46 protein-coding genes and 2 pseudogenes (1 of these 48 cut by a window edge) are annotated in these 54,652 nt (G+C 39.9%); 9 read left to right on the top strand and 39 right to left on the bottom strand.

The genetic code is table 11. The features are described 5' to 3' along the window. The 5 genes from T515_RS05380 to T515_RS05400 all read right to left on the bottom strand — a co-directional run. Positions 1-414, bottom strand: partial view of a hypothetical protein gene (locus tag T515_RS05380; RefSeq protein WP_036608500.1) — the 5' end (the start) only. The gene continues 471 nt to the left of window position 1, outside the view; the window shows 414 of its 885 coding nt (coding positions 1-414); its start codon is at positions 412-414; the stop codon falls past the left edge of the window. A gap of 301 nt (positions 415-715) precedes the next feature. Next, entirely contained in the window at positions 716-1,864 is a 1,149-nt protein-coding gene (gene fucO, locus T515_RS05385; RefSeq protein ID WP_036608502.1) for a lactaldehyde reductase, read from the bottom strand. Between the two features lie 226 nt (positions 1,865-2,090). Beyond that, the gene (locus T515_RS05390; protein ID WP_155988288.1) at positions 2,091-2,606 is read right to left on the bottom strand and encodes a TetR/AcrR family transcriptional regulator; all 516 of its coding nucleotides are present in this window, start codon (positions 2,604-2,606) and stop codon (positions 2,091-2,093) included. 253 nt (positions 2,607-2,859) lie between these two features. After that, the gene (locus T515_RS05395; RefSeq protein ID WP_036608505.1) at positions 2,860-6,042 is read right to left on the bottom strand and encodes an SbcC/MukB-like Walker B domain-containing protein; all 3,183 of its coding nucleotides are present in this window, start codon (positions 6,040-6,042) and stop codon (positions 2,860-2,862) included. Further along, the gene (locus tag T515_RS05400; protein WP_051671460.1) at positions 6,029-7,186 is read right to left on the bottom strand and encodes an exonuclease SbcCD subunit D; all 1,158 of its coding nucleotides are present in this window, start codon (positions 7,184-7,186) and stop codon (positions 6,029-6,031) included. The genes T515_RS05395 and T515_RS05400 overlap by 14 nt, the downstream gene beginning before the upstream one ends. Before the next feature lie 137 nt (positions 7,187-7,323). Here T515_RS05400 and T515_RS05405 point away from each other — a divergent pair, with 137 nt between their 5' ends. After that, complete coding sequence (locus T515_RS05405) at positions 7,324-7,872, top strand: hypothetical protein (RefSeq protein ID WP_036608506.1); 549 nt, start codon at positions 7,324-7,326, stop codon at positions 7,870-7,872. A 241-nt stretch (positions 7,873-8,113) separates the two neighbouring features. On the opposite strand, the gene T515_RS05410 is transcribed toward T515_RS05405, so the two are convergent. The 8 genes from T515_RS05410 to T515_RS05445 all read right to left on the bottom strand — a co-directional run bounded on the left by T515_RS05410 (position 8,114) and on the right by T515_RS05445 (position 18,215). Next, positions 8,114-9,274, bottom strand: a complete 1,161-nt coding sequence (locus tag T515_RS05410; RefSeq protein WP_242839330.1) for a CapA family protein — start codon at positions 9,272-9,274, stop codon at positions 8,114-8,116. A 115-nt stretch (positions 9,275-9,389) separates the two neighbouring features. Next, a complete protein-coding gene (locus tag T515_RS05415) occupies positions 9,390-10,826 on the bottom strand; it encodes an aminoacyl-histidine dipeptidase (RefSeq protein WP_036608510.1) in 1,437 nt (478 codons plus the stop codon). A 118-nt stretch (positions 10,827-10,944) separates the two neighbouring features. After that, positions 10,945-12,117 (bottom strand): DUF819 family protein, encoded by a 1,173-nt coding sequence (locus tag T515_RS05420; protein ID WP_036608513.1) that lies wholly within the window; start codon positions 12,115-12,117, stop codon positions 10,945-10,947. A gap of 426 nt (positions 12,118-12,543) precedes the next feature. Next, positions 12,544-13,566 (bottom strand): glycoside hydrolase family 5 protein, encoded by a 1,023-nt coding sequence (locus tag T515_RS05425; protein ID WP_036608517.1) that lies wholly within the window; start codon positions 13,564-13,566, stop codon positions 12,544-12,546. Then, positions 13,563-14,423: a carbohydrate ABC transporter permease gene (locus T515_RS05430; RefSeq protein ID WP_051671461.1), complete on the bottom strand. Its 861-nt coding sequence runs from the start codon at positions 14,421-14,423 to the stop codon at positions 13,563-13,565. The genes T515_RS05425 and T515_RS05430 overlap by 4 nt, the downstream gene beginning before the upstream one ends. A gap of 18 nt (positions 14,424-14,441) precedes the next feature. Further along, positions 14,442-15,413 carry a carbohydrate ABC transporter permease gene (locus T515_RS05435; RefSeq protein ID WP_036608642.1) on the bottom strand — a complete coding sequence of 324 codons (972 nt, stop codon included), beginning with the start codon at positions 15,411-15,413 and terminating at the stop codon, positions 14,442-14,444. A 354-nt stretch (positions 15,414-15,767) separates the two neighbouring features. Further along, positions 15,768-17,153 (bottom strand): ABC transporter substrate-binding protein, encoded by a 1,386-nt coding sequence (locus tag T515_RS05440; RefSeq protein WP_036608523.1) that lies wholly within the window; start codon positions 17,151-17,153, stop codon positions 15,768-15,770. A 54-nt stretch (positions 17,154-17,207) separates the two neighbouring features. Next, on the bottom strand, positions 17,208-18,215 hold the full coding sequence (locus T515_RS05445; RefSeq protein ID WP_036608525.1) for a LacI family DNA-binding transcriptional regulator: 1,008 nt from the start codon (positions 18,213-18,215) through the stop codon (positions 17,208-17,210). Positions 18,216-18,434: 219 nt separating this feature from the next. On the opposite strand from T515_RS05445, the gene T515_RS05450 reads away from it, so the two are divergent. Next, positions 18,435-20,870 (top strand): GH36-type glycosyl hydrolase domain-containing protein, encoded by a 2,436-nt coding sequence (locus tag T515_RS05450; protein WP_036608529.1) that lies wholly within the window; start codon positions 18,435-18,437, stop codon positions 20,868-20,870. A gap of 137 nt (positions 20,871-21,007) precedes the next feature. Here T515_RS05450 and T515_RS05455 read toward each other — a convergent pair whose 3' ends face one another. From T515_RS05455 to T515_RS05470, 4 genes are all read right to left on the bottom strand, one after another. After that, positions 21,008-22,564: an alanine/glycine:cation symporter family protein gene (locus tag T515_RS05455; RefSeq protein ID WP_036608532.1), complete on the bottom strand. Its 1,557-nt coding sequence runs from the start codon at positions 22,562-22,564 to the stop codon at positions 21,008-21,010. A gap of 150 nt (positions 22,565-22,714) precedes the next feature. Then, positions 22,715-23,623 (bottom strand): hypothetical protein, encoded by a 909-nt coding sequence (locus T515_RS05460; RefSeq protein WP_155988280.1) that lies wholly within the window; start codon positions 23,621-23,623, stop codon positions 22,715-22,717. Between the two features lie 15 nt (positions 23,624-23,638). Continuing rightward, positions 23,639-24,346, bottom strand: a complete 708-nt coding sequence (locus T515_RS05465; RefSeq protein ID WP_051671462.1) for a CpsD/CapB family tyrosine-protein kinase — start codon at positions 24,344-24,346, stop codon at positions 23,639-23,641. A 17-nt stretch (positions 24,347-24,363) separates the two neighbouring features. After that, positions 24,364-25,074, bottom strand: a complete 711-nt coding sequence (locus T515_RS05470; RefSeq protein ID WP_036608538.1) for a Wzz/FepE/Etk N-terminal domain-containing protein — start codon at positions 25,072-25,074, stop codon at positions 24,364-24,366. Positions 25,075-25,331: 257 nt separating this feature from the next. On the opposite strand from T515_RS05470, the gene T515_RS05475 reads away from it, so the two are divergent. Continuing rightward, entirely contained in the window at positions 25,332-26,858 is a 1,527-nt protein-coding gene (locus T515_RS05475) for a hypothetical protein (RefSeq protein ID WP_036608541.1), read from the top strand. A gap of 85 nt (positions 26,859-26,943) precedes the next feature. On the opposite strand, the gene T515_RS05480 is transcribed toward T515_RS05475, so the two are convergent. The 16 genes from T515_RS05480 to T515_RS05555 all read right to left on the bottom strand — a co-directional run bounded on the left by T515_RS05480 (position 26,944) and on the right by T515_RS05555 (position 44,977). Next, positions 26,944-27,924 (bottom strand): glycosyltransferase, encoded by a 981-nt coding sequence (locus tag T515_RS05480; RefSeq protein ID WP_036608544.1) that lies wholly within the window; start codon positions 27,922-27,924, stop codon positions 26,944-26,946. A gap of 45 nt (positions 27,925-27,969) precedes the next feature. Further along, on the bottom strand, positions 27,970-29,511 hold the full coding sequence (locus tag T515_RS05485; protein WP_036608546.1) for an oligosaccharide flippase family protein: 1,542 nt from the start codon (positions 29,509-29,511) through the stop codon (positions 27,970-27,972). Position 29,512: 1 nt separating this feature from the next. Further along, positions 29,513-30,745: an O-antigen ligase family protein gene (locus T515_RS05490; RefSeq protein ID WP_036608548.1), complete on the bottom strand. Its 1,233-nt coding sequence runs from the start codon at positions 30,743-30,745 to the stop codon at positions 29,513-29,515. Then, entirely contained in the window at positions 30,738-31,781 is a 1,044-nt protein-coding gene (locus T515_RS05495) for a glycosyltransferase family 2 protein (protein WP_036608550.1), read from the bottom strand. The genes T515_RS05490 and T515_RS05495 overlap by 8 nt, the downstream gene beginning before the upstream one ends. Before the next feature lie 32 nt (positions 31,782-31,813). Continuing rightward, positions 31,814-33,010 carry a glycosyltransferase gene (locus T515_RS05500; RefSeq protein WP_051671463.1) on the bottom strand — a complete coding sequence of 399 codons (1,197 nt, stop codon included), beginning with the start codon at positions 33,008-33,010 and terminating at the stop codon, positions 31,814-31,816. A gap of 66 nt (positions 33,011-33,076) precedes the next feature. Beyond that, complete coding sequence (locus T515_RS05505; RefSeq protein ID WP_051671464.1) at positions 33,077-34,126, bottom strand: glycosyltransferase; 1,050 nt, start codon at positions 34,124-34,126, stop codon at positions 33,077-33,079. 107 nt (positions 34,127-34,233) lie between these two features. Then, complete coding sequence (locus T515_RS05510; protein WP_197026396.1) at positions 34,234-35,244, bottom strand: stealth family protein; 1,011 nt, start codon at positions 35,242-35,244, stop codon at positions 34,234-34,236. A gap of 13 nt (positions 35,245-35,257) precedes the next feature. Continuing rightward, positions 35,258-36,241, bottom strand: a complete 984-nt coding sequence (locus T515_RS16440) for a DUF6625 family protein (protein ID WP_051671466.1) — start codon at positions 36,239-36,241, stop codon at positions 35,258-35,260. A gap of 46 nt (positions 36,242-36,287) precedes the next feature. Beyond that, positions 36,288-36,602 (bottom strand): hypothetical protein, encoded by a 315-nt coding sequence (locus T515_RS05520; protein ID WP_036608552.1) that lies wholly within the window; start codon positions 36,600-36,602, stop codon positions 36,288-36,290. A gap of 123 nt (positions 36,603-36,725) precedes the next feature. Further along, positions 36,726-37,244, bottom strand: a complete 519-nt coding sequence (locus tag T515_RS05525) for a glycosyltransferase family 2 protein (protein WP_051671467.1) — start codon at positions 37,242-37,244, stop codon at positions 36,726-36,728. A gap of 232 nt (positions 37,245-37,476) precedes the next feature. Further along, entirely contained in the window at positions 37,477-38,511 is a 1,035-nt protein-coding gene (locus tag T515_RS16445) for a glycosyltransferase family 2 protein (RefSeq protein ID WP_051671468.1), read from the bottom strand. Positions 38,512-38,531: 20 nt separating this feature from the next. Further along, positions 38,532-39,695 carry a CDP-glycerol glycerophosphotransferase family protein gene (locus T515_RS05535; protein WP_036608554.1) on the bottom strand — a complete coding sequence of 388 codons (1,164 nt, stop codon included), beginning with the start codon at positions 39,693-39,695 and terminating at the stop codon, positions 38,532-38,534. A 42-nt stretch (positions 39,696-39,737) separates the two neighbouring features. Beyond that, a complete protein-coding gene (locus T515_RS17935; protein ID WP_036608662.1) occupies positions 39,738-40,919 on the bottom strand; it encodes a radical SAM protein in 1,182 nt (393 codons plus the stop codon). A 66-nt stretch (positions 40,920-40,985) separates the two neighbouring features. Next, complete coding sequence (locus T515_RS17940) at positions 40,986-42,197, bottom strand: glycosyltransferase family 4 protein (protein ID WP_036608555.1); 1,212 nt, start codon at positions 42,195-42,197, stop codon at positions 40,986-40,988. A 35-nt stretch (positions 42,198-42,232) separates the two neighbouring features. Further along, a complete protein-coding gene (locus T515_RS05550; RefSeq protein ID WP_036608556.1) occupies positions 42,233-43,372 on the bottom strand; it encodes a glycosyltransferase family 4 protein in 1,140 nt (379 codons plus the stop codon). A 279-nt stretch (positions 43,373-43,651) separates the two neighbouring features. Next, complete coding sequence (locus tag T515_RS05555; RefSeq protein ID WP_036608557.1) at positions 43,652-44,977, bottom strand: hypothetical protein; 1,326 nt, start codon at positions 44,975-44,977, stop codon at positions 43,652-43,654. A 353-nt stretch (positions 44,978-45,330) separates the two neighbouring features. Here T515_RS05555 and T515_RS05560 point away from each other — a divergent pair, with 353 nt between their 5' ends. After that, positions 45,331-46,419 carry a PTS transporter subunit IIC gene (locus T515_RS05560; protein WP_036608558.1) on the top strand — a complete coding sequence of 363 codons (1,089 nt, stop codon included), beginning with the start codon at positions 45,331-45,333 and terminating at the stop codon, positions 46,417-46,419. A 114-nt stretch (positions 46,420-46,533) separates the two neighbouring features. Here the strand turns inward: T515_RS05560 and T515_RS05565 are convergent, their stop codons facing one another. Then, complete coding sequence (locus T515_RS05565) at positions 46,534-47,421, bottom strand: AraC family transcriptional regulator (protein ID WP_051671469.1); 888 nt, start codon at positions 47,419-47,421, stop codon at positions 46,534-46,536. Between the two features lie 316 nt (positions 47,422-47,737). On the opposite strand from T515_RS05565, the pseudogene T515_RS18420 reads away from it, so the two are divergent. Next, positions 47,738-48,061, top strand: a pseudogene (locus T515_RS18420) (class Ib ribonucleoside-diphosphate reductase assembly flavoprotein NrdI); the annotation flags it as partial. A gap of 21 nt (positions 48,062-48,082) precedes the next feature. After that, the gene (gene rbr, locus T515_RS18425) at positions 48,083-48,664 is read left to right on the top strand and encodes a rubrerythrin (protein ID WP_036608664.1); all 582 of its coding nucleotides are present in this window, start codon (positions 48,083-48,085) and stop codon (positions 48,662-48,664) included. 234 nt (positions 48,665-48,898) lie between these two features. Here the strand turns inward: rbr and T515_RS05575 are convergent, their stop codons facing one another. Next, a complete protein-coding gene (locus T515_RS05575; RefSeq protein ID WP_242839331.1) occupies positions 48,899-50,044 on the bottom strand; it encodes a glycoside hydrolase family 10 protein in 1,146 nt (381 codons plus the stop codon). A gap of 524 nt (positions 50,045-50,568) precedes the next feature. Between T515_RS05575 and T515_RS05580 the strand changes: the two genes are divergently transcribed. Next, positions 50,569-51,639 carry a hypothetical protein gene (locus T515_RS05580; RefSeq protein WP_155988282.1) on the top strand — a complete coding sequence of 357 codons (1,071 nt, stop codon included), beginning with the start codon at positions 50,569-50,571 and terminating at the stop codon, positions 51,637-51,639. Between the two features lie 102 nt (positions 51,640-51,741). Here T515_RS05580 and T515_RS05585 read toward each other — a convergent pair whose 3' ends face one another. From T515_RS05585 to T515_RS05590, 3 genes are all read right to left on the bottom strand, one after another. Continuing rightward, a complete protein-coding gene (locus T515_RS05585; protein WP_036608563.1) occupies positions 51,742-52,107 on the bottom strand; it encodes a hypothetical protein in 366 nt (121 codons plus the stop codon). A 196-nt stretch (positions 52,108-52,303) separates the two neighbouring features. Further along, positions 52,304-52,450, bottom strand: a complete 147-nt coding sequence (locus T515_RS17045; protein WP_155988284.1) for an NAD-binding protein — start codon at positions 52,448-52,450, stop codon at positions 52,304-52,306. A 9-nt stretch (positions 52,451-52,459) separates the two neighbouring features. After that, positions 52,460-53,728, bottom strand: coding sequence for a hypothetical protein (locus T515_RS05590; protein ID WP_036608565.1), 1,269 nt, complete (start codon positions 53,726-53,728; stop codon positions 52,460-52,462). A 336-nt stretch (positions 53,729-54,064) separates the two neighbouring features. Between T515_RS05590 and T515_RS18180 the strand changes: the two genes are divergently transcribed. Both T515_RS18180 and T515_RS05595 read left to right on the top strand, forming a co-directional pair. After that, positions 54,065-54,187: a hypothetical protein gene (locus T515_RS18180; RefSeq protein WP_278245402.1), complete on the top strand. Its 123-nt coding sequence runs from the start codon at positions 54,065-54,067 to the stop codon at positions 54,185-54,187. Positions 54,188-54,189: 2 nt separating this feature from the next. After that, the gene (locus T515_RS05595) at positions 54,190-54,405 is read left to right on the top strand and encodes a sensor histidine kinase (protein ID WP_036608567.1); all 216 of its coding nucleotides are present in this window, start codon (positions 54,190-54,192) and stop codon (positions 54,403-54,405) included. Between the two features lie 57 nt (positions 54,406-54,462). On the opposite strand, the pseudogene T515_RS17560 reads toward T515_RS05595, so the two are convergent. After that, positions 54,463-54,652 (bottom strand): annotated as a pseudogene (locus T515_RS17560) (hypothetical protein); the annotation flags it as partial.

Consider the following 54,652-nt stretch of genomic DNA (forward strand, 5'->3'; position numbering starts at 1 on the left):
CGATCTGTGGAGCTTTGCGTCTGCCGCAGGAAAAACCAGGCTTTTAAGCTTATTCAAAAAGACTTCCGCCCCGGATCTTTCATCAAAGATATATACAACAGATTCCTTTGCTATATAGAATAAAAGCCCCTGCCTTTCATACTTTTTCATATACTCGATATTGAGCATCTGACCGTTCTGCATGGTGTAACTGTCGCGGCCTGTACATGTCCACAGATGATCGGTACTGTAATCCATATCCTTTTTTTCTGCTTCAGCCTTATAGTGCTGCAGAACCATCTTCCGGAATTTCTCATTTCCTTTGAAATCTTCATCGGAAAAAAAGGCTTTTGAACCGCAGAAGGGACATGCAAGTCCCACAGAACCATCAAAGTTCATCTGTCCTCCGCAGTTTTTACACTTGTAAGTAATCACACTTTACCCCTCACTTAATTCTTACCTTTGAAAATTCTCACTTTTGAAAAACATTAAATTCTTTGATAATCATGTATATTTTAACACCAACCCCTTCTCCAAAAAACCGACTAAATTCTTACAAGGATTTAATAATGCGAGTGTCAAAAGTCTACATCGAATCCTTCCTATCTCCCGGACCCGAAAAACATCCTTACATGCTTCATGGCACTTGGCTGCTATCATAATTAAAGAAAAAACAGGTCGAAACAATCCACTGTTTCAACCTGTTTTTTCTCTGTTTAACAACTATTCTATACCATCACGCCATCAGCATGCGGAACATCTCTATAACCTGCTCCTTGGTAGCTTCTCTGGGATTTCCCGGATAGCATGCATCATTAAGAGCATCTGTAGCAAGGGTATCAAGATCTTCTTCCTTGATCTTGTCAAGAGTCTTAGGAATGCCTACATCCTCGGAAAGCTTCTTTACAGCCTCGATTGCTGCATCACGATACTCCTCCTGGGACATTTCATCTACACCCTTAACGCCCATTGCCCTTGCAACTTCTCTGAGTCTCTCTCCTGTGTACTCACGGTTGAATTCCATGGAGATAGGAAGGAACATGGCACATGCTACACCATGAGGAGTGTCATAATGTGCTGAAAGTGTGTGTGCCATAGCGTGATCGATACCGAGTCCTACGTTGGAGAAGCCCATGCCTGCGATATACTGTCCGAGAGCCATTCCCTCTCTGCCTTCTTTCTTGTTCTCTACTGCATCACGAAGGTTCTTTGAAATAAGACGGATAGCCTCAAGATGGAACATATCTGTCATTTCCCAGGCTGCTCTTGTGGTGTAGCCTTCGATAGCATGAGTGAGAGCATCCATACCTGTTGAAGCTGTCAGGCCCTTTGGCATAGAAGACATCATTTCAGGATCCACTACTGCAACGATAGGCATGTCATGTGTATCTACACAAACGAACTTTCTCTCCTTTTCAACATCAGTGATAACATAGTTGATGGTAACCTCGGCAGCTGTACCTGCAGTGGTGGGAACTGCGATGATAGGAACACAAGGGTTCTTTGTTGGTGCAACGCCTTCAAGTGAACGGACATCGGCGAACTCAGGGTTTGTGATTATGATACCTATAGCCTTTGATGTGTCCATGGATGAACCGCCGCCTATGGCAACGATGCAGTCTGCACCGGACTTTTTAAATGCTTCAACACCGTTCTTTACATTTTCTATAGTCGGGTTCGGCTTTATATCCGAATAGATTTCGTATGGAATCTTTGCCTCATCGAGGAGGGCAGTTACCTTTCCTGTAACTCCGAATTTGATGAGATCAGGATCTGATGCAACAAAAGCCTTCTTAAATCCGTTGTTATTGATCTCATTTACTATCTCACTGATGGCACCTGCGCCATGATAAGATGTCTGATTAAGTGAAATTCTGTTAGCCATAATACGTACTCCTTTGTACATTGATTTACTGTGTTAAAATATTAACACGCCTCTATGTGAGTATTGTACATCCCATAGAGGCGTAACATAAGTTACAGATTTTCACTTTTGTAACATAGTTTGTAGAGTCATCAGGTTGCCTCACACCTATGCAAAATAAAGCAGGTAACAGTCTTTACAGCAGACCCCACACGGAGCGCATAGTACTAAACGATTCGCTATCTCATTATAGAATCTTTATCTTTGCAAACTGTTCGGAAAGGGAAACCGGCATGGCATCTATCATAAGATCCGCCAGTTCTTCCTCTGATTCCTTCATGCCCTTCATGAGCCACTGAACAGTCATATAGATCGAAGCCTGACAGTACATCTCAAGAAGCTTTCTGGTATGTTTGTCCGGCGGGGTACCGGTCTTATCTCTGATAAGGCTGCAGTAAAACTCATAAATCATGAAGAAATCATGCTCCTTCAGATTATTCTGCTCGTCTCCCTTAAAGCCTGCAGTAAAGAAAAGCCGTTCTTTTTTAATGTACCGGAATTTCTTTATGAGACCGTCACGAACTGTCTCTCCCTTTCCCATCTCCTTAAAAGATTGCTCCAAAAGCCGGTCAAAATACCAGTTCACCAGATCATATTTATCTATAAAATTCCTGTAGAAGCTCTGTCTGGAAACTCCGCAAACCTCCACAATCTGAGTTACGGTAATGTTCTCAGGATCTGAAGTTTTCATGCATGTCTTCATGGCTTCCGCAAGTCTGTACTTGATTTCAGGCACCGCTCTGTTCTCCTATATCGCAATATTTCCCTCCTATAATAGCATTTTTTCGGGATAAGTGCCTTAGTCAACCATAAATGGATATTTTTTTATTTGGTATATGCCTTGAAATAAAGTTCCAGTATATCTTGCAAAAAACAGGCAGAAAACTTCATCAATCTCCCGGATAATCCTCTATTGAGCATACTGCTAAGGCTCTTTACTTCTGTGTATCCTGAAGTCAGATACCTTTATCAATTTCAATCAGACTTCCGTTTTTCGTTTTCCTGACACGTATCTGCTGGGGTATGTTCTCAATCAGTTCTTCTCTGTGGCTGATTACGCCAACCAGCTTGTTGGTTCCCGAAAGATTGATCAGTATGTCCATGGCACTTTCAATGGACTTTCTGTCAAGGGTACCAAAACCCTCGTCTATAAACAGTGCATCCATCTGAACACCACCGAGATTTGATGAAACCGTATCCGAGAGTCCCAGAGCCAGACTAAGAGATGCCTTAAAACTCTCACCTCCGGAAAGATTCCCCACCGGTCTTCTGTGACCGGTATAGTTATCAAGTACCTCCAGATCCAGAAAATTATTGCTCTTCTTCCCCAGAGAATCCTCCTGCCGGTAAAGCTCATACTGATTATCACTCATGGGCTGTAAACGTCTGTTGGCAGCTGCAATTATTCCGTCAAAACCGGCAGCCTGAATATACTGTTCCAGAGTTATCTTTACATTTCCTGTTGTTCCTCTGACAAGCTCATACAGCTTCCTGCATATATTATATTCCCTTGCTGCAGCCTCAAATACAGGTTGCAGCAATTCGATATTCTGCTTCTTCTCTTTATTGTTTGCTATTCTGTTTGATATTTCATTTTTTACCTTTCTGACAGATTCAACAACAGTATTCTGCTTCATACAAATACTGTTTAATTCTTCTATATCAACCTTCTTTTTGCCCCCGGCATCCTTTTTTGCCTGCTCCAGCTGAACAGCATTTGTTGAAACAGCCTGCCTGTACTCCCTGATTTTTTCATCACTTTCAGTCAGTTCCTTTTCGGACACAGCAAAAGAAAGCATTTCCTCATAATCGGTAAATCCACGGGATGAGAGTATCCTGTCCAGATCCTCTTTCAGGGATTGTTCTTCTTTCTTTTTCCCCATCACCCCGTCTTCCAATGTCTTTAATCCGGATGTGACGGCTGTAAGAGCTTTGTCTGCTTCATTCTTTGCTGCATCCAGAGCCTTTATCACATCAGTTATTTCTTTATACCTGTCTTCTGCTTTCTTCTTTTCGGAGGCTGCGGTTTCAGAATCCTGGAAGCTTAATCCGTCAAGTGTCTCCAGTTCCGTACTGCATTTTGTGATATCCCTGTCTGTTTCCTGAATTTTGCTATCAAGTTCCAGTCTCTCTTTTTCCAGATTTTCGCTTTCTTCACCCCTTGCTTTTTCAAGCTCTTCTTCTGCTTTTTTCAGGGCCTCACATTCTTTGGAAAGTACTGTCTGAATTGAATCATTGATTCCTGTTTTTTCATCAAGCTTTTTATCAGAGCTTCTTAATTCTTTCAATAGTTCATCAAGCTCTTTACTGCTTACCTTCACACCGATAATGTTATTCTCTAAACAGGAAAGTATATCCGTTACCATCCGGTTCTCATACACTTCAAGGGTATTCTTCGAAACCTCACAAGCCGTATTTGCTTCAGCTTTCTTCCCCTGAAGCTCCGCTTCTTTTGTCTTCAGGATTTCAAGATCTTCTTCAGAAATGGTTTTATCAGAAAGCTTTGCGGGTTCGGGATGGTGAATAGATCCGCATACCGGACATTTTTCCCCCTCCTTTAATCCTGCTGCAAGAATGCCTGCTCTTGACCTTTCCAGGATTTTTTCGGCCTCAAGTCTTTTCTTTGTCGCCGATTCGTATTCATCAAATGCCGAAATATAAGCTTCCTTCTCTATTTCCAGTTTATTCTTCTGATTTTCCCGTTCTTTTGTCCGTTTTTCCAGAATTTCCTTCACTTCTTCAGACAGAATTTTCAGTTCCCTGCCCTCGGTTTGAGCCTTCAAAAGATCATTCGGCTTTGATTTATTCTTATCAACGGTATCTTTCAGAGAAACTATCCTTTCTTTCAAAGCAGTTTCTTTCTGCTTTAATAAAGCCTCATTTTTCAGATTATTTTTCCTGTATTCATCAAGTAAGGCTATCCTTTTTTTCAGCTCATCTCTCTTCCGGTATTTAGGTTCCTCATCTTCAAGCTTTCTGATCCGTATCAAAAGCTCACCTGCTTCCGGCTCCAGCTTTTTAGTCTCAGTCAAACATTCAAGGGCTTCTTCAGCCGACTTTTGCTTTTCAAGCTTTTCATTCTTCTTTTTCTCTATCTGTTCCTCTGTTGTTTCTATATCCTTCTTTTTCGAATCCCACAGATCATAAGCAGGTTTAACTTCATGGGATGCAGCCTTTTGCCTCTTTAAAAGAATTTCAAGATCATCAATCTCCTTCTTTCCTTCACTGAGTTCTCGTCTCTTTTCTTCAAGTTTATCCAGTCTTTCGATAAACTCATTGTTGGTTTTTGCTGTGGCAAATTGAGTATTAAGTCTTTTAAGTTCCTGCTCTTCCAGTTCCAGTCTGGAACTTACTTCTGTAAGACAGTTCTCATCCGCAGAAATAACAGATTCTGTGGTTTTTAAAATCTCATCAAGATTCCAGGCACTGTTTAAATCTTTTGCCTTTTTCTGCAGTTCCCTGAATTCATCGAAACAGGTATTTTCTTCATCCGTTTTAACATCATAAAAGTACTGCACTATGCTCTGTTCGGTACTTAAACGCTCCTTGTTGCCGGCATCCATTCGGTCTTTCAGTTTATATTCGATTGATTTATACCCGCCGGTCATAAAAATGGTTCTCAGAATCTCGGTTCTCTGATCTGTCTTTGCATTCAACAGATTCCAGAATTCACCCTGAGCTATCATAGCAATCTGCTTAAACTGTTTTTCATCAATGTGAAGCAGTTCTTTAACGGCAGCATTGACCTGGGTAAGGCCTTCAACCGGAGCCTCACCTTCGGAATAAAAAACAGCCTTCTCCTTTTCGGTGATCACACCTTCTCCACGCTGCTTTTTACGTTCATAGGCAGGCTGCCTCCGCACATGATAATTACGTCCCTGATGAGTGAAATAAAAATCAACGTAACTTTCCGTATCAGGCTTTGCATACTCACTCCTGAGATTCTTTGTATCCCTGTATGATCCGCTTGTTATTCCGTAGAGTGCAAAACATATAGCATCAAAAATAGTGGTCTTACCGGCTCCGGTATCTCCGGAAATCAACAGTAATCCCTTGTCTTCAAATTGTTCAAAGTTTATCTCCGGCATAAGACCCGCGTATGGTCCGAATGCACTTATAATAAGCTTAATCGGTTTCATTGATAACTCCCGCCTCCCTGGCTGCCATCCTCATGACATCCATCTCTTCATCACTTATTTCACAGCCGTAAATAGTTTTGTAGAAATCACTGATAAGGTCGGTAAAGGATCTGTTTTGTGCGATCTTTGAAATATCCACCTGTTCTATTTCCCTGGTGTGAGCATTGTCATAATCTATCTTTACGGTATTTGGATAAGTCTGCTGAAAGATTCCCATGGCATCATTGATGATATCTTCATCAGTCAGAGTGGCATAAATAAAATCTTCCGTTGAACTGACATTTGCTTTATCCAGCAGTTTTTCCATTTTGCCCTTGATATGTCTCATGTCACGCAAAGGCTTTAATGGAAACAGCTCTATAGCTACATTCTTTTTTTCATCCATTGTGATGATGGGAACGGATTTTTCATTATTTACTTCGCTTAATGAATATTTCAGGGGAGAACCTGAATATCTGACCTCATCTCTGCCTACACGCTGGGGAGAATGAATATGGCCAAGAGCCACATAATCAAATTCATCGAACAGGTCATAAGCTATCTTTTCTACCAGTCCGACACTCTGGGTTCCCGCGCTTTCCGAGCCCCCCAGAGCCGGATCTTCACCTTTCCCTGCTACAAATTGATGCGCAACCAGCACATTGCATTTCTCTTTATCTATATCTGCATCTTCCAGAATCACCCTTACTGCATCTTCATAATTATCGATTTTTTTATCAGGGAAAAAGTGTCTGACCTGAGATGCCTTTACAAAGGGCAGAAGATAAATATTCAATTCCGTATCACCATCCCTCAGGACACGCTTATCAAGATGTCCGCTGAAGATGGCGGAAATATATATTCCGCTGCTTTCAAAAAGCGTACTGCCATAATTCAATCTGTCATCCGAATCATGGTTTCCGCTGATCAGAAATGTGCTGACCTTTCTTTTGGCAAGCTGATTCAAAAATCTGTCCAGCAGGCGGGTTGCGGATTCACTGGGAATCGACTTGTCATAAACATCCCCTGCAATAAGAACAGCATCAACAGACTCTTTATCTATGAGATCTATGATCTGATTCAGAATGTATTCCTGATCAGCTATCAAATCAAAATCACCAAGATATTTACCTAGATGTAAATCCCCCAAATGCAATAACTTCATTTGCAAACCTCCAATCATTTACATAATTGTATCAAAGTAACTATGTATATGTTGCTTATTTCTTAATTTTTTATGTCGATATATCGTTAGTAAGGACTTTTTTCGATCCATAACATTATGAAAAGGAGGCAAATGGGATGAAAAAAAGATTGGCATTTTTACTTGCTGTACTGATGGCTGTTTTTTCACTTGGAATGGTTTCTTTGGCCAAGGAGAAAAATGTTACTGAAATGAGCTGGAGCGATGGCGAAAAAGCAGTAAAGGAGAGTGGAATCAAGGGCAGCTTTGTCACTTTGGATGAGGTGGATCTCAAGTTCTGGATTCCAAATGACTATAAAGCCACTACTCTGACAAAAGCTGACAAAGACGAAGGCTACATCGCCTACTATGAGAATCCAAAGACCAAGGGTGTTGTCGCTGTAATGTACGTGGACGTAAAGGGTATGACCCTTGATGAATATAAGAAAGAACTGAAGGGAATGTCCGAAGTAACAGAAATCGAGGATTGTGTACTAAACGGTCTGGAGTGTGTTGGCTATCGTATACCTGACGATGATACCATGAGTTTAAGTTTTTCTACCGAGAACGGCTATATCCTTGAAATCACTTTCGCTCCTGTGACAGATGATGATGACTCTATTGAGATACCCGCATATATCATGAGTTCTATCATGGAAGAGGAGTGATGACGTGAGTGTCAAAAATATTTGCAACTCACTGATGATGCACAGCACGTACACATCCGTGTGCAATGAGCAGGAATCCTTACGGATTCCTTTGAAGCGCTCAAAGCCGCGTGGCTCCTTCGATTAAAAATCGAAGGCAGTTGTGCTGTTGAACACTCATAACTCACGTTATAACATTAACAGAGCGGCATCCCATGAAAGGACGCCGCTCTTCTATTTATCATTTTCTCTTGAATTATCCTCACACCATTGTTAGGAGATACTCTTTTACTTTCCCGAGCCTGCTTCTCTTCCATGCTCCTTCCTTTGCAGTAAGGGAATATGGAACCACAACCGAAAGATCCATATGTGCCTTTTCGAAATATCCGTCCGGTTCAGTGCTGAAGAAGTAAGCATTCCATACATCCTCTCCGGCATCTTCAAAACGATCCTTTTCAAGATAGATCATTTTTTTACGTTCCTCCTGAATGAAGGCAGCTGCCGCAAGGGGAGACAGTAATTCATATTCCTCTGCAGGGATATCTGTAAAGATGTCCGGAAGCTCCGCTTCTGCTATACTCTCCGGTCCTCTCAGGATCTTAGTACCCACAGCCTCGAAAGACATTTCGGATTCCGTAAAGCAAAGCTTCAGAAGAACTCCTTCATCGGTATAGGGGTGGGCGCGCTGATAATCTGTGTCAAAAATAAAATTACCAAGAGAATAAAAGATCATCTTTCCATCATCAAATGTCTCGTAATTTTCCACCACATGAGGATGATGTGCCACCACAGCATCAGCTCCCATCTCAAGATACCTGAGATATCTGTCTCTGGTATAGGGATTCGGCATGGCTGCAAACTCCTCTCCTCCGTGAGCCACAACTATGCACCATCTGCAATGTTCTTTTATCTCTTTTATTCTCGCTTCTATACGCTCCATGTCATCCCAGCGGAAAACTCCGGGATCCGCAGCCGTTGCAGGTATACATTCTGCCATGTAGGCAACTCCGAACATGCCTATCCCGCCGGCTTCCTCAAGTATCACCGGCTTCGAGGCCTCTTCCTCATTTATTCCGGCACCTATGGTACATGCTCCCGATTCAGCCGCGAGACGCCTGGTGTTTAAAAGCCCCTCCTCTCCGGCATCCATGATATGGTTGTTTGAAATATTCCAGATATCCGCATGGATGTTCTTTAGCACAGACACGGCAGCAGGATTCATGCTGTGGAAGAAAACGCCATGACTGCCGTTGTCCTCTGCATCCGTAAGAGCGCCTTCCACATTGGCAACCACGTGGTCCGCACTGTGAAAAAACTTAAGGAGATCCTCCGAAACAAGCTCAGGATCCTCCCAGCGGTTCAGCATATATTTGTCAAAACCTATATCACCTGTAAAAACGATGGATGTTTTATCCTTCCCCATAATCTATCCCTCCTGCCTAAGATTTCATGGCACGATGCAGAGAAGCTTTCATCATATCAATGTCTCTGATCCTTCATAGCCAATGTGCCATTTACACTACGGTTCCCTTATCAGGTTATCTGAGTCTCTTCAAAGTTTCTATGGTCAGTTTATAGATACGCCCCGTGCTCTCGATATGAAGTCTTTCTCTCGGGGTATGAATATCCGTGAGATCCGGGCCGATGGAAACCGCATCAAGTCCCGGCATTTTTCCGGAAAGGATACCGCACTCCAGTCCCGCGTGTAATGCTTCCACCTTCGGTTCTCTGCCGTTCAGCGCCTTATAAGCCTCTATCATTGTGTCACGAAGCTTTGAATCAGCCTTGTACTCCCATGCTGAATAGGCTGATCCCACTTCTGCTTCCCCTCCGAGTGCGGCTGCCAATGCCTCTATACGTTCCACTGTCTCATCCCTTTGGGAATTGACGCTTGATCTGGTAAGAAAACTGAAGTAAACCGAGTCTTCCTCTGTATAGATCTGCCCAAGATTTGTGGATGTCTGAACAAGTCCCTCCACATCCGCACTCATTACCTGAACTCCGTTAGGCACCGTAAACATAAAACAAACTATACGCTCACTAAGTTCCCTGCTGAATCCGGCTTCCGCCTCTGCAGGCTCAAGCTTCACCCACACTCCTGAATCAGTAACTCTGTATTCATTCCCGAGATTATGATTAAGCTCTGACACTGCCTCCTCTGCTGCTTTCACATCGGATACAGCTATGATGGCTGAAGATTCTCTCGGAATGGCATTATCCTTGGTTCCTCCGGAAGCCTCCACGAGCCTGAGTTCTGTCTTTCGGGAGATTTCAAACATTGCCCGTCCAAGCACGATGTCAGCATTGGCACGGCCTTTGTGTATCTCCTCACCGGAATGACCGCCCGCAAGTCCGCCAACTGTCAGCTTCAGGGCTTTTCCTGCCAATGTCTCTCTCCCGCCACTGAACCTGACCACAACTCTTGCGGCTCCGGCACAGCTCACGGTGAAGATCCCGTCAGCCTCCGAATCCAGATTCAGCATATACTTTGCTTTAAGATCAGAGGTGTCCAGGGCTCTCGCCCCTACCATTCCTATCTCTTCCCCAACGGTGAATACACACTCAAGATCAGGATGCTCTGCTTCATGAGACGCAAGGATGGCAAGCTCCATGGCAACGGCTATTCCATCATCTCCTCCGAGGGTTGTTCCCCTGGCCCCCACCAGATCTCCATCCACAAACAGATCCAGACCTTCTGTCATCATGTCCTTTGTGCAGTCGGGATCCTGTTCTGCTACCATGTCCATATGTCCCTGAAGCATGACGGTATCGGCATTTTCATATCCCTCCGTGGCAGGTTTAAATATCACAACATTGCCGGCTTCGTCCTGACGAAACCTGAGCTTGTGATCCATGGCAAACTTCACAAGATAATCACTGATTGCCTGAGTATTTCCGGAGCCATGAGGAATTCCGCAGATTTCCTCAAAATATCCGAATACTTCCTTTGGTTCTAAATTTGATAATACGCCCATAATTAATCCTTTAAAAACAGGGGCTGTCAAAGCAGCCCCTCAATAAATACTTTAATGTAAGTAAATGTCATAAGTCCATGTGCCCGGTTTATGATTAAGTATTCCTACACCGGAACCTTTATGCAAGAGCATGCATAATATTTGCACACAGCACAGCCAACGGAGTACCCACAACATAGCCCATGAGAGCCATGAGGATACCTACCGGAACAAGAGATCCTGAGTAGGAACCTGCAAGTACAGGTGCAGATGCCGTTCCGCCGATATTGGCAAGGGATGCAACTCCTGCAGTGAAAAGATCAAGCTTAAGTACACGGCAGATAACAAGCATAAGAACCGCATGAATCGCAAGAATGATAAATCCTGTGAGTATCCATGCAGGAGCATCTCCAAGCTCCAGAAGGCTTGCACGGCTTGCCAGAAGGCCGATTACAGAATAAAGGAGCAGGTTGGAAACTTCAGCAGAACCCGGAACCTTTCCAAGAGGTGTAACTGCAGCGATAAGTGAAACCGCTGTAATGAAAAGAACTGTCCATGTTGCCTTATCCGAGAAACCGGTTGCATCATACAGTGCGGCACCAACATTTGAAGCTACGGCACTTGCAAGAAATGCTGAACCGATAAGAAGGATGAGACTCTGGAAAGTGATTCTGCTGGTGTTTGACTTTGCCTCTTCCTCAAGCTTTGATGAAACCTCATCAAGCTTTGAAGTATCTGCCTTGGTCCACTTATTGAACTTAGGTGCCAGCTGGATAGCCCAGAGCAGAAACATTACCCACAGTGAATAGTCGATGGAGTCGATAACCAGAGCATAGCCCATATCCGCTTCACTGATATTGAGGGCTGCCTGAACCGCAACCATGTTTCCCGAACCGCCGATCCATGATCCGCACAGTGCGCCGAGACCCATCCAGGCATCACTTCCTATGGCGCCCTTCATGATAAGGAATGCAGCTATAAATCCGATGATGATGGTTACTGTTGCAGAAAAGAATCCTATGAGCATCTTTGGTCCAAGCTTCAAAACCTTTCTGATATCGCATCTCAGAAGCATGGCAAAGATCATGGCATAGGTCAGATTGTTCTTCAGCGCGCTGTAGGCCGGTTTCGTTTCTGCCATATCCCATACCTTCAAGGTACAGAGAAGCATGGCAATCAGATAGCAGAGAACAACGGCAGGCACGTACTTGAAGAATTTTTGAAGACCGCCTGTGGCATGTGTTGACAGCGTGACCAGAACGGCAGCCATAAACAACAGAACCGCAACATAAGTGAACCCATTAGTAATCATAAACAACCCCCTTTGAAACATTATTTTTAATAATTATAGCACCTAAAATTAATATTTGTCTCTAGCTTGAAGCCATATTAAGTGAAACAGATTCGATATAAATTTAAGGAATGGCTCCAGTCTGTCACTCAAAATTCCATACAATCTCCCATCAGAGATGGTCGATTCCGCATTGTCGGTCTAGTGCTCCATTGGTCTTTTGTGCAGGCACAACGCCCAATGGAACGTTTGACCGCCTTATCGCAAAAAAAGGAGACTGTCCACTTCAATAGTGAAACAGCCCCCTCATTGAGCTAAACCCATTTAATGACGTGAGTGTCAAAAGTATTTGCCACTCACTGATGATGCGCAGCACGCAGCTTTGAGCGCTTCAAAGGAATCTGTAAGGATCCCTGCTTTATGCTCACGATTATGTGCTTGCTGCTTTTAATTCGTCAGAAGCTTCAAAAGTTCATTTCTTATTCCGGCATAATGCTCCTGATTTATTCCGAAATCCATATTCTTATAGGTCCAAAGCGCACAACCTATTTTTTCTTCTGAAAAGATGGTCATAACATCCCGGAACCAGCGAAGAGTATCCTCTTCTGGCGCCTGATCAATGACTCCGAACTCTCCAACATAAAGAGGAGCTCCCTTTTCTTTTGCTGACTCAACAGCCACTCTGACCATGTCTCTCAGGAAAGAGATATTCATCTCGTCGTATTGACGTTCCACAACACTCTGCCCCTGAGTTCCCAGGATACGGGACTTTTCCCTGTAGATCTCATAGTCGTCAGGATAATGTACAGTCTTTATTTCCTGCATCACAGGCATCCAGTGAGCCCACTGATGTGTAAATACAAGAGGCTCATAAAAATGGAAGGTAAAAAGAATCCTGTCATCTGCCGGTTTCTCAAGGTACTTTATGGTACCTGCACTGTTCCACTGTATGCCGCCGTAAATGATCCAGGCATCCTTTGAAAACCTTCTGATAACCGAAACTGCCTTCTTTATGAGAATGTTCCAGGCCTCAGCATTTTCATCCTCCACAACCTCATTGAGTAGTTCAAAGCAAAGATCCTTATGAACCGAGTATTCCTTTGCCAGAGATTCCCAAAGACCAAGGAACCTTCCCTGAACCTTTTCGTCGGTAAAAAGACGGTTCTTCCCGGAATCTCCCGCATCATTAAAATCATATCCGTAGGCTTTGTGAAGATCCAGAACCACCGGCAATCCCTGCGCCTCACACCATTCGATGACCTGATGAACCCGCCTGTAGCCATCTTCCCTGCGGACACCTTCTTCTGTTTCAAATACTTCATAATCGATGGGAAGTCGAATGTGATCAAACCCCATTTCCCTGATCTTTCCGATATCCTCTTCCTTTATGAAGCTGTCATAATGCTCTTCTTCATGTGTGCACTGTGACAGAAATCCCCCTAAATTTATGCCCCTTCTAAGTGATATCATTCCTTAACGCCTCCCAGTGTCACACCTTCAACTATAAACTTCGATAACAGAATGTATACGAAGATGATAGGCACTATGGCTATGGTGATGAGCATGTAAACCTTACCCATATCGAACTTCAGGAAGTCAGCACTTCTTAAAGATGCGATAAGTATAGGCAGTGTCTTTTTCTTCTGAGTGCTGAGTACCAGGGCCGGAATAAAGTAGTTATTCCATGATGATACGAAGGCAAATATGGCCTGTACTGCCATAGCCGGCTTCATGATCGGAAGAACTATACTGTTAAAAGTCCTGAACTCATTGGCTCCGTCTATTCTTGAAGCCTCCACCAGAGACATAGGCAGGGATGACTGCATATAGCTGTACATGAAATAAAATACAGACGGAGCGGCGATTGACGGAAGGATAAGGGGGAAAAATGTATCCTCCATGTTCATCTTGGTTATCAGTCGTAAAAATCCAAGGGCTGACACCTGTGTAGGCATAACCAGTATAAGCATGATAAATATAAATGCCGGCTTCTTAAGCTTAAAATCGTATGCGTAAAGTCCGTAAGCTGTCAATGCTGAGAAATAGCACGAAAGCACAGCTGCGAAGGAGGATACTATAAGCGAGTTGGTGATGCCGTTAAAGATAGGAACATTGGCATCATTCGCCACGTTCACAAGATTCTTTAATAATGCCGCACCCGGGATAGCTGAAAATCCCTTCTGAATATCAACATGCTCTCTTGTGGAGTTTATCAAAAGAATGTAAAAGAAGAACAGGCACAGGAAAGTCAGAACCGAAAGTAATATATATGCAGCTACCGTTCTTATTTTTGCCTCAGTTATTTCCCTTTGTTTTCTCTTATTCATACTGCGTCCTTTCCCTGATTAACTTTCTGCCTTGGTATTCAGCACGTCTCTGTCTATTCTTTTCTTCTTTGGCGCGCTGTTTTCTTCACTGTTCATGGAGAAGTAAACAAACAGGCAAAGTATCGCGCAGACTATAAAAAGAACTACCGAAAGCGCACCGGCCATGCCGTAATTCCTGCTGAACAGATGCTTATTCAGATACATAATCATGGTCATGGAAGTTCTGTCGGGTCCTCCGGTTCCGTCTGTAAGAATCTGAGGAACATCAAACATCTGAAGACCACCGATCATGGAAGTGATGAACACATACACAAGAATAGGTTTTATGTTTGGCAGTGTGATATGGAAAAATGTCTGCTTATGATTACAGCCATCAAGCTCCGCAGCCTCAAAGAGTGAAGGATTGATGCCCATGACCGCAGCCATAAGAATGATGGTAGTGTTTCCGAACCACATGAGGAAGTTCATGGATGCTATAAGTCCTCTGGTTCCCCATACCTCAGAAAGAAAACGGTATGGCTTTGAAAGAATTCCCGAATCCACAAGAAAAGAATTGACCGGTCCTATATCCGAGAAAAGAGCGAAAAATAACATAGAGAATGCACTGGCCATAATAAGGTTAGGCATGTAGATAACCACCTTAAAAAACTGCTTTCCCTTGATTCTCAGTCTCGCATCCGTAAACCAGGCTGCAAGAATAAGAGAAACCGTGATCTGTGGAAGAAAACCCAGTATCCATAGAATAAAGGTGTTTCCCATATATTTGGGAAGATCGGTTTCAAACAAAGTTTTGTAATTCTCAAGTCCCACAAAAGTAGGTCCTATTTCCTTCAAACCACTTCTGTAATACTCGAAAAAGCTGTAGTAAATAGTTGATCCCAAAGGAATAAGCTGAAATATGGCGAATGTTAAAAAAAACGGAAGTATAAATATATATCCCCATTTTGAATAGCTGACTTTTTTCCTTTTAGCTGTCTCCTTAGATGTCATGATCTCCCTCCAGAATTCTTTTTTTGGGGTGGAGCTGGCCACACCAATTTCTTCATAACCCTTGGTCATAATCTGATACCTCACTACAGATACTGAGGACACTGCACAGGTAATGTGAGTGTCAAAAGCCGATATCGGAACCCTTCCTCCCACATCCTGCACTCCCAGGCCGCAATAATCGTCCTTACTTGCTCTTTGGGAATACCAGCCATGGAAAGTTGCTGTGGGAAGGTCGTTACTATATGACAGATTCCTGCCGAATCTGCCACAAGTCATGTGGGGCATGTCATGAAGTCTATCTCCCACTTCTGTGCAGGCACAGGTGGGAGAAAACTTATGACACTTATTCTTATTTTATTCCGGCCAAACAACTTCAGTTATTTCAGGATAGGACTCCTTGATGGAAGTCTCGAAGTTCTGCTTTGCTGTATCGAGATCAACATTACCGTTAAAGTAATCCTTCATTGCTCTCTGGATAAGTTCATTACAGCCCTGATCATATGGAGAGATATTGCTCATATCGATCTGCTTTGCTGTATTTGAGAACAGTGCCACGTGGTTCTGACCACCGAGGAACTCTGAACCGAATGATGAATCGGCTGCAATTGCCTCCATACCTGAAATGGTATTTGTGTAGTCCTGTATTTCCTGATTTCTGGTCATTGACTCCATGATTTCGTGGTTACATGTGAGCTGCTTCATGATGTCCTTAATGTCAGCGGCATTGTCAGTTCCGGCTGCTGCGCAAAGCCATGTTCCGCCCCAGTAATATGGTGCAGGTCCGTAGCATACTGCCCAGTCGCCGAAGCCCTTCTCTCCTGCATTTCCGAGAAGAGTGAAGTTGATTCCCCATGTTGAATAGAAGAAACCGAATACCTTACCGTCAGCACCCTGATCTGAAGCCCAGCCGTCATCCCAGAGAGATGTCTTGTTGTTGTATCCCTTATCTGTATAGTTCTTGGTCTGCTCGATCCAGCGCATTATATTCTTATCAACATTTACTGTTGTTCCTGTTACCCACGGAGCGGAAACATTGTTTGAGAATGTACGGTAAGAATCATCAAAACCTGAAAGCATCTTATAGCCCTTCTCATGAGCCTTCTCTGCTACCTCGTCAAATTTATCCCAGTCTGAAAGAGCCTCCTGAACCTTATCGGGGTCATCTGTACCGAGTACATCTTTGGCGATAGATCTTCTATATGCGAAAAGTCCCGGTGTTGCCTGCCATGTGGTTCCCTTCTGAACTCCATCTATGGAAACTATATCCTTTGTGTACTGATACTGATCCGCAAGATCATCTGAGGTAAGTCCTATATCGTTCTTGACATCCAGAGTGAAATCGGAATCCACATACTTTAAGGCATAGTCTGCTTCCACAAGGAACATATCGATCTTATCATCGGCAGCTGCTTTATCCTGTGCCATCAAAGCCTCATCAAGCTTGTTCTGATAGTTATTGTTTACATTCTCGTTGATGGTCCACTTTACAACTGTTCCGTTCTTAAGTGTTGTGGTAGCCTTGTCACTTGCCACAGACTCAACTTCGGGATAGAAGTCATTGAAACGTGAACGGAATTCTTCATTCCAACACCAGATATTAAGCACTTTTCCATCGGATGAAATGTCTGCGGCCGGAGCCTTTGACTCAGAGGAAGGAGTACTGCTGCCTCCGCATCCAACCAGTCCCACCATTGTTGCTCCAAGAAAAAGAGCTGAACCAATCATCATTAATTTCTTCATAACAACCTCCTATTTTTATATGTTGTACATATTTATTTCCCACTTACAGTATCTTCAGATGCTTTTTACGGTTTTCCCTTCCTGTATCCTGCCCTGAACCTTTATCTGCTCTGCTATGCTGGTCCTTGGGTTTTCTATGATGTCTATAAGTTTCCGTACAGATCTTATACCGATCTCAACTGTATCCTGATAGTAGGTAGTAAGCTGTGGGCTCAGAGCTCTAGTAAGTCTGATGCCGTCATAACCGACCACGCTTACATCTTCAGGAATCCTGAGTCCCATCTCCTCCAGTCCCTGACGGCCTCCTATATAGGAATAATCATCCGGGAAAATGATGGCAGTCGGACGTTCCTTCTGATCCATGAGAATCTTAACTGCATCTCTGCATCTTTCTATATCATGGTAACGGGATTCCATAACATAACTGTCGGGAACTTCGATTCCGTTTTCTTCGCAGGCTCTGTAAAATCCTGCCATTCTTTTATCTGTTACCGACGTACTCTCACCATGAATAAAAGCAATCTTTTTGTGACCATGCTCTATGAGATATTTTGTCAGTTCATACTCTCCTTCAACATTGTCCGAAAGTACGCTGCTTCTGTCGTTGTAAACATAATCAATGGAAACTGTGGGTATATCGCTGTACACCAGATCCTGAACCGCCTGACTTTTGAAATCCACACTTGCAATCAGCACTCCGTCGCATTTACGATATCTTGCATGCTCAAGAAAAGAGGCTTCTCTTCCGGCTATGTTCTTACATATAAATGTAATGTCGTACCCGAGCCTTTCTGCTTCAGTCTTTGCACTGTTAAGAATTTCTGAGAAAAATTCATGTGTAAGTCCGCAAGCCGTTTCATCTATAAAGAGAACCCCTATGTCATGTGAAACACTGGTCTTCAATTGTTTTGCTGCAGCATTGGGATAATAGTTCATCTTTCTTGCTGTCTCTCTGATGAGCTCTGCTGTTGCCTTGCCAACATCTCCATAGCCGTTCAGGGCCTTACTGACTGTTGCCGGTGACACTCCGCAAGCTTCAGAAATGTCTTTTATCGTAACCATCAAACTGACTCCTTATGTTTCCGAAATCGTTTTCGTATCTTAATCATAATTCACTTGCCAATCTTAGTCAATTATCCACTTTTAATATTTCACCATTACTTGATTTGGTGATTATGCACAGTTTTTCAAAAGTTCCAAACAATTCGTTTGCAATTATTAAAAAGCAATCTATAATGGAGGCACGAATCAACGAAAACGTTTTCGATGTAGGAGGAGCAAATGAAATACGGTTATTTTGATGACAATGCCCGCGAATATGTTATTACCACTCCGGAAACGCCCTTACCATGGATCAACTATTTAGGATGTAAGGATTTCTTCGGACTTATCTCAAATACAGCCGGAGGCTATGACTTCTATAAGGATGCAAAGCTTCTGAGACTCACACGTTACCGCTATAACAACGTTCCTTACGATACCGGCGGACGTTACTACTATATAAAGGACGGTGACTGCATCTGGAATCCCGGATGGCAGCCGGTACAGACTGCCCTTGACAACTATAGCTGCCGCCACGGTATGGGCTATTCTGTTATAGAAGGCACCAAAAACTCATTAAAGGCTAAACTTACAGCCTTTGTTCCTCTTTCAGATTCCTGCGAAATCAATCATCTTACACTTACGAACGAATCGGAGGCTGTTAAAGAAATAGATCTTTTCAGCTTCGTTGAATTCTGTCTTTGGAACGCAGAGGATGATGCCACAAATTTCCAGAGAAACTACTCCACCGGCGAAGTTGAAGTTGTGGGAAGCACCATCTATCACAAAACCGAGTACAGAGAACGCCGTAATCACTTCTCTTTCTATTCTGTGAACAGAGAAATCGCAGGGTTCGATACAGATCGTGCAAGTTTTACCGGCTTCTATCACGGACTTCATAACCCGGATGCGGTTATAAAGGGTGAAAGCAAAAACTCTGTAGCTCACGGCTGGTCTCCGGTAGGAAGCCACCACCTGAAAGTAACATTGGCACCTGACGAAAGCTATACCGCCATTTTCGTATTAGGCTACTGCGAAAATCCTGTGGAGGAAAAATTCGTTGCGCCGAATGTTATAAATAAGAAACCTGCAGAAAAGCTTCTTGCAAAATATCAGAAGGATGAGCAGGTGGAGACAGCACTCAATGAATTAAAAGCATATTGGGACAAGCTTCTTTCGGTTTATTCCGTAAAAACTCATAACGAAAAACTGAACCGTTCAGTCAACATCTGGAATCAGTACCAGTGTATGGTAACCTTCAATATGAGCCGTTCCGCAAGCTATTTCGAAAGCGGTATGGGTCGCGGCATGGGATTCAGAGATTCTTCTCAGGATCTTCTCGGATTCGTACATCTCATTCCGGAACGTGCAAGAGAACGTATCTTAGACATTGCCAGCACCCAGTTTGAGGATGGTTCGGCATATCACCAGTACCAGCCTCTTACAAAGACAGGTAATCTCAATGTAGGCTCCGGATTCAACGATGATCCCATGTGGCTCATTGCAGGAACCGGCGCATATATCCGAGAAACCGGAGATTTTTCGATTCTTGATGAGATATGCGATTTTGATAATGACCATACAAAGGCCGCTCCTCTTCTTGAGCATCTGAGACGCAGCTTCAACTACATAGTGAACCACAAGGGTCCTCATGCTCTTCCGCTTATCGGACGCGCAGACTGGAATGACTGTCTGAATCTAAACTGTTTTTCAGAGACTCCCGGAGAAAGCTTCCAGACCACAGGACCTTCTGAAGGACCTGTAGCGGAAAGTGTATTTATAGCCGGTCTTTTTGTGAAATACGGAAAAGAATATATCAGCATTTTGAGACATCTTGGGCTGAATGAGGAAGCCGATAAGTGCGCCGGAGAGGTTGAACTGATGACAAAGGCCATCGAAACTGCCGGTTGGGACGGTGAGTGGTTTGTCAGAGCATACGATGCCTACTCAAATCCTGTAGGAAGCCACGTATGTGAAGAAGGACAGATTTTCATAGAGCCTCAGGGAATGTGCATAATAGGCGGCGTTGGTGTTGAGAACGGAATGGCTGAGAAAGCCCTGAAGAGCGTTGAAACACGCCTCGATACAAAGTACGGCATCATGCTGAACCAGCCTGCATACTCAAGATATCATGTTGAGCTTGGTGAGATTTCTTCATATCCGCCCGGATACAAGGAGAATGCCGGTATCTTCTGCCACAACAACCCATGGATTGCCTGTGCCGAAACCATGGTCGGTCACGGCAGCAGAGCCTTTGAAGTCTATAAGAAGACCAATCCTGTTTTCCTGGAGGAAATCGGCGAAATACACCGTACAGAGCCTTACGCATACTGCCAGATGGTGGCAGGAAAGGATGCTCCTTCCTTTGGAGAGGGAAAGAACAGCTGGCTTACAGGTACCGCAGCATGGACCTTTACTACCATCAGTCAGTTCATTCTCGGTGTAACACCTGACTTTGACGGTTTACGCATTAACCCATGTATCCCCAAGGAAGTGGAAAGCTATGATGTTGTCCGCAAGTTCCGTGGAAAAACATACAATATTCATATAGAGAATCCTGCCCATGTAGAAAAGGGTGTAAAGGAATTCTATGTAGACGGCGAGCTCCATTCCGGAAATCTCATTACACCTGAAATGGGCGGCCAGGAAGTTGATATAAGAGTTATTTTAGGATAAACTACTCTCTAAACCCCAAAGACTTTATCCTGGATTACTTCTTTATATAATGTAAAAACTCCCTTCAGCATCTGGTGCCGAAGGGAGTTTTTATACTGTCAGGAATCCTTCATCAGCGGAATTCCAAATGTTTTTATTTATGCAGAAATGCTTTTGTCAGTTGCTTCCGCTGCTTTTTCATCCCATACAGGAACATCGATTCCTATTACCTGTGATGTAAAAGGTGTACCATCATTCTTTTCAAAATGCTCCTGCGCCTTCTTTACATACTTAAATCCAATGTATAAAAGCGGAATGTTGCAGTATGCGATCAGTATATTGGCGAAATCCGAGAGATCCCAAAGTGCTCCCAGATCCAGTCCAACGATGGATGTAAGCATTCCGAAACAGATAACTGCAATGTCTATAAGTCTTATGGCATTGATAAAAACTCTGCTGCGGCTTATTCTGTTTGCACATATCTCGGAGAAGGACATGAATCCAAGGAGGCATGTGAAAGCAAAAAGTCCGAAACAAAGTGAAACAAGCAGTGTCACTACACTGTTAAAACCGGTTCCCGGAGTCAGCTCCTCAACGGATGCAAGGTACTTAGGAAGCTTTCCGAGCTCCATCCATGCAGCGCCGTTCTCCGTAAGCCAAGCGCGGCCCATAATAACTACAAATCCGGTAAGAGTACAGATAACTATAGTATCCAGGAAAACACCGATGGCCTGAACGCAGCCCTGATCACACGGATGTGCGGCATCTGATGCAGCTGCCGGCATGGTGATGGTGCCCTGACCTGCTTCATTGGACATGAGGCCCCTCTTTACACCCTGCATAAGAGCTGTTCCGAAGGCGCCTCCGAATACAGCCTCAGGTTTAAATGCCTCTGTGAAGATAGCATAGAAAAACCATGGGATTCTTGAAAAATTAATGAGCACAAGAAGAACTACCGTAATGACATAAACTATAGCCATTATCGGAACAAGTACATCTGTAACCCTGGAGATCTTCTTTGTACCGCCAAAGGATACCGCACAGGTACAAATGATAACTGCCGCAAATCCTACCCAATATACCGCATGTGTTGTGGGAAGCTCTGTGCCGCTTATGATGCTTGCTATCTGTCCCATGGCCGATACCGTATTAAAGCCCTGTGCAGGGAAACAGAGTATGGCATATATGATGTACATAATGGAAAGAATAACACCAACTAGAGCAGAGTTTCTAAGCAGTCTTCTTCCGTAGAAGGACATGCCGCCCAGATACTCATCGTTCTTTTTCTCTTTGAAGATCTGGGATAATGTTGACTCAACAAAGGCTGTGGCCATACCGAAGAATGCCGATATCCACATCCAGAGGAGCGCTCCGGGTCCTCCCACAGATACCGCACCTGTTACGCCAAGGATATTTCCCGGACCAACACGCATAGCTGTTGAAAGGAAAAATGAAGCCAGCGGTGTGATGCCTGTTTTTGCTTTGCTGTTTTTCAGCACCTGAATTCCGTACTTAAACTTTCTAAGCTGAATGAATCTCAGATTAGCCGAGAAATAGATACCCGAACCAATGAGCAGAATGATAGCCAGGGAAAAATTTCCCAGGACCGGAATGCCGGAATACCATTCAAAGTTTGTCGGGAAGTCCCAGAACAAATCAGATACAGTCTGGATTCTGCTGCAGACCGCAGTAATAAAAGCCAATAACCCTTCCATACATAATCCCCCTTGTGATTATTTAGTACTTGGAGCCGAATGTACTTACGTACTGACTCCGGGATACAAAAGTCATCGAGTCTGTAATAGCAGCTCTTAAAATATGCACTCTTTGACTATATTTAAGATTATAATCCTGTATTTATTCTTTTACCTCTTTTTTATATAAAGAAAGATTATCATGGACGCCATGACAAAAGCCATCAGAGAAATCACCCTTCCAAGCATTCGAAAAGATCCTCTTTCAGTTGATCGGGGAATCCATGACTCTTTTTCCTCGCTTACATTTACAATATAATCTCCAAGTTCCGATTCAACATGCTCTCCATAAATTCCGGTATAGGAAAGCAGGATGGAAATTTTCTGCTCACCGGACTCTGTAAATACTATGCTAAAATCTTTTGCGTATGATTTTCCGGCAGCAATTGAATCAAGATTGATCTTTTTACTTTCTTCGCTTACATTGCCTTTAACGAAAACTGTTGCATCATTTATACTGTTCGTTCCGGTATTTGCGTAAACTATGCTAAGCAAGGATTTACTGTTTACTTTGGCTTGTGCGCTGACATCAACCGAACTGACTGAGACGGTATCATTATTCCGAATCGGTAATATCAATGATGATGAATTTGAGACTCTGGTACCATTGTTCTCATAAGTGATGCTGCAATTGAATTCAACATAATCATCAATCAGTCTGGAACTGACGGAAAGCGGTATTTTTACTGTGGTTCTACCGTCAGCCTCCAGTGTGCCTATAAAGAACTGATTGTCATTTCCATACAAGGGATATATCAGCCCGGAATTACTTGAAACACTCAAAATGATATTTTTTGCCGCCGAGTCGACATTGACATTGTGCAGAACCAGCAAAACTGTAGCATCCTTACCGGCCTCAAGATACTCCTCCTCAAGGCTATAGCTTTCAACTTCAACCACCGAATTAAAGGATAATGTTTTACTTTCCTCAGCATATGACACACCGCTATAGTTGAAAATAAAAAGCATCACCATCATACAGCTGATGCAAATATTAATAAGTGTTTTGGTTTTGTTCATAGAACCCATTACCCCTTAGCTTTTTTGCTTCCTGATCTTTCCGGCATATCTCTCGTTTTGGAAATAGTCATAGTCTGCATGAGTTGCAACATACTGTTCCATATCCGTCTTATTGATAATTGTTCCAATAAGGTTTGCCTTAACCTCTGTAAGTGCATTGGCAGCCTCAACCAGCCCCTTTTTTGAAGTCTTACCTATGGATGATACTAAAATAGCCGCATCGACATTTACCGCCATTACTTTTGCATCCATGGCAGCATTTACTGCAGGCATATCATATATGATGTAGTCAAAACTCCCTGCAAGTTCATCTCTGACTTCATTCATTTTCCCTGCGCACAGGAGTCGGACAGGGTTATCAATCTGCTCACCACAGGGTATATATGAAAGATTATCTGTCGTGGTTTCATACATAACCTTATCCAAAGAAGTTTTCCCCATGAGATAATCCGAAAGACCAAGGGATGCATTTTCATTTAACCGTTTAAAACCATTCTTCTTTCTCATATCACCGTCTATGAGAACTGTTTTCCATCCGGAATCGGCAATAGCAGCAGCAAGGGTTATGGCTACAGTTGTGGTGCCATCACCTGCCTCGCATCCGCAGATAACAAAGCTTTTATAGCCTTTCTGCTTTTTTATAATATGCAAATTCATAACCGCCTGATCAAAAGCATCGTTCAGTACGAAGTTTTCATTCTTATAAATAGGTAATTTTTCCAATGTTTAAATCTCCTGATTTATTCTTTGTAATCCGGAATAACACCAATTACGGGAATCTGCCCCCGTATCGTTGCCTCTCTGACTGTTCTGACCTTTCTGTCAAATACCTCGCAGGAAACTACTATCAAACAGGATAGAGCAAACCCAATGAGCATGAATGTTATTCTCTTTTTCCATGCTTCAATTTCTGCATTATGAGACAGTTCTCCTCTTTCTGCATTATCCAGACTTTTAACTGCGTCAGACTTGAGAATATTAGACATTTCAATAATATATGATTCTGCAGCAGCATCTGCCATTTCTCTGGACAGTTCCGGATCATCCGTTGTAGCATACAATGTTATGATTGTAGCTGAATTTGTCATAAAATTTGTAACAGATGATCCACCGCTTTTGGCTGAAGAAGCTGCTGTCAAGGCCTTACGTACATCCTGGGCATCTATATCATTACGTCCAAGAAGCAAAGCCGCTCTCTGACTCACCTTATATGATGTAGCCACATCAAGATATGCATTCATTACTGTAACCGCATTTGATGCATCTGTGTAAGAACCATCTGCCGCAGCATAAACAGTAGCTACAGACGTATATTTGTCCCTGCCAACATCAAGTGTCAGTCCCAGCCCTATTATAAAAAAGAGAACTGTGATAATAGCAATAAACCAAATTTTCGCAATTAATGTCCTGATGCATCTGAATACATCGATTTCTAGTTCATTTTTAAACATTTTTCTTCCCTTATATTTCTTAAACAGATAGAAAATTAACTTAATTTTAACACTATTGGCCTTAACTGTATATCCTAAGAATTAATACATTTCAGGAAAGCCTGAGATAAAGCTCATTTCAGGATAGTCACTAAAGCTGTTTTGTTCTCATATGGTTTTCAATCAATATCCGGCTTTTACAAAGTCCGGAAATTATTATAGAATTAAATATCAAAGTAAGTATATATTATTTTTAATCAGGAGGAATCTTATCGTTTATGAACAGTAATAGCAGGTATGGCAAGGTAACGTATCTATTTTTTTTGACACTATGTCTGCTTTTCGTTGGTATTCTTTCCTGTAACGTCATGGATGTACAAGCCGGACCAAGGGACTATAAAGCCACTTATTCAAATATAGAAGAACTAAAAAGCGCTTCAGTCAAATCCGGAAATCTGGTTTCTACCAAAGGATTTACTACAACAGATGACTTTGGCGGAGCAAAGTATGTAATCAGTTCCAAACCTTTATTTTCTATAGACACTAATATGTCCATAGCCTTAGATAATGGATTATATGCAAATCTGCTATTTGAAAAATCATCAATATTGAATGTAGCCTGTTTTGGCATACAGCCGGATACTATTATTTCCAGGCCTTTAAACTCTGTGTTGAAGGCCATAAACCATAAAGTATCAGGAATCAGATTTAACAGTGGTTCATATTATGTCGATAAAAGCATCTACCTTGCATCTATAGATTATTATGGTACAGATCAGACCTCTTTTTATGTCACACCAGATTTTTCAACTGATTTTTTTGGAATATTCACCACAGACCCGAATGAGCATGAAATAAATCTTTCTTTTAATAATATCAGATTTTATTATACTCCCGGAGAAGAAAGCGTAAGATATGGCAGGCAAACATGTCTTGTGTATCTGCAAAATGTACGTAAATGTACTGTGAAGAATTGCTGCTTCTATTCAGATAATTTACCTGAATCTGCTTTTACTCCATCAGATCTGTTTTGGATCAAATCAGATTCATTAAGTTCATTGACAGTCACAAAATCCACATTTGTTAATGAATCAGGAAATCATTTCTCAGGTACCGATCATTTTATAGGCGGATGTTTATGGGTTTCGGGTATCAGTAAAACGTCCCCGAATGTTTTCAACAACATTAATATCTCGAAATGCAGTTTCTATACATCTGTTACTGATGAAGCAATTGCCTTTTGGAACGGAAAGTTTGCAAACATTACAATCAATGATTCCGATTTTAAGTATGACGGACGTATAGTAAATGATAATATAATAGCATTCCACTATGGAGCTTTTCCAAATTCCATTATCAAGAATAATACTTTTACAATTGAAGGAAAGAGCACTCGTCTCATAAAGTTTCTGGACCTGCAAGGTAAGTCAACATTTGACGTAAAGAATAATACATTCACAATTGATAATAATAACATTGACAAATATAAAGCATATGAAATAATTCAATTCATAGATGACAATGTAACCGACAGCACGCTTCATGTTTCATCAAACAAAGTTTATGGAGCTGAAAATGCCTCATATGAATCCTTTATAACTTTAAAAAATGTATCAAAAAAGAAAGTTTATATTGATAAAAACACAAATGATTTAGAACTGACAACTGGATTTATAAACGTGTCAAAAACTTCTGATACGGTTATAAATGCTTCAAATAATAGTATTAATAATACTAAAGCATTATATTGTCCGGATAAGTATTCTTCTATTGATTATCGATTTACAGAGAATAACATAATGTGAATGTCAAGAAGTCTCTCTCCCACTTTTATACAGGCATAAGTGGGAATAGACTTATGACATTTATACCATACTATGACTTTATGGATCACATAGATAAGGAATTAACAATTATTTTTCCGGTATTTGTGCCCAAAGCCTCAAAAGAATACTTTTCTTCAAAAAAAATACGGGATTTAAGGCACATTTCATTATATAATTCAGTGTTGTTTGATAAGACATCTAAACACTTCAACAGACTATCCTTTTCTTTTTCAATTATGAATCCATTTTGTCCATTACAAATATATTCATCTATTGTTTTTGACGAAGTAACAATAATTGGTTTAGCAAACATCATTGCCTGTATAAACACTGTCTGTCCGGCAGATATATTTACATCCTTCAGTGGTACAATTACCACGAAGCTTTTTTCTATCAACTTATAAAGATCTTCTCCATATTTGACATCATGCCTGATTTCGCAATTATCATTTCCCTCTCCGTTATATGTCCGGTCGGCAATGATCGCTTTATAATCTGTGTTTTTCAGAGCATCCTCTAAAAAAGCATGGTCCCTGTTGCTTCTGCCTGCATCCAGAATATAACCTTCATTATGTACCTGATGATCACCATTTCTATAGCGTTGGTCCCCAAGACCTAATAATGTTGAAACGATCTTTCCTTTTGGAGCACTAAACATGTCACCATAGTATTTCACCTCATACTTTGAATAGCATATTATTCTCATAACATGTTTTGAATGCACAGTTTTATTATAAAGAATATATTTAAGCTTTCCTTTGATACCTTGCAGCGGCTTATATATAAAAGTAAGAATGAAAACTTTAGGTCCTTTTTTTACATGGAATAACTCGCAGAAATTTGCATAAAATATCCCCTGTCTCTGCTGCCAAAACACAATCTTATCGTATTTTTTACGATGAATAAACAATTTCCAAATAAACAACAGTTCATTTTCACCCTTAGGTAATCCTAATACTTCCCAGCTTTCCCCTGTGGTTTCAATAATGCGTTCAGCAAATATATCATTTTTTCTTTCAGGAAAATCATAGACGATTACATTCATTTTAAATTCTCCACGATAGCGCCTAAAGCTGATAAATTTAATATTTCACATTTTGGGTTTTAAATTCGCAAAAGCCCTTAACAATAATTCTTTTCCCATTTTGAATTCCCGGGTTTTAAAAAATAGCAGACCGAATATTATATTAGGCAAAACCATACAAATCAACAGTCTTAAAAATAACACCATCCAATCGTTTTTGACATTAATAAAGCTGCACACAGTAAATGTAACTGCTGCACAAAAAACAGTAGTGACGAAATATTTTATCAATTTTAATAAATATTCATTTCTGTATTCATGATCAAAAAATACACTAAATAAGTTATGAATCAGCCAGGGCATTTCAACAAATAATATTGAAAAGACTGTAGATAAAAGCACCCCATACAGTCCCCAGTAATTCACTAAAATTAAATTTAATACCAAATTTACAATTGCTGCAGTTAACGGTCTAAATCTATCCTCATGCCATAACCCGGCTGAATCTTTATATACATTAAGCAATCTGTTTATTTCATAAAAATAAAAATAAAAGCAAAGAATCACTACGAACGACATACTGAGCATTAACTCTTCACCAACCCATATTTTTATAAAAGGCTGTAATAAGCACAAGAAACAATTTGTGCAAAATCCGATAAGCCAATGGAACAGAAATGTTATTTTCTTACAATCCTTAAATATTTTTTCTTTAGTATCTACGACAAAGCTATTACCCAACCCAGCCATCATGGATGTAAAAATAATCTGAACTATCCCTATAATTGCAGTGATTAAATAAAAATAGTTTTGATATACAGCCAAAGCAGTCAATCCCAAAAATGAAGATATTACGATAGTATCAGCAGAATTCAATACTACTCCTCCGACTTTTGAAGTAAACAGGTCTCTTATTCTGCAGTTTATGTCTTTGACCTGTTTCTTTTCCAATTTGCCCTTGGCTTCATAATTTGGGAACTTTCGTGATACATAAAACGATATAAAAATATTATTAACGACCCTACCTAAGATATGCATTAAAACATATAAATAATAGTTTTTAAAATACACAATTACGATTATTTGAAGAATTGCTTTAACAGTGGTAGCGACCAACGAGATCAGGCTGATGATGTCTACCCTCTGATGTGCCTGCAATAAACAATTCTTATATGCAAATAACCAATAACTCAATACTGTTGAACAAAGGTTCATTGAGTAAAGTATATATACATTAATGTCATTTGGGACATCCCCTTTTATTAGTGATCTGATAAACGGTAAAAGTATAAGACCAATACCGCCAATAACAGCACCAATAATCCTGTAATATATCTTGTAAAGTCTCATCAAAGCACAGATCTCTTCAGTATTATCTTCGCTAATAGGTTTGTACATGCTAAATACCATAGCATTACCAACACCTAGCTCAGCAAGATTGAGGACCGATAATATAGATGTAAACAAGCTGTTCAGACCAAGATACTGAACTCCGAGAAAATAAATCATTATTGTTCTCATAATGAAAGGAACAACTGTTTGATGTGTTCTGAGTATCAGTCCGGTAAGGATCCCTTTAGTGGCATTTTTTGTTCTTTCAATCTTCATTTTATATACACTCTGTTATTTGTGAATAATTGGATATGCAGGAAAGCAAAAAAAGAAACATAAAAAAATTGTAATTTAATGTGATCTCACCAATTCCCAGTAATACATATGTATATAATAATACCACAATTGGTAAAATCACAGATTTGTTGTTACATTTGTCAATTCTTGAGAAATAACTCATAATCCACAACAGCATAGCGGTTATAGGCACAACACCAATCTGAAGAACCCATTGTAAAACAAGGTTCTGTGCATCTGCTGCGCCAAAATTACTCATTGAAACAGAATAAGCTTTCCCCAGTCCATATCCCCAAAACCAATGACCGTTCATTGTTGGAATAAACAACATAAAAATAATCAATCTTCCTGTAAGGGTTACATCTCGTTTTAGTGTGTTAACAATAAAGTTAGTCACAACAGGCAGATTTACTATTGCTTGTAATATTAACAAAATAAAAGCGGCAGCCAATAAAGTAATCATAAACGTATACTTGCTGTAAAGAAATTTTTTTACGCCATCATTTCCATATTGTAACAAAGAAAACAATGCAGCAAACACAACAGATCCTATCACCCCTGTACTGCAATCAACATAAACTGATATGGCAAGCACGGCCGCTAAAGCAATATAAGTCAAGCATACTCTTTTTTTGTCAAATCTATTCTCCAATATTTCATTTGTTGTTAATAATGTCACAGTGTTCAAATGTAAATATACAACATCAAATTTAGTACCTATAACATACTTCTTTAAAATACTATATCTTGATTTGGTGAAAGAAATCAAACCGGTAATATCCACAAAATCATTAATAAAACACATAATAATGCAGAACATAAAAAGAATACGAACACAATACTTTGTTCTGTTTTCCTTTTTTGCAACAATCATCAGAATAAGAATTTCAACGATATATACACTCATTCTGATAACGCCTCCGCTGCTACCTACCTTACCTCCAAAAATCCAGCCAAAAATAATCGATGCTATAAACAAGACAGATGAAAAAATACAAAAGCCATATTTATCTGTATCAATGTATGAAAATACCTCATTGAGCAAGCCTGAACAGCACAATGCTGCAGTCCATAGTGAATACACTCGGATTTTAGGCATGAAACTCAAAGAAGTCGTTGACGATTCCATAACTGTATAAATCGTTAAGCAAAAAAATGCAAAATAGAACAATATTGATTTGATTTTAATTGGAATATATATTTCATCAACCATATATACATTTTTCCTTTTGAATTCTCTTTGTAGATTTATACTGTATATATACTAATGGAAAAATAATATTTGCTTTCATAAGCTTATATCGTAACTGTATCATCCTTGGTTCATTGCTGTAATCTACTCTTTTTATTGCCTTTCTAAATTGCCTTGACGAAAACAATCGTTTACAATTATATAATCCTTTCCAAAATGAATGGTCTTTTGTTATAATCATTTCATTGGCAATACAAGTAGAATAACATCTCCATACATAAGATTTATAAATATATTTCTCATACTTATCAAAAGCGTTTGAGTTTTTAAAAAAAAGGCATAATTCCTTAACCAAATTCTGATATTGAGTTATAAGATCCGGACGATATCTGCCGGTTAAACTTCCGAGCCTATAATTGTAAAAATACAGAGCATCATCTATGACCAACATATTATTCGCATTAAAGAAAACCTCAGTATTAAAAAGGTAATCCTCGCTTCCAATAAGACGTTCAGAAACAAATACCAGCGATTTCGCTTTCAATAGTTCTCTTTTATACAAATAACTCCAGGCAGAAAAGATAAAATTGTTTGTTTTCTCGATGGCTAGTGGTAATAGTACATTATGTATGTCCTCTTTGCTATAAATACCGGGTGCAACGGTTGATACTTTTTTTATGCCCTGAGGCATTCTTGTGTACGAGAATTTTACAACATCCGGTTTTACCCCCTTAATACTATCAGCTAAAACTGATAAAGCATTGTTCTCTATCCAATCATCTGAATCTACAAAGAGAATGTACTCACCTTTGGCAAATTCCAGCCCTTTATTCCTTGCACTGGACAATCCTCCATTTTCTTTATGAATACATGAGATAACGGGGTTCTTTTCTGCAAAAAGATCCGCCATTTCAGAACAACCATCTGTGGATCCATCATCAACCAGAATTATTTCATAATCATCTCTATTCTGTGATAATAATGACTCAATACACCTGTTTAAATATTCTTTAACATTGTATATTGGTACAATTATACTAAATTGCAGATATTGCATAAGTTCTCCTTACATTTAAACCGGATTGAAGTTTATTCCTCCATGACATCCTGTATAAGGGCAATATATTTTTCAATCTCTCGTTCATTACTATTGGATTCTCTCGAAAGCTGTTGTGCTAATAATGAACAAAAATCCGGATTCTCAAGCATATATTGTAATCCATCTGCAACCGAATCTTCGTTAATTTCTACGATTTTCCCATTAACACCATCTGCTATGGAGCTTTTGACGGTTGCATAATTTGTTACAAGAATCGGTTTACATAATATTTTTGCTTCATCAAGAGCTATAGATTTCCCCTCAAATCTTGAAGACTGTACAAAAAAGGTGCATGAGGCAATGTATGGATATGGGTTCATTATAATACCGGGTAATTTAACAACATCCTCTAATCCATATTCTGCTATTAAACTTTCAAGTTCGGCTCTAAGGCCGCCGGCACCCAGAATATACCAGACAAAATCATATCCTCTTTCCTTTAGCTTTTTTGCAGAGGAAACAGCAATATCAAATCCCTTCTGAGCATTTAATCTCCCTATGGATAAAAGCCTTATCTTACTTTTGTTCCATAGTACGTCATTTATACTTTCCCCGGAAAGGGCTGTAATAGTCTCTTTTGATGAAATATTTTCTAAAACTCTGACTTTATTCTGATATTCAGGAAACACTTCCAAAAAGCTGTTGACACAGGAATCGGAAATAGTAACAATTCGATCGGCCTTATCATAATAAACTTTTTCAAATTCATTGTTGAAACCTATTTTTTGATAATCATTATGTATCCATAGAATTTTTTTCCCGGCTTTAACTTTTTCAATGACATAATAATTGGGAATTCCGTGCATATAGGAAATTGCGATATCATATTCTTTTTTTCTGCATGGAAGATATTTACCCCAATATTTCCATTTATACTCATCATACTTCAGGCCGGAACTCTCACACCCCGTTTTATGCATATTCCATCTTATTTGTCTGATAAGGTCATTAAATCCGGCAATTTTCTTTCGCCTGTCATTGAGCCCGGTCATAAGATTTTCCACATCAAAGTCATTTTCAATTACCTTAATACCCTCTGGAATATCCTTATATAATAATCCACGCGGACTCATTACCAGCAGATCTATCTTCCAATTATCCTTATCCAGATAATTCAAGAAGGATATCAAACTTTTTTCAGCACCTCCACAGCCCAGACCATGAATGACGATCAATACACTATACATGCGTTTTTCCAACCATTTCCTGTTTGTATTTTTATCTTCTTCCCAAAAGTCATATTATAAGTCAGCTTAACAGCCCTCGATTATGGTCTTCCATTTCTTACAAACTACCGAAGCATCCAATTGCTCGCGGATTTTTTTTGATTCATCCGAAAACTGTTTTCTCAGTTTTTCATTTTCCGCAAGCATAACCATATGATTAAACATATCATTTGCATGCCCAACTTTAGTAAGAAAACCATTTTCTCCATCGGTAATAAACATTCTTGCACCACCTACCGGACAGTCAGTACAAATAGCAGGAATGCCAATTGCAAGTGCTTCCAGCATCGAATTTGACATTCCCTCATAGTCCGAAGACGAAATATATATTTGTGCTTTTGACATTCTTTCATGCAAATCAGTAACATGTCCTTCAAAACTGACTTTATTTTCGATTCCTAATTCTTTAGCCTTATGTCTTAGTTCATACTCCAGTTTCCCTTCTCCGCATATTGAAAGCTTATAGTCGGGAAATTTCTTTACAAAAGCAGCAAAAGCTTCCAATAGTATGGAAAAATTCTTTTGCTTACTAAGTCTTCCCGCCGCAATTATTGTCTTCTCAGAATGTTTTTCATCCCACGTTGGCAGATTTGGCTTTATTGGGTTAGGAATCACTATTCCATGGTTACGGATGGTTTCATCAAAATACGCCTTTGCATCTTCAGTTTGAAACACTACTGCATCTGCATACTTATAAAGTATTTTAATAATTTTCAGTTCGGTTTTTGGCGTTCTATGCGGGTCATTTCTTAAACTGTAAATTTTTTTTATATTTCGCAGCCAAAATGCTCCTAGACATTCAGAATATATAAAGGACACCATTGTTTCAATACTATTATCCATCAGATACTCTTTTAGCACTTTTGCTCTTTTACATAATCTGAAAGGTTTAATAGTCCTTCCTATGTCTATATACTTATAGTGGATATCTTCCCGTAAAAAGTATTCTCTTTCTTTTGAATGTACTGCCAGAAAATATATTTCATTTCCGCATTCAGCTAAATAGTTTGCCAAAATGGTGGCTACTCTTTCGGAACCTCCTCCGGATGCTCCATGTGAAATAATTGCTATTCTCATAAATATTCTTATAACCCTTGATAGTATTTATATTGAAATCGCGTTGAAAAATAGTTTTAATATGTAATTTCAGTGTAAAACACCGAGACCATTTTATACAAAACTTATTACTTTTCAAAACTTGATTTGTCAGGAAGAATACACTCAAACGCATCTATAAGTTTTGATTGTATCATTCTGAAATCAAGCGTATCTATACTATCATTAAGACATACGGTTTTTCCTGTTTGATTCCTGATATATTCACCTGCACCATCTTCTATTCCGAGTTCAAATTTTTTACCCCATTTAGGAGACCTGGGAAAAAACTGCCCTTTACATATATACCAGTCTTTGATAAGCCAATGATTTATATCATTAATACTCCTGAATCTGTTTGAACTTCTTTTTCTCATTTCTTCAGGCTCTGCTTCCCATACTTCTTCAAAAATACTTTTTAGATGAGAAGCCGGTAAATGCATATCTCTAAAATCAGAAAAATATACAAACGGCAGCAATGCTATATTTCTTATTATATCCTTACCATACCTAATGGAAAAAAACTTGTTCTTATTCTTCAGTAATACCTCTTTTTTTGAAAAATGCTTATTTATAATTGCATTGTTATTAATGAGTATATGCGGAAAAACATCATTGATATTTTGTGAAGAAATCACACCCAAAAGAGCCGATTCACATGGTAATCCGTCAACGAAAAAATCTTTTGGATGTGTTGGCTTGATGATAAAGATATCATCATTAAAAAGCACAAAATGTTCAGAGAGTTCCTTAATATTATGCAAATGCATTTCAATTACGTTTGAATTAAAGGTTGGCAAAATATCTTTTGGAATATACTCATCGTGAGTAACTAATGATAATCTTGGATTAGATAAATCAATCCAATCAGGACATTGTCCACAAGTTACAAGAAAAATATGATTAACCCATGGCGCAAATTCTTCGACACCTCTAAACCAGTATTTCAATAATCCCATATCTCTGAATCTATTCGCTGTTGCAGAATTATCATGCTGATCAGTATCATATTTTTCTTTTTCCTCTAACCATTTCGGATCATTTCCATCCACCCACGTTAAAACAAAATCAATTTTTTCAGATGCTTCTATCTTGGACAATTCAATATCTCCCTCATTTTGATTCTGCAATCAATTTATCCCGATATTCCTTAACCTGCTTCCTTCTGGAATTTAACTGAATAATCTTAATTATCGAGTATCTCTTTAGTTGAGTTTTTAACCTTTTAACAAGCCATAAATAACGATACAGCCTTCCACCTGATGTATAGTCAAAAAGCTTATCTAAAGGTGTATCATCATTACAAATTATTTTTCCCGGAACAATACTCATCTTTTTTATAGGGTTCTCAATTGTTCCTCGTATGAAATCCATTTTTCTTTTGCAAACATGAAAATATAATAATTCATGTCTGACTCCATTATCATCGACAGAAAACAGATTACCTTGTTCCCAGATACCAATCGCCCTTCTTCCGTTACTTCCATAAAATACCGGCTTTCTTGGCTCCGCATTAATATAAACACTTCCATTATAATAGATCTTACATTTTTCACGGATCAGTTTAAGTTCCATTCCACGGTATTCATCGAAATAGCATGAATCTGTTGTTGTAAATGCTTCCTGATAATTATATTCGGGATACACTCCCTGAACTCGATATAACCTGTTCATATGCTCATTATTCTTAAATATCGAAGTATGCCCATCAATCAAAATCTTGTCATATTCTTCAATCATTTCATCGGTAATAAACTTTTGCATATTGCCATAGACAAGATCAATATCACAATACCCCCAGCCATCGTATCCTTTAAGGTCTTCTTTAAATATCTCACCATATGCGGGCCTGAAATCGCATAGTTTATATGGAGAAGAACATTCTATCTTAAAATCAAAGTTTTTTTGAATAATGTTGGTAAAATCCTTAAAAGGCATATGCTTAACAGTAATGTTTCCTTCACTGTTAATGTTTACGTTATCTGTAAAGAACCAGAACTCAAATTCAGGGTTATAAAGTGCCGAAGTCCACCATGCCATAAAACAATTAGGCAATTTTCCAAAATATGCTACAATAATCGCGATTCGTTTATTCATCTCTTTGTCAACTCAAAATACAGATCTATATAATTCACATGTATTACTATAAATATTTTAACCAGGGGTAGATAATCCTGAATGCAATAAATTTCAATTTCTTATTTATATCAAAGTATTTGTATAGTTTTCTTCCCTGCGCAACAGATATATCATATAGCCTTTTTGCCTCACCTAATATGTCCAGAGTTTTAGCCCTTTTGGTGTACTTTGCTATCTCTCCACAGGCAATCCCCCACTTTTTCACAGCAAATTGATATTTATTTTGGCGGATTAATTTTTCTGCAGTTATAAGCTTTGATTCAGGAGAACGCAAGGTATTCAAGCTAAGCTTTGACCTTGTGAGACTATTTCCAGTCATGGTCTGCCTGTTCACCAGATAATCTGTCACGTATATACCTTTACATTTTTCAAGAACATAAGCAAGTACAGCTTCATCTTCAGCACATCTGAACTCTGAGGGGAAACGAATTCCTTCCCATATTTATTTCTTATAAAGCTTCGCCCAACTTACGATAAATATGAAATATCCTCTTTTATCAAAGGATGCTGTCCAGTATTCGTCAACAGTGATAACTCTGTTTTTAACATTATCAGGCATGTGGCTGCTGCATAAGAAGCTACCGTCTTCTTTACATTTCTCAAAATCCACCACCACCATATCGACATCATTTTTACGCATGGCTTCAAGCAAAACTTTTAGACTGCCCGGAGTCATGACGTCATCATCGTCCAAAAAACATATATAATCACCGATGGCATTATCCAAACCTGTATTTCTGGCAACTGATAGACCAGCATTTTTCTGACGTATGACCCTGACATTTTCATGTAAAGCAGCGAAAGACTCACAGATTTCCTTGGAATGGTCTGTGCTTCCATCATCAATCAGAATGATTTCCGTCGAAACTTCTGTCTGATCCAGGATGCTTTTTACACATTTTTCTATAAATATTTCTCTATTATATACTGTGATAATTACTGAAATAGTCGGCTTAATCATATTTAAAATCATCTGTTTAATTCAATTCTTCATTCTACTATTACACTATTTTTTAAGGTCACAAAATCCGACTTACAGATGTCAATCTGGCCGTCTTATCTTGGATTGGATAAATCAACCCATTCCGGATACTGACCTCAAGTGACAAAAAGAATATGATTCACTCATGAAGCAAATTGATCCACACCTCTAAACCAGTATTTCAGCAATCCCATATCCATAAATCTGTTGATTATTTTGTTTTTTCCGTCATCATCCTTTTTATACATCCCCCAACCATCCTTATCCCTGAACAAAATGGTAAATAACGGAAGATTATTTTCATTTTTTCAAACAAAGACATACCTGGTTTAAAAGAATTAATAATAAGTAGTTTTTTTATATTTACAATATTTTTTTCCAAATATCTTTGATCATATATTTGACGAGACTTGTTCGCCTGAATCAATCGATCGTACCAAACTAAGACCTCTGGCGTTATAACCACATCGTGATAGTATCCCGTAGAATGCATATAATGAAAAATAACCTCTTCGTCTGTAACCTTACCCAATAAAACTGACAATAGCTTCTTCTGAGTATTTTGATCACATTTGATCTGTATATCTCTTTTTTCAACGGATATTTGTTTCTCATGTTTTCGGCGATACAGAAGAACTTTCTTTAATACATGAATTTTCCCATAGTGACTGAGTTCTTCCCACATCCCATAATCTTGGGCATAAATTAGTCTTTCATCATACGTTATATTGTTGTTACTAAGCGTTTCATGTCTGATCATTACAGTAGGATGAGCTGGCCCGGGGTTTTTAAAAAGAAGTTTAACATGATATTCTTTCATATTTTTATAACGAGGTATATATAAGTCACCAATCTTTTGACCCTCGCGATTTACAGATGCCATTCGAGAACCACATAGAACTACATCGTGGTGGTTTTCCATATAGAGAAATTCTTTTTCTAACCTTTCAGGCAATGAAATGTCATCTGCATCCATTCTTGCAATGTATTTCCCCCTAGCCTTCTTAATGCCTATGTTTAGTGACTTAGTTATTCCTAAGTTGATTTTATTTTTAATAATGCTTACTCTATTATCTTTGATATTACTTAAATATTCATAAGATCCATTATTCGATCCGTCATCAATTATTATAAACTCAAAATCATTAAAAGTCTGATTAAGAATACTGTCAACTGCTTCCTTCAATACTGATATCTCTGTATTATATGTTGCCATTATTACACTAATGCTTATCTGATAATCCATGAGATCCCTCTCCAAATATATCATAAATCAAAAGTACTAATGATCTCCCGATATATTCTTTCACAGTTGTTGGTGTCGTGAAGCGGGAAAAAGCCTTTGATTCGCTCATAATATTTCTGCTTGATCTGAAAACCGTATGATACATACTGTTCTATATAGGTCAGCAGTTCTGTCTCTTCATCTACGCATTCACCAAAACCCATTTGACGATAGTCAAAATATCCGTGTCCAACGTGTTTTTGGAATACTTCTTCATAATCAAATTGATAGTATAATACCGGTTTATTCATATAAGCGAAGTCAAAATTTACGCTGGAATAATCTGTTATTAACAAAGCGCATTCTTTAAGCAGCGAGTGTACTTCATATTCTATGTTATTAGCAATTATTATTCTTTTATTTGGAGAAGAAAAAACGTCAAGAAATCTCTGTATCTTCTCGTGCGGATAAAAAATAATACTTATATCATATTTTTCAGCTATTTCTGATAATAAAGGATTATTTAAAAGCCCATTCCATCTTTCATAGTATTCACTTTGTGAAAACTCATTAATCGATTGATTCGCAAACCACCTTCGCCATGTCGGCATGATCAGTACTTTTCTTTTGATCATGAAATTATGTAATGAATCAAATCTGGCCAAACCGGTATATCGCACTTCTCCGCGGTTATAATGATAGTTCTTTGAAACAAAATCATATTCCGGTTTTGCACCACATATAAAAAGATCAAAATCAGCCCTTTCTTTATAATACATAGGTAACGCATTCGCAATAATACCATGTTGTAAAAAAATAACTTTTTGATTATTGGATTTTTTTATCTCTTGTGCGATACGTCTGTTTCCACTTGGAAAAATAATCCTATGAGCATCCAATATCACAGCTGCACTGATATATAACATCCAGTAATTAATTGAACCTATAAAAGCAATTTTCCCAACCCTCTCTATTTTGTTTATGTCAGCAGAATCACGTGTTATTACATACCACACATCAATCTCCGGGTGATGTTTTCTCAGATATAGAAACATGTGATAGCCATTATCTCGGGCATCATATCCTCGTTCGACTACAAGCCAGATTTTTTTTCCTTTGTATCTGATCTTTGATATTGGAGTAAGAATCGCAGTTATTATTTTTGCCAATATATACACAAAAACACTATCTCTGTTCTTTATCATGCTGCACTCCATTTCATAAACATTGATTTGGTCAATAATCCTTTAATTCAACTCATCACTCATCTGAGCGGCAATATCTGCGTCGACGATTTCTTCTCCGGTTCTGCTCTTCAGCTGTTCCTGAGATGCCTCGGAGAGTCCATTGTTGACTTCTGCACACATATCACAGGTGCTGCACTTGTCCAGTTCCTCCTTGGTAACTCTTCCGGCCTCCAGGTCACGGACGATCTTGTTCTCATACATACTGTATTTCTTCTTTGTCCAGAACTTAGCTTTGTGGCAGATAATCCACAGGAGCGGAACCCAGATATATTTGTGCATGGCAGGAGATACTGAGCCAATCATCCAACAGTCTCTGTCACAGCTGCGGACCTTCTTTCGAACCTTTTCTGCTTCAGGTGAATTCCAAAGCTCATCCCAGCTTTGATCATTGAGATTACCCATAACCTCTTTGTCTCTGGTTCCGTTACAAGGCATCACATCACCATAAGGATCGATAAAAAATGTGTCAAAGGACATATCACATGGCAAAAGCCTCTTCTGACCAAATATATAATTTATGAGACCATGATTAAAGTATGCTCTGAACCACTTCTTCGGACTATTACTGGAAAGAAGCTCATTTATCAATTTCTCGAAGTTCTCTGCAACCATAAGACGGTCTTTGATGATATTTTTGGCTTCAACAAAGTAAAAGCTGTTGTGAAGAGATGCTGTTGCAAATTCCATACCCATATCATCCGATAGTCTGTAAAGCGGAACCAGGTCCGGAGCATTCCTGTCCTGAACCGTCATGCCAAACCCCACATCCTTCATCCCCATACTCCGTAGGGTTTTAAGGGTCTGATATCCCCTTTGAAATCCATTCTCAAGACCTCTTATTTCATTATTGGTATCCTCAAGACCTTCTATAGAGATACGGATACCGACATTGGGAAACTCTTTGCAAAGATCAACAATGCGATCTGTAAAGAAACCATTTGTAGATATAACTATCCTGTCTGATATTTTATCCAGTTCACGAACTATATCCTTGATATCAGTCCTGATAAAGGGCTCACCACCGGTCACGTTGGTAAAATACATTCTGGGAAGTTTTTTTATAGTTTCAATCGAGATCTCTTCCTCAGGCTTGCTCGGTGCCTTATATCTGTTGCACATAGAGCAACGGGCGTTGCATCTGTAGGTTATGATCACTGTTCCGTTAAGTTTCTTCTCTCCCATCAAATCTCCTCTGTAAAGGCATTTTTCACCTTTTATTTCTGACATACAGACACAAATCCAATCAGCTCAATTTCTTCCTGATCCATAGATCTTAATAAGCTTTTCAAGATACTCATCTACGGTATCAAAGCTAAGCTTACTGCATGCTTCATGCATTTTATTTACCTTTTCATCATCCTGCCATAATTCACGAATGGCTCTGCAAAGAGCCTCAATATCTCCGGACTTATACAGAAGTCCGGTTTCCCCGGCCCTTATAAGTTCAGGAATACCCCCTATATCGGCACCGATCACAGGAGTCCCGTAAAGCTGAGATTCCATAACAGAGAAGGGGCAATTTTCATACCACTCTGAAGGATATACGGATGCTTTTGCTTTCCGGATCAGTTCCGCCAGCTCTTCTCCGCTTTTAAAACCCACATTATGTATGTTGTCTATTCCATCCAACATATATTCAAGAGGTCCCTTACCTGCGAATACGAATCTGACCTCAGGCATCCTTCCTGCTGCTTCAATAATGGTTCTGATGCCTTTTTCCTCCGAATATCTTCCAAAGTAAAGGATGTAATTCTCCTTCTGAACCTCAATTCGTGGAATCTCGTCCAAAAAATTGTGAATCGCCACAGTTTTCTTCGCAAAAACCGGATTTGTGTCAAGCTTGCTCTTCATAAAACGGCTGCAGCAAATGATGGTATCTATATACCTGTATGTTCCTTTCAGATTCCAGAAATATGCTTCCAGCGTACCGATAAAGCTTCTCGCAGAAGATCCGTGTATACACTTCCCCAGGGTGCAGTTTATAAACTTACCGCCAAGACATTTCTCACAGTTCTCATGGGTACTTGGGTTGTTGCACATATGATTCGGACAAATCAGCTGATAATCATGAGCCGTATATACAATCCTGCATTTATGCCCGGTCTTTTTTTTCCATGCATTTATCTCCGGAATAATCGATGGCGTCAATTGATAATTAAAATTATTAAGGTGAACAACATCCGGTTGAAAATCCTCAAGAACAAATCTTATCTTCTTTCCGGCTTCCTTCGAATAAATGATCTTTAGAGGATATGTCATCTTCTCAAATTTTCCGGCATTATGGAAATCCATATCAGAAGTGTATGCATTTACCCTATTTCCGACACATCTGCCCTCATGTTCCATTCCGAAGTACTGCACTTCATGTCCTTTTGCAGCCAGCGCCTCTCCCAGCTTGAATGTATATGTTTCAGATCCGCCGTTTGGATGGAGAAACTTATTAACAAGTAATATTTTCATAAATTGACCAGTTCCCTACTGCTACGATGTCGGATTCAATTATCGGATGTTCTCAATACATTAAGGATAACGTCGATATATAAACTGGTAGTAATGTCCCAATTAAACCGGCTATAGCAATAATGCATTATATCTTCATTACTTCTGAAAGCCTCCGGGTGCTCAATGCACTCAGAAAGCTTCCTGTACAGATCATCAACGTCCGACTTTTTGAAGTACTGAGCATATTCCATGCATGTCTCCTTGTTTTCCGGAATATTGCTGACCAGACATCTGCAGCCATAACTCAATGCCTCCAAAAGTCCTATAGGCATACCCTCTACATCACTGGGAAGAACATACAAATAACAGTTGCTGTACAGCTCCGACAACATGTTCCCCTGTACAAAACCTGTCATAATGACACGTTCATCATTCTTTGCATAATCTTTTATCGCCTGAATATATTCATCTGAATGGCTGCCTCCACCTGCTATAACCAGCTTAATATCTGTATCAAGCCGCTTATAGGCTTCAAGAAGATATAAAATCCCCTTTTCCGGCACCAATCGTCCAAGATATAGAATATATTTATTTTTTTCGAGACCGAATTTCCCGGAAATTATATCAGGCTCACAAAGCTCTGTATTACTGATTCCATTGGGAATATACATTGTATCCCTGTTATACGTATCCTTAAAATACTGCCGGAGGTTTGCTGACAAAACTATAACCTCATCAGCATATCTGGCCGCACATCGTTCTCCAAACTTAAGGAATCTTTTGGCGAATCCCCCCCATTTTGACCTTTGCCAGTCAAGTCCGTGTATAGTGGCTATGGTCCTTATACCGAAAAAATGCGGGATAGGAAGAAATGCACATGGTCCTTCGGCATGGTAATGAATCACGTCATAATTCCCAAATAATGCAAACATAGTGGCAATAAAAGAATATACCACCGCATTCAGAGATTTTCTCTCCGGCGTTGGTACTCTTATAATCCTGATGCCTTTATACTCTTTTAGTTTTTGTTTTTCCTTATCGGCATTTTTATCGTAAACATATCCTCCGGAGCGGTTATAGACTGTTACCGAATACCCCATTTGTACCAGCCTGGTGGATAGCTCCTCAACAACTATCTCTATCCCTCCTTCGCGGGATGGGATCCTTTTATGCCCGATCATTGCTATCTTCATTTTTTTATTTCCTAAGATAATGCAATGGTTTTACACCATTCACAAAGAGTATATCCAAATGCTTCGGTATTATGTCAAATTATGCCAATGCATTCGAACGGTTTATACTAACTATTCCTCTATAATATATACATAAGTCCAGTATCGCTTCTAATATTTATGCATATTATATGCTTATATCACAGATGTGTTCTATAGTAAACGGCACACATGTCAAGCATAGCTGTGCTCTCCGGTAAATCACACACAATCTGTCTGTTATGTCCGAATTGACATTTTTTAACCATGGTTCACGGTTATATTCCCGTCAGCATCAAACAGGAGTGGAAAATTACCTGTGTCAACAGCATTTTTCAATGCTTTCACATGGGCTTCTCTTCTGATCAGCCCTTCTGCCATATTCTGAGCTTCAACATAAAAAGTATGACCATAATATACAAACACTATGTCATAATCCGGGGTTAAAACTTCATGATAAAACTGCACTCCCAAGGTATCCTGAAGTTCTTTGAAGGTTAATGTCTCCTGCCTTACATCAAAGAAGGTTTCAAGGGTTCCCTCAATGATATCGTTTTCAGACACAAAAAATCCTGTTCCTTCACTGCACCAGAGGAAACTTTCATCATATTGAAGATACTTGTTTCCTGATGACGGATCCTTTTTCAAACTGCAAAAAAGCATCCTTGCTGCCGGAAGTCCGAAACGCTTCTCAATTTCCGAAAAATCCATAGAGAAAACTTCTTCAATTTCTGTATTGTAAAATCCGTATAAACTGCCCTTAGGCTGTTCTCTAAAATAAGCATCTATGGCATCAATGTATGTGGGCGACGCAGCCACGCATTCCGACAGATCTCTGCCAAGGTGCTCTTCTGTCACAGTCCACATGAGAAGCTCATTGAATTCTCCCCTGTCCTGATTTAAGTATTTACGGTAATTTTCCGGATCCTTTGTCTTATCCACGCTGTCCATTATACTGTCCAGCACCAGAAAATCAGTTTTTTCCAATGAATCGTTCTTTACAGAAAATGCATAATGATGCACCGAATCCTTTCCTGTACGAACAAGAAGCTTACCCTTTTCATCACCGTATCCGATATCAAATCCAACAGCCTGCTCAGTATCAAGCACAGTATATTCCACTTCCTTATTGCCCTTATCCACATAAGCCACCATAGATAAGTATTTTCCGTTTTCATCCGGCAGATTTGATGCAGCTGCCATTTCATAGACATTATCACCGTCCACATCGACGACACAGTAGTACCCGCCCTCTGAAAAATTCGTTTGCAATATCTCTCTGTATGCTGCTGCGGCGAATCTGTTGAATTCGTTATCGGTACTTTCCATCACAACAGACTCAGACCCTGCGTCCTGTGATTCACGAAGTTCCACAGTCATTTTATCTTCCGGAGATTCAGGTACAACTTCCGTTTCACGGCTTTCTTCACCGCTCTGATTAAGGTCCGTGCCACTCAGGTTCCGGTCTGTTTCCGCAGTCGAAGACGTATCAGCAATTCTTTCAGTCCCCGTTTCCTTTGCCTTCTCTTTTCCGGTCCCGCAGCCGGAGAGAAACATTACCAGAATAATGATTAATACTCTATACATAAAATCCCCTCAACACTTCTGATATGTACTATAAAAGTTTCATAAGTCTTCTGCCGTATGTGCTTCCGCAAAAGCAGGAGACAGACTTTTTTGAACCGATGGATACTCACTCTAATCACCATCAATTTTACACTAAATCTGATTACCGGTTAAGTCATTCCACCGGATGAAAGAACACATATAAAGGATGTGAATATCAACAGGGGATAACGAACCGCTTCTCTCTTTCCGTTCACACTTATTCATATAAAAGATTTTTATATATCCGATATAAGCACTTTAGTGTAAAATGTTTTTCGATTGCATATTTTTTAACAATTAGTGTTATTTATTGTGTAAATGAAGGGAGTATTATGGAAAATTTCAAATCATTTTTGAAACGGAAAGACATCGAGATCTCGATACAGCGATATCTCATTGACGCATTGGGCGCCATGGCTCAGGGATTGTTCGCATCCCTCCTTATAGGCACCATTTTAAATACACTTGGAACTCAGTTCCACATTTCATTCCTTACCAGGATCATCGCCAACATAGGCGGGACAGATTACACAGTCGGAGGTCTTGCTTCTGCCATGAGCGGCTCTGCCATGGCTGTTGCCATCGGTTACGCGCTCCACTGTCCTCCATTGGTTCTCTTCTCTTTGGTAACTGTCGGGTTTGCCTCCAATGCTTTAGGCGGAGCCGGTGGACCGCTTGCAGTTCTTTTCATCGCTATCATTGCGGCAGAAATAGGAAAGGCTGTTTCAAAAGAAACCAAGATAGATATTCTAGTAACACCCCTTGCAACCATAGGCGTAGGTATCTTTCTTTCATCAGCGTGGGCTCCGGCCATTGGAGCTGCTGCCCTCAAAACAGGAAATCTGATCATGTGGGCTACAGGACAACAACCCTTCATCATGGGCATGCTTGTATCTGTGATAGTCGGGATTGCCCTTACTCTGCCTATTTCTTCTGCTGCCATCTGCGCTGCCCTGGGTCTCACAGGTCTCGCAGGCGGCGCTGCCGTTGCAGGATGCTGCGCCCAGATGGTAGGATTTGCATTTATGAGCTTTAAAGAAAACGGAGTGGGAGGTCTCGTTTCTCAGGGAATCGGAACCTCCATGCTCCAGATGGGAAATATAATAAAGAATCCTAAAATATGGATATCTCCTATTCTCTGCTCTGCCATAACAGGTCCTCTTGCCACCTGTGTATTTAAAATGCAGATGAACGGAAGTCCCATATCTTCCGGCATGGGCACCTGCGGCTTTGTGGGACAGATCGGAATATATACAGGCTGGTTAAACAACATCTCCGAAGGAACAAAGGCCTGCATAACCGCATCCGACTGGACGGGAATGTTTCTGATCTGCTTCATTCTTCCTGCGGTTCTTTGTCCTGTATTCAATTCCCTCTTCATGAAACTCGGATGGGTAAAGACAGGGGACATGAAACTGTAACCCAAAATACATAATCACCTTTTCCGCAGGGTACTCGTTTAATAAAAAGAAGCCGAAACGTAAATCATAAGACACACCTGCAGGTTTCATTCATCATAAGATCAGGGGAAGGCATCATTTTTTCTTTCTCCACTCCAGGGGTGTGCATCCGAATTCTTTCATGAACATGCGGTTAAAGTAACTCTGTTCTCCTATTCCGCAGGCATTGGCAATGTATGATATGGGTTCATCACTTGACATAAGCAGCTTACTTCCCATTTCAAGCCGATAACTGTTCAGAAAATTAATGGGAGTTTTTTGCGTGAACCTGTTGAACAGATTTCCGCACTTCGAGCGGCTCACACCGGCAGCTCCCGCTATATCGTCCAGAGTGATTTTCTCACTGTAATGCTCATAGATATATGCCGTCATCCTTCTCTGAAGGGCTATATCACTGTTGTATGATACCGGAATGTCTTTTTCGGATATATATACCTGATACAATCTTCGAAAAATCATGTATATATATCCGATGACATCCAGTTCATATCCTGCCGGCTTCCCGGTTACAAGCTCATACAACTCATCAAAAATATCAGATATCAGTTTCGCGTAACTGTTCCTTCCATCCATCTGAACATGGGCAAAGTCCGGATTACGTATGATGGGAAGTATATACTTCTCATATATCTCCTTGTTCTGGGACAGCAAATCGGTTTTTACCGTAAGAACGTCCAGATCTCCGGTTACGGCTTCTGTATTATAGACTCTGTGAAGGGTATCATAATTTATGAAGCAAAGCTCCCCGGGATTCAAAAGAACATCAGAATCATTTACATGACAATGTATATTCCCTTTCCTTATTCTGATGATTTCAATTTCATCATGCCAGTGAAGCAGTTCTTCATGACTGACATCTGCCATAACCACCTTCTGTTCCAGTTTGACCGGAAGAGATCCGAATTCAAACGTAGTACATTTTCTTTCTGTTTCTTTTAGTGAACCTTTGAACGCTAAATCCATTTATTCCTCTTTTCATAAATATATCGCCCAGTGTATAATTCACTTATACACTTATTTTTTGTTCCGGTTTTATCTGTATAACATATTTTCTGTTTTAGTACAATATTTTAGCTCATACGATATTGTTCAATTTTTTAAGTAGATTTTGCAATCATAAGCAACTTTAAAATGATATTATTCAATCACAAGCAAAGCAGAGCCACCCGGGAACAGGATTCCCTGAGTGAAAATACCTGCTTTGCAGTAATTCAAAATATCATTTTTTTATTATCCATATACAAAACAGGATAATTGTTTAAAGAAAGAAGGTCTAAATATGAATATTGTTTATGCATCAAGAATGGGACACGTAGAAGGAATCATCAAGAGACTTGGAATAAATAATGCTTTGAAAATTGTTGATGGAACCGAGAAGATCGATGGCGACTATGTGATCTTCACTTATTCAGACGGAAAGGGCATTGTTCCAAAAATCGTTGAGTCTTTCCTTAAGGAAAATTCCGGAGTTAAAGCTGTTGTCGGAAGCGGCAGCATGGAAAGACATGCAGATACATTCAATTTTGCAGCTGTAAAGATTTCCGAAACCTATGGTGTTCCTCTGATTGCCAAGCTGGACATGGATGGTACTGATGAAGACATTAAAAATATAAAGGCTGAACTTATAAAGCTCGGTGTTTCCTTTGATCAGGCAGCTTCATCAGAGAAAAAGAATCCTTATGAAGGAACACAGACTGCAAAGAATCTTGAAATAGCTTTTGCAGGTGAATCCGAAGCCAGAAACAAGTACACCTACTTCGCTTCAAAAGCTAAGAAGGAAGGCTTTGAGCAGATAGCCGCACTTTTCCTTAAGACAGCGGAAAACGAGAAGGAACATGCAAAGCTCTGGTATAAGGAGCTTTACGGAATCGGTGATACAGCCGAAAATCTCGAGACAGCGGCAAACGGCGAGAACTATGAGTGGACAGATATGTATGATGGTTTTGCAAAAACTGCCGATGAGGAAGGTTTCCATGAGCTTGCAGAAAAGTTCCGTGGTGTTGCCGAAATCGAAAGACATCACGAAGAAAGATACCGTGCTCTTCTGAACAACGTTAAGGCAAAGCAGGTATTTGAAAAGAGCGAAGTCAAGATATGGGAGTGCCGTAATTGCGGACATATAGTAGTGGGAACAAAGGCTCCGGACATCTGCCCGGTATGCGACCATCCGCAGAGCTTCTTTGAGGTTCATGCCGAGAACTATTGATAAGCGGGCAGAAAATCACCATGGTAGGTTTCTCGGATCTGTATCCCCTAAGCTGGTACTTCATCCAAAAAACTCTTTTAGAAAAAATGATCGGGCAGGGATACATCCCTACCCGATTTTTATTAAGACGTGCTTCATTCATTTCAAATCTTCAGATTCATGACAGCATACACGTTGATTTATTAATAGAACTTAACGAACCGGTTTTAAATAAAATCAATACAAATTCCGGTTCTATGAGAAAACCTTTTTCATGTTGTTCAGTTCTTCCTGTTTTTCCTCGTCATCAAAATTCTGATAAGCAAAAACTCCAAATCCGCTTACAGCCCCGGTATTGCGGGCATATTGAATCTCCCTTGAAATGATATCACTGTATCTGAGCCATTCGGGCGTCTCATTTCCATCCCAGGTATCAGTATTACATTTATAAAGCGCAAGCCCTACACATAATTTCACCGGGCTTTGCAGCTTATCCTTCAATTTGATCCAGTCTGAAAGACATGTTGCATAAGCATGGGGCGCAGACACGCCCTTTCCTGTTTTCGCTTCAAAACCATGATAAATCTGGGGCATGATGTAATCCACATACTGATTTGAACTCATCCATAGATCAATGTCTACAAAATATGCCTTGTCACTTCGAAGACTGGACAAAAGCGGAACCGGACTTACTCCAAAGACTGCCTTGGGATTTCCTTCATGTACCGCCTCATGCACACTGCGAATCAGAGCAGAGACATTGTCCCTTCTCCATTCTGTAAGGCTTTTGGAAGATCCTGATGACTCATAATCCGAATAATCAAAGGACTGTCTATCCGATAATTCCGGATAAAAATAATCATCAAACTGAACTCCATCCACAGGATAACTCGTAACCACTTCCTTAACGGCACTTACCAGCAAATCCTGTACCTCCTTACGGGCGGGATTGAGATAATACTCTCCGTCATGAAGAAGGACATTTCCGTTATTGACCCATGTATTCAGAAAAGAATCCGCCGGCACGTCTTCCCACTTTTTTGCATAGCCGGTTACTCGGTATGGATTAAGCCATGCATGAAAAGAGAGACCATGCTTATGGGCACTGTCAATCATGTATGAAAGAGGATCAAATTCAGGCGCTGTTTTTTTAGTAGGCACCAGATTCGACTCCGGAAATGTTTTAAGCTTTTTCCCATAACTGTCGGAATGACTGTGAACATGGCAAAAAATGGCATTTAATCCTTTTGAGCGGATATCTTCCATTATCAGGTCTGTTTTCTCCTGAAAAGCCTTAGGATCTGACGGCATCTCCATCCAGTCAAGATACGAGAACCATACTCCCCGTAATTCCCCCGATCCGGATGATGATGTGGTGTCAGAAACATTGGGTCCTGACACAGGTTCCGCCCATCCCCTGAAATTTACGGTGAGGCACATAAGCATACATATAAATATGCAAAAAAGCTTATGCACTCCTGTTTCTCGTATATAATTATTTTTTAAATGCAACATCCCCATATACTTTATTTTCCTTATGATCAATTATTTAAGGTATTCCATTATTTATACAAGAGACTACAGCTTCATCCACAGCTTCAGCTTCATCCTTTGTACCGTTATAGAAAAAGATGTACCGCGGTGTAGGTATCTTTTCAAGATCCGATACATCCTTGTATACTTTGTTACACTACCCGAACTACATTTGACTTGTCAATAAATATATTTTTATTTTTCTCTATTAAAAAGATTTGCACTGATTAATTAATATTTTTATAAACATCTTATTCCGGTTTATTGTTTTGACGAAAAATAATTGGGCACTTATTTAAAACAATCTGTAGTTTTTCTATTTCAAAAGATAATCTCTCTACAGATTAAAACTTAATTTAAAAGGGAATGTATCCCGGAAATGGAGTTGATTTATGAGGAAGCGGATTTTTTGTTCACTTTTTGTCTCAATGCTTACATCAGCTGCTATAATCAGTGGATGTGGAACAACAGGCATACCGGAAGTAAGTGTAAATTTACCGGAGAACAGTGAAGTAACAGAACTGGAAACTGAAACCGTGGAAACAACTGAAGCTGTTACTGCAGATATTCCGGATATTACAATTGAAGATATTAAGGAAGCCAATAGCCATGATAAAATCTTTTCAAATCACAGTAACTGGTTAAGCGAAGTGAAAGTATCTGAAGCTGATTCAGGTATAGCGGTACAGGCTTATGAATTATTTGGTTTTACATCTTTTCACGAAAACGGTATAGCCTATTTTGAAACAGATTACCTTGATGATGATATGGAATCACACAAATATGAAACTTCGTTATTTAACGGTGAAACAGATTATTATCATAATGCAGACTTAAAGAAAGATCAGAAACTGTTTGCCGGCTGGTACGCCATGTCAGATGATGAGAAGGAGGATACTCTTAAATCCAAATTCGGACATCCTGACTGTTTTACCCCTTTTACCTATAACGAAGATATCCATGAAACCATTGATTCTGTTCAGGATGCCAATGACGGAACACTGACTGTAATAACACATATTCCCACAGAGCTCTGCCCTGAAATCAAAAATCTCCCGGATGAATGGAAGGGAGGAAAAGTCAGATATACATATACTTTAGATAAAGAGACCCTTGAGATGTCAGAACTAGTATGTGAAATCGTGGTGGATGGTAAAACCTATGAATTTCTGACACAGAAGGATACCTATGATGTTGATACACCTGAAGGCTACTACAAAATGTGCTCTCTTGTTTATGACTACAAAAATGATGAAATTAAAGAGCCGAGAACATTGACAGTTATTTATGACCCTGATACGGATGATGAAGAGTCTTTCAGAATTACGGTAGATTATGCTTACCGGATGATTCCGAATATTCGTAAAGGATATAGTCTTTACAAAGATCCAAAAGGTAAGATTCCTTTCACAGGCAGCAGCACCGAAAATGCAGATGTTACTATGTTCGCCATAAAAGACTGATAGTGAATATTAACTCTTTTTCTATTCTTAACGATTAAAATAAAGCACGAATTACAAACGCCTTTATCAAATGGGATTGTAATTCGTGCTTCTTTTTTGAAATCATACTCCCTGTCCTGCAATGAACATCAGGACCGCAAGTAACACTCCCGGAACATAAACAAGTATCTCCAGAATACCCAGTATTAAAAATTTTCTGGCCTCCGGTACACCTTCTTTTATTGCCTTTGAAGCGAACACCGTTCCGAAAACAGATAAAAGAAGACAGGGTAAGTGTGCTAAAAATAAACTCATGAGACCTGCAAATGCAAAAACAGTATAAATCAGACCTCTGTTTGTGGGAGCTTGAAGTATTGCTGCAAGAACAAAGCATATTACGGTAACAACAAGAACAATGACCGGAATCAATGTCAGTATTTTAGCCTTTTTATAATTACTGTTCTTCATATTCACCGTGGTACCCGCCATTCATATCACCGTAACCTGGATAGTATCTTAATTCAATCAGTTCTCCCATGGCAGTATGTTCACTGAATTCCCCATTTACAGTGGTTTCCTGTTTATGTCCTGACTCAATGTTTATTTCTGCTGCATCTAAGCTATTATCGCATGCGCATAGAGTTACTGCTCCTTATCGAACACGAAGCTGAAATCCGCATAAACTTCATTCTTTGCCTGGAACAGCATTGTCTTTCCGTAAGGCACGGTCATTGTGATGGATAACTGTAACCTCTGAACCAAGCTCTATTGCCATTGAAGCAAATTCCATGGCGATGATTCCAGCGCCTATAAACGCTATTCTCTTGATGATGTGTTATGTTTAGTCTTTTTCGATCAGAGGGGTCCAGTAGTGATATCCTTCATAGTCTGTCAGTCTGTATGCCACACTGGTAACAGTTCCGTCTTCCAGGCGAATGTTGGCTATAAGCGGCTTAGTCCCCACTTTGAAACCTTCTCCCAGAAAATAGTTATCGATAAAGTCTCCTTCATAGGAATAAACGTCACAGATAGGTTCTATCAGATCTCCGTCATTTAAAGGTTCCAGTCCGCTGCACATTTCCTCAGTGGAAAGATCACCGCCCGGACTGTCGGGAAGCGGTTTAACCCCGAGAACCTTTCCGTCCGGATTTGAGTTGTCGAACTGCAGTATGATATTTGCATGCTTGGAATTAACAAAGGCTGGGATATATCCGCGGGATTGATATCTGTTGCCCTCGTGCCAGCCGTCCAGCTGATAATATGCTACCACATGTTTATCCAGAGACAGCCAGGTATCGTCGTACTCACCAATCAGGTTCAGGTCATCGTCAAAATCATAGAGATTATCCAGACCAAGGTCTATATAAGCGCTTCCGGTGTCTACAAAGACATTGAGCCTGACATATTCAACTGCATCCCATTCTTCATCTGACAGTATCAGGACCTGCTGTCCTTTTTTATTACGGGACCAGACAAGATGGGATTCATCAATTGCCTTGCCTTCAGTATCGGTAAAGCTCTGTGAGGTTCCACCCTTGGAACTTCCGCCTGCAGCAGAGGACGCTGCGGCTCCCGCAGCAAGACCCGGAAGAAAACCGTTTCCACCTGAAAGCGGCAGTAAGCCTCCGCTCTTATAGGATTCAGTCAGCTCTGAACTTGCGGACTTTTCAGCATTGACTTCACTGCTTCCGGAAATCAGCCCGGCTTTACCGCCAGTGTTACCGTTACTGCCTGAACCACTGCCTATGCCCTGTACTGCCTCATTTATGGCACCGATACCGGTATCTATTCCCTGCTGAACACTCCCATCCTCAACCTTTGTCGCTGCTGTATGAAAGAGCGTGGAGCCAAGTTCCATCAGCTGGGATCCTCCATTATAGATTATGGAAATGATCATTATGACCGCAAAGATCATAACAGGCACACAGCCACAGCCACTGCAGCCACAGCCGTTGTTCCCTCCTCCGTAATTGAATCCCGGTCTTCCATTGTAACCGCCCGAATTACCTACAAATCCTCCGAGTCCCAGACCGCTTCCTCTTGTAGACACGCGGCTTGATCCGCTTGTTGTATTTCTTTGTCGGCTTCCGCCGCCTCCGGTTCTGTCCATATGCTTCCTATTCTGTTGCTGTTACACAAACAAATCAAATACTTATTTAATGCCTGTAAAAGTCATTTTTTACTGTTCTTAGAATTTATCGACGATAAATTAGTTCGGTATTAATTTACATATATAATTACACTATTAAGTATAACATACTAATATTCCGGAATTCTTTAAAACCTTTGAAATATAGTCTCCACACGGATCATAAAAATCGGTTATTTACGATTCAAATCATAAAATTTAAGCATTTTTATACGTCGCCAATAATATTTTCCTTGTTTTTAAGCATTAATATTTGCTAATATACCCCCCCGGCATAAAATAAGCGAGGGCGGGATCATGGCAAAAGAAATCGAAAGAAAATGTGATACATGCAGATACTGCATGAGCAATTACAATGGAGAATACTGCGGATGTGCAGATAGCTCCGAGTATGGATTATATTCAATGACCGGGGTATAGGCATGACAGAATTACAGGTGCATCATATATTCGATAAGTTTTATCAGGCTGATACCACTCATAAATCTGAGGGTAATGGCCTTGGCCTGGCTATTTCAGCAAAAATCATAGACCTTTCCCAGGGAACAATTTCAGTTGATAGTGCACCCGGTATGGGTTCAACATTCAGTATTTACCTGCCGTATAAATTGACGCCAAATCAGGAATCTGTCATTTAACTTTCGGGATAAAAAGACTTTCGTACATTCTGGGTATGAGAAAAAACGGATAATCCCTCAGAAACATACAAGGTTATTCAAAATAAATCCTATGGCTTCTCTTTTCTCATCACCCTCAGTATTGCTGCAGGTATATTCAAGTTCAAGGCATTTCCAGTCTTCATTGAAGAAACGGTAACTCACAGGTTTATAATTAACCACGTCAGAGAATCCTGCTGCTTTGTAGCAGTAATAAGCAGGCAAATTA

It is taken from the genome of Oribacterium sp. P6A1 (assembly GCF_000702885.1).
Taxonomy (GTDB): domain Bacteria; phylum Bacillota; class Clostridia; order Lachnospirales; family Lachnospiraceae; genus Oribacterium.

What these genes read in the sequence shown, in the direction of transcription:
- fucO (WP_036608502.1), bottom strand. Translation starts at nt 1,864, where the DNA reads ATGGCTAACAGAATTTCACTTAATCAGACATCTTATCATGGCGCAGGT.
- T515_RS05390 (WP_155988288.1), bottom strand. Translation starts at nt 2,606, where the DNA reads ATGAAGACATGCATGAAAACTTCAGATCCTGAGAACATTACCGTAACT.
- T515_RS05395 (WP_036608505.1), bottom strand. Translation starts at nt 6,042, where the DNA reads ATGAAACCGATTAAGCTTATTATAAGTGCATTCGGACCATACGCGGGT.
- T515_RS05400 (WP_051671460.1), bottom strand. Translation starts at nt 7,186, where the DNA reads ATGAAGTTATTGCATTTGGGGGATTTACATCTAGGTAAATATCTTGGT.
- T515_RS05405 (WP_036608506.1), top strand. Translation starts at nt 7,324, where the DNA reads ATGAAAAAAAGATTGGCATTTTTACTTGCTGTACTGATGGCTGTTTTT.
- T515_RS05410 (WP_242839330.1), bottom strand. Translation starts at nt 9,274, where the DNA reads ATGGGGAAGGATAAAACATCCATCGTTTTTACAGGTGATATAGGTTTT.
- T515_RS05415 (WP_036608510.1), bottom strand. Translation starts at nt 10,826, where the DNA reads ATGGGCGTATTATCAAATTTAGAACCAAAGGAAGTATTCGGATATTTT.
- T515_RS05420 (WP_036608513.1), bottom strand. Translation starts at nt 12,117, where the DNA reads ATGATTACTAATGGGTTCACTTATGTTGCGGTTCTGTTGTTTATGGCT.
- T515_RS05425 (WP_036608517.1), bottom strand. Translation starts at nt 13,566, where the DNA reads ATGATATCACTTAGAAGGGGCATAAATTTAGGGGGATTTCTGTCACAG.
- T515_RS05430 (WP_051671461.1), bottom strand. Translation starts at nt 14,423, where the DNA reads ATGAATAAGAGAAAACAAAGGGAAATAACTGAGGCAAAAATAAGAACG.
- T515_RS05435 (WP_036608642.1), bottom strand. Translation starts at nt 15,413, where the DNA reads ATGACATCTAAGGAGACAGCTAAAAGGAAAAAAGTCAGCTATTCAAAA.
- T515_RS05440 (WP_036608523.1), bottom strand. Translation starts at nt 17,153, where the DNA reads ATGAAGAAATTAATGATGATTGGTTCAGCTCTTTTTCTTGGAGCAACA.
- T515_RS05445 (WP_036608525.1), bottom strand. Translation starts at nt 18,215, where the DNA reads ATGGTTACGATAAAAGACATTTCTGAAGCTTGCGGAGTGTCACCGGCA.
- T515_RS05450 (WP_036608529.1), top strand. Translation starts at nt 18,435, where the DNA reads ATGAAATACGGTTATTTTGATGACAATGCCCGCGAATATGTTATTACC.
- T515_RS05455 (WP_036608532.1), bottom strand. Translation starts at nt 22,564, where the DNA reads ATGGAAGGGTTATTGGCTTTTATTACTGCGGTCTGCAGCAGAATCCAG.
- T515_RS05460 (WP_155988280.1), bottom strand. Translation starts at nt 23,623, where the DNA reads ATGAACAAAACCAAAACACTTATTAATATTTGCATCAGCTGTATGATG.
- T515_RS05470 (WP_036608538.1), bottom strand. Translation starts at nt 25,074, where the DNA reads ATGTTTAAAAATGAACTAGAAATCGATGTATTCAGATGCATCAGGACA.
- T515_RS05475 (WP_036608541.1), top strand. Translation starts at nt 25,332, where the DNA reads ATGAACAGTAATAGCAGGTATGGCAAGGTAACGTATCTATTTTTTTTG.
- T515_RS05480 (WP_036608544.1), bottom strand. Translation starts at nt 27,924, where the DNA reads ATGAATGTAATCGTCTATGATTTTCCTGAAAGAAAAAATGATATATTT.
- T515_RS05485 (WP_036608546.1), bottom strand. Translation starts at nt 29,511, where the DNA reads ATGAAGATTGAAAGAACAAAAAATGCCACTAAAGGGATCCTTACCGGA.
- T515_RS05490 (WP_036608548.1), bottom strand. Translation starts at nt 30,745, where the DNA reads ATGGTTGATGAAATATATATTCCAATTAAAATCAAATCAATATTGTTC.
- T515_RS05495 (WP_036608550.1), bottom strand. Translation starts at nt 31,781, where the DNA reads ATGCAATATCTGCAATTTAGTATAATTGTACCAATATACAATGTTAAA.
- T515_RS05500 (WP_051671463.1), bottom strand. Translation starts at nt 33,010, where the DNA reads ATGTATAGTGTATTGATCGTCATTCATGGTCTGGGCTGTGGAGGTGCT.
- T515_RS05505 (WP_051671464.1), bottom strand. Translation starts at nt 34,126, where the DNA reads ATGAGAATAGCAATTATTTCACATGGAGCATCCGGAGGAGGTTCCGAA.
- T515_RS16440 (WP_051671466.1), bottom strand. Translation starts at nt 36,241, where the DNA reads ATGAATAAACGAATCGCGATTATTGTAGCATATTTTGGAAAATTGCCT.
- T515_RS05520 (WP_036608552.1), bottom strand. Translation starts at nt 36,602, where the DNA reads ATGACTGGAAATAGTCTCACAAGGTCAAAGCTTAGCTTGAATACCTTG.
- T515_RS05525 (WP_051671467.1), bottom strand. Translation starts at nt 37,244, where the DNA reads ATGATTAAGCCGACTATTTCAGTAATTATCACAGTATATAATAGAGAA.
- T515_RS16445 (WP_051671468.1), bottom strand. Translation starts at nt 38,511, where the DNA reads ATGGATTATCAGATAAGCATTAGTGTAATAATGGCAACATATAATACA.
- T515_RS05535 (WP_036608554.1), bottom strand. Translation starts at nt 39,695, where the DNA reads ATGATAAAGAACAGAGATAGTGTTTTTGTGTATATATTGGCAAAAATA.
- T515_RS17935 (WP_036608662.1), bottom strand. Translation starts at nt 40,919, where the DNA reads ATGGGAGAGAAGAAACTTAACGGAACAGTGATCATAACCTACAGATGC.
- T515_RS17940 (WP_036608555.1), bottom strand. Translation starts at nt 42,197, where the DNA reads ATGAAAATATTACTTGTTAATAAGTTTCTCCATCCAAACGGCGGATCT.
- T515_RS05550 (WP_036608556.1), bottom strand. Translation starts at nt 43,372, where the DNA reads ATGAAGATAGCAATGATCGGGCATAAAAGGATCCCATCCCGCGAAGGA.
- T515_RS05555 (WP_036608557.1), bottom strand. Translation starts at nt 44,977, where the DNA reads ATGTATAGAGTATTAATCATTATTCTGGTAATGTTTCTCTCCGGCTGC.
- T515_RS05560 (WP_036608558.1), top strand. Translation starts at nt 45,331, where the DNA reads ATGGAAAATTTCAAATCATTTTTGAAACGGAAAGACATCGAGATCTCG.
- T515_RS05565 (WP_051671469.1), bottom strand. Translation starts at nt 47,421, where the DNA reads ATGGATTTAGCGTTCAAAGGTTCACTAAAAGAAACAGAAAGAAAATGT.
- T515_RS05580 (WP_155988282.1), top strand. Translation starts at nt 50,569, where the DNA reads ATGAGGAAGCGGATTTTTTGTTCACTTTTTGTCTCAATGCTTACATCA.
- T515_RS05585 (WP_036608563.1), bottom strand. Translation starts at nt 52,107, where the DNA reads ATGGCGGGTACCACGGTGAATATGAAGAACAGTAATTATAAAAAGGCT.
- T515_RS05590 (WP_036608565.1), bottom strand. Translation starts at nt 53,728, where the DNA reads ATGGACAGAACCGGAGGCGGCGGAAGCCGACAAAGAAATACAACAAGC.
- T515_RS18180 (WP_278245402.1), top strand. Translation starts at nt 54,065, where the DNA reads ATGGCAAAAGAAATCGAAAGAAAATGTGATACATGCAGATACTGCATG.
- T515_RS05595 (WP_036608567.1), top strand. Translation starts at nt 54,190, where the DNA reads ATGACAGAATTACAGGTGCATCATATATTCGATAAGTTTTATCAGGCT.